34 protein-coding genes (2 of these 34 running past the window's edge) are annotated in these 57,671 nt (G+C 42.4%); 28 read left to right on the plus strand and 6 right to left on the minus strand.

The genetic code is table 11. From position 1 onward, the window contains the following. The 22 genes from QZ576_RS04670 to QZ576_RS04775 all read left to right on the plus strand — a co-directional run. On the plus strand, positions 1–2,823 hold the 3' portion of the coding sequence (locus QZ576_RS04670) for a TonB-dependent receptor (RefSeq protein WP_297094576.1). The gene continues 147 nt to the left of window position 1, outside the view; 2,823 of the gene's 2,970 nt are visible here — the last part of the coding sequence; its start codon lies beyond the left edge, outside the window; its stop codon occupies positions 2,821–2,823. A gap of 34 nt (positions 2,824–2,857) precedes the next feature. Next, the gene (locus tag QZ576_RS04675) at positions 2,858–4,456 is read left to right on the plus strand and encodes a RagB/SusD family nutrient uptake outer membrane protein (RefSeq protein ID WP_297094578.1); all 1,599 of its coding nucleotides are present in this window, start codon (positions 2,858–2,860) and stop codon (positions 4,454–4,456) included. Positions 4,457–4,667: 211 nt separating this feature from the next. Further along, the gene (locus tag QZ576_RS04680) at positions 4,668–8,693 is read left to right on the plus strand and encodes a two-component regulator propeller domain-containing protein (protein WP_297094580.1); all 4,026 of its coding nucleotides are present in this window, start codon (positions 4,668–4,670) and stop codon (positions 8,691–8,693) included. A gap of 531 nt (positions 8,694–9,224) precedes the next feature. Beyond that, positions 9,225–12,287, plus strand: a complete 3,063-nt coding sequence (locus QZ576_RS04685) for a SusC/RagA family TonB-linked outer membrane protein (protein ID WP_297094581.1) — start codon at positions 9,225–9,227, stop codon at positions 12,285–12,287. 12 nt (positions 12,288–12,299) lie between these two features. Further along, positions 12,300–14,003, plus strand: coding sequence for a RagB/SusD family nutrient uptake outer membrane protein (locus QZ576_RS04690; RefSeq protein WP_297094583.1), 1,704 nt, complete (start codon positions 12,300–12,302; stop codon positions 14,001–14,003). Between the two features lie 39 nt (positions 14,004–14,042). Then, the gene (locus tag QZ576_RS04695; RefSeq protein ID WP_297094585.1) at positions 14,043–15,947 is read left to right on the plus strand and encodes a DUF4859 domain-containing protein; all 1,905 of its coding nucleotides are present in this window, start codon (positions 14,043–14,045) and stop codon (positions 15,945–15,947) included. 13 nt (positions 15,948–15,960) lie between these two features. Further along, entirely contained in the window at positions 15,961–18,012 is a 2,052-nt protein-coding gene (locus QZ576_RS04700) for a DUF4859 domain-containing protein (protein ID WP_297094587.1), read from the plus strand. Between the two features lie 7 nt (positions 18,013–18,019). Next, a complete protein-coding gene (locus QZ576_RS04705) occupies positions 18,020–19,327 on the plus strand; it encodes a CotH kinase family protein (RefSeq protein ID WP_297094589.1) in 1,308 nt (435 codons plus the stop codon). A gap of 126 nt (positions 19,328–19,453) precedes the next feature. Beyond that, positions 19,454–22,156, plus strand: coding sequence for a DUF5695 domain-containing protein (locus QZ576_RS04710; RefSeq protein WP_297094591.1), 2,703 nt, complete (start codon positions 19,454–19,456; stop codon positions 22,154–22,156). Between the two features lie 192 nt (positions 22,157–22,348). Further along, on the plus strand, positions 22,349–24,988 hold the full coding sequence (locus QZ576_RS04715) for a T9SS type A sorting domain-containing protein (RefSeq protein ID WP_297094593.1): 2,640 nt from the start codon (positions 22,349–22,351) through the stop codon (positions 24,986–24,988). Positions 24,989–25,029: 41 nt separating this feature from the next. Next, a complete protein-coding gene (locus QZ576_RS04720; protein ID WP_297094595.1) occupies positions 25,030–27,279 on the plus strand; it encodes a S9 family peptidase in 2,250 nt (749 codons plus the stop codon). A 39-nt stretch (positions 27,280–27,318) separates the two neighbouring features. Next, positions 27,319–29,568 carry a S9 family peptidase gene (locus QZ576_RS04725; protein ID WP_297094596.1) on the plus strand — a complete coding sequence of 750 codons (2,250 nt, stop codon included), beginning with the start codon at positions 27,319–27,321 and terminating at the stop codon, positions 29,566–29,568. A 20-nt stretch (positions 29,569–29,588) separates the two neighbouring features. After that, complete coding sequence (locus tag QZ576_RS04730; RefSeq protein WP_297094598.1) at positions 29,589–30,422, plus strand: hypothetical protein; 834 nt, start codon at positions 29,589–29,591, stop codon at positions 30,420–30,422. A gap of 18 nt (positions 30,423–30,440) precedes the next feature. Continuing rightward, positions 30,441–31,160, plus strand: a complete 720-nt coding sequence (locus QZ576_RS04735) for a Crp/Fnr family transcriptional regulator (protein ID WP_297094601.1) — start codon at positions 30,441–30,443, stop codon at positions 31,158–31,160. 141 nt (positions 31,161–31,301) lie between these two features. Beyond that, a complete protein-coding gene (locus QZ576_RS04740) occupies positions 31,302–33,107 on the plus strand; it encodes a M61 family metallopeptidase (RefSeq protein ID WP_297094603.1) in 1,806 nt (601 codons plus the stop codon). Between the two features lie 8 nt (positions 33,108–33,115). Next, entirely contained in the window at positions 33,116–35,254 is a 2,139-nt protein-coding gene (locus QZ576_RS04745) for a family 43 glycosylhydrolase (RefSeq protein ID WP_297094605.1), read from the plus strand. A gap of 328 nt (positions 35,255–35,582) precedes the next feature. Then, complete coding sequence (locus tag QZ576_RS04750) at positions 35,583–36,263, plus strand: NUDIX domain-containing protein (RefSeq protein WP_297094607.1); 681 nt, start codon at positions 35,583–35,585, stop codon at positions 36,261–36,263. Positions 36,264–36,308: 45 nt separating this feature from the next. Then, complete coding sequence (gene araA / locus QZ576_RS04755) at positions 36,309–37,820, plus strand: L-arabinose isomerase (protein ID WP_297094608.1); 1,512 nt, start codon at positions 36,309–36,311, stop codon at positions 37,818–37,820. 33 nt (positions 37,821–37,853) lie between these two features. Then, positions 37,854–39,533 (plus strand): sodium:solute symporter, encoded by a 1,680-nt coding sequence (locus QZ576_RS04760; protein ID WP_297094610.1) that lies wholly within the window; start codon positions 37,854–37,856, stop codon positions 39,531–39,533. A 19-nt stretch (positions 39,534–39,552) separates the two neighbouring features. Next, the gene (gene araD, locus QZ576_RS04765; protein WP_297094612.1) at positions 39,553–40,236 is read left to right on the plus strand and encodes an L-ribulose-5-phosphate 4-epimerase; all 684 of its coding nucleotides are present in this window, start codon (positions 39,553–39,555) and stop codon (positions 40,234–40,236) included. A 91-nt stretch (positions 40,237–40,327) separates the two neighbouring features. Next, the gene (locus QZ576_RS04770) at positions 40,328–41,998 is read left to right on the plus strand and encodes a ribulokinase (protein ID WP_297094614.1); all 1,671 of its coding nucleotides are present in this window, start codon (positions 40,328–40,330) and stop codon (positions 41,996–41,998) included. 17 nt (positions 41,999–42,015) lie between these two features. Further along, the gene (locus tag QZ576_RS04775) at positions 42,016–43,137 is read left to right on the plus strand and encodes an aldose epimerase family protein (protein WP_297094616.1); all 1,122 of its coding nucleotides are present in this window, start codon (positions 42,016–42,018) and stop codon (positions 43,135–43,137) included. A gap of 148 nt (positions 43,138–43,285) precedes the next feature. On the opposite strand, the gene QZ576_RS04780 is transcribed toward QZ576_RS04775, so the two are convergent. The 5 genes from QZ576_RS04780 to QZ576_RS04800 all read right to left on the minus strand — a co-directional run bounded on the left by QZ576_RS04780 (position 43,286) and on the right by QZ576_RS04800 (position 48,660). Continuing rightward, the gene (locus QZ576_RS04780; protein ID WP_297094618.1) at positions 43,286–44,179 is read right to left on the minus strand and encodes a carbohydrate kinase; all 894 of its coding nucleotides are present in this window, start codon (positions 44,177–44,179) and stop codon (positions 43,286–43,288) included. An 11-nt stretch (positions 44,180–44,190) separates the two neighbouring features. Next, the gene (locus QZ576_RS04785) at positions 44,191–45,543 is read right to left on the minus strand and encodes a sugar porter family MFS transporter (protein ID WP_297094620.1); all 1,353 of its coding nucleotides are present in this window, start codon (positions 45,541–45,543) and stop codon (positions 44,191–44,193) included. Positions 45,544–45,597: 54 nt separating this feature from the next. Beyond that, positions 45,598–46,470 (minus strand): alpha/beta hydrolase, encoded by an 873-nt coding sequence (locus tag QZ576_RS04790; RefSeq protein WP_297094622.1) that lies wholly within the window; start codon positions 46,468–46,470, stop codon positions 45,598–45,600. Positions 46,471–46,654: 184 nt separating this feature from the next. After that, entirely contained in the window at positions 46,655–47,482 is an 828-nt protein-coding gene (locus tag QZ576_RS04795; RefSeq protein WP_297094624.1) for a hypothetical protein, read from the minus strand. A gap of 167 nt (positions 47,483–47,649) precedes the next feature. Next, complete coding sequence (locus QZ576_RS04800) at positions 47,650–48,660, minus strand: aldo/keto reductase (RefSeq protein ID WP_297094626.1); 1,011 nt, start codon at positions 48,658–48,660, stop codon at positions 47,650–47,652. 349 nt (positions 48,661–49,009) lie between these two features. Here QZ576_RS04800 and QZ576_RS04805 point away from each other — a divergent pair, with 349 nt between their 5' ends. The 4 genes from QZ576_RS04805 (at position 49,010) to QZ576_RS04820 (ending at position 54,713) form a co-directional block, all read left to right on the plus strand. Beyond that, the gene (locus QZ576_RS04805) at positions 49,010–51,610 is read left to right on the plus strand and encodes a glycoside hydrolase family 88 protein (RefSeq protein ID WP_297094628.1); all 2,601 of its coding nucleotides are present in this window, start codon (positions 49,010–49,012) and stop codon (positions 51,608–51,610) included. Positions 51,611–51,624: 14 nt separating this feature from the next. Next, positions 51,625–53,127: a rhamnogalacturonan acetylesterase gene (locus tag QZ576_RS04810; protein ID WP_297094630.1), complete on the plus strand. Its 1,503-nt coding sequence runs from the start codon at positions 51,625–51,627 to the stop codon at positions 53,125–53,127. Positions 53,128–53,138: 11 nt separating this feature from the next. Continuing rightward, on the plus strand, positions 53,139–53,465 hold the full coding sequence (rhaM, locus tag QZ576_RS04815) for an L-rhamnose mutarotase (RefSeq protein ID WP_297094632.1): 327 nt from the start codon (positions 53,139–53,141) through the stop codon (positions 53,463–53,465). 156 nt (positions 53,466–53,621) lie between these two features. Continuing rightward, positions 53,622–54,713: an FUSC family protein gene (locus QZ576_RS04820; protein WP_297094634.1), complete on the plus strand. Its 1,092-nt coding sequence runs from the start codon at positions 53,622–53,624 to the stop codon at positions 54,711–54,713. Between the two features lie 593 nt (positions 54,714–55,306). Here the strand turns inward: QZ576_RS04820 and QZ576_RS04825 are convergent. Further along, positions 55,307–56,329, minus strand: coding sequence for a LacI family DNA-binding transcriptional regulator (locus QZ576_RS04825; RefSeq protein ID WP_297094635.1), 1,023 nt, complete (start codon positions 56,327–56,329; stop codon positions 55,307–55,309). 289 nt (positions 56,330–56,618) lie between these two features. Between QZ576_RS04825 and QZ576_RS04830 the strand changes: the two genes are divergently transcribed. Together QZ576_RS04830 and QZ576_RS04835 are read left to right on the plus strand one after the other, a co-directional pair. Further along, entirely contained in the window at positions 56,619–57,644 is a 1,026-nt protein-coding gene (locus tag QZ576_RS04830) for an aldo/keto reductase (protein WP_297094639.1), read from the plus strand. 10 nt (positions 57,645–57,654) lie between these two features. Beyond that, positions 57,655–57,671, plus strand: partial view of an amidohydrolase gene (locus QZ576_RS04835; RefSeq protein ID WP_297094641.1) — the 5' end (the start) only. It continues 811 nt past the right edge of the window; only the first 17 of its 828 coding nucleotides appear in the window; its start codon is at positions 57,655–57,657; the stop codon falls past the right edge of the window.

Raw genomic sequence — 57,671 nt, forward strand, 5'->3', positions numbered from 1 at the left:
GTTGTTGAAGGAACTACAAATGGTACGGCCACCAATATTGATGGTGCGTTCGAACTAAATGCAAATGATGATGATGTACTTCAGGTGTCGTACATCGGTTTTAAAACTCAATTAATTCAGTTGAGTGGCGAAACAAACATTAAAGTGGTGCTCGAACTCGATGCTATTGGTATTGAGGAAGTTGTGGCCATTGGTTATGGTACCGTAAAAAAGGCCGACGTTACCAGTGCCGTGTCAACGGTAAAATCGGAAGACTTTATTAAAGGTGCCGTAAAAGATGCTGCACAATTGGTGCAAGGAAAAGTGGCGGGTTTAACCGTTTCGTTGCCAACCGGTAATCCAACCGAAGGTGCACAAATTATGTTGCGTGGTGTTTCTTCGCTGAATGGTGGAACAGCTCCTTTGGTATTGATCGACGGAATTCCCGGAAACCTTGAAACCATCGCTCCGGAAGATATCGAGTCGGTTGACGTGTTGAAAGACGGTTCGGCAACAGCTATTTACGGTACCCGCGGAACAAATGGTGTAATCATTATTACAACCAAATCGGGAGCTAATGAAATGGAGCCAACAATTGAGTATTCCGGTTATGTGTCTTTGGCGCAAATCAGTAAAAAGCTCGATTTCCTTAACGCAACGGAGTTAAGAGAAAAATGGGCCGAAGGTTACACATTTACCGGTGCCAACCTGCAAGACTACGGATCGGATACCGACTGGCTGGATGAAATTACCCGCGACGCGGTGAGTCATGTTCATAACCTGATTTTTAGAGGTGGAAGTAAAAATACCAACCTTACAGCATCGTTGAACTACAAAAACAATCAGGGTATTTTCATGAATTCTGACAATGAAAAATACACCGGAAGGATTGATATCAACCACAGCATGTTCGATAATAAACTGAAAGCGAACATCGGTATTATTTCAAGCGAGCAAAAATACTGGACTGGTGGCGACGGATACAGTTTTAACAACTACGTGTATCGTCAGGCAATTATTCGTAACCCAACCGAGCCGGTTATGAACGAAGACGGAAGCTGGTTTGAGCGCGATGTGTATTTCTACGATAACCCGGTAGGATACATTAAAGAATCGGAGGGACAAAATAAATATCGCAATATGCGTTTTACCGGTAGTTTGGTGTATTCTCCGATAGCCGACCTCGATCTTAAAGGTTTGTACGCAAGAAAAGGTAATTCGAACATTCGCGGATTTTACCAAACGCACAATCACGTTTCAACTACAAAATATGGTTCTGACGGTTATGCATCGCGTGGAACCGGCGACTATGTAGGAAACTACACTGAGCTTTCGGCCAGCTACAGAAAATCGATCGACAATCATCGTTTTTCAGCTTTGGCAGGTTATAACTACGAGGACAATACGTACGAAAACTTCTGGGTAAATAATAAATATTTCCCAAGCGATTCATACACCTACAACCACATCGGAATTGGTCAGGGTTTACCAAAAGGTGAAGCCGGAATGGACAGCGAAAAGTATTCTGATAAGCTGATTGCATTGTTTGCAAGGGTAAGTTATAACTATAACGACAAATACTTATTAATGGCCAGTTTGCGCCGCGAGGGTTCTTCTCGTTTTGGTAAAAACCACAAATGGGGGTATTTTCCGGGTGTGTCTGCCGGATGGCGTATTAACGAGGAAAGTTTTATGGAAAGCGTATCGTGGGTTGATAACCTGAAAGTGCGTGCAGGTTTTGGTGTAACAGGTATTAATGCCGGTAACAACTATCAGTCGCAGAGTAGTTTGAACTACGATAGCTATTTTATGTACAACGGCGATTGGATGCGTGAATTGATTCCTGCCCGTAATGCGAATCCTGATTTAAGATGGGAGAAAAAAGAAGAGTTTAATGTTGGTCTTGATTTCGACTTTTTTGGTGGCCGTGTTGGTGGTGCTTTGGATTATTACAGTCGTAAAACAAAAGATGCACTTTGGAACTACGATGTTCCTGTTCCTCCGTACTTATATGGCAGTATTATGGCTAACGTTGGTGTTATCCAGAACAACGGTTTCGAGGCGCTTATTAACGTAGTTCCTGTTCAAACTCAGAATTTCGAGTGGAACGCAAACCTGACTTATTCTACCAACACAAACAAACTGGTTTCTTTATCTAACGACCAGTTTCAAACAACAAACGATTTCTTCTACGCAGGATACACCGGCGAACCCATTCAGATTGAAACACACCGTCTTGAAATTGGTGGAAAAATTGGTAATTTCTACGGTTTAAGAAGTGTTGATATTACCGACGATGGTATTTGGTTAATTGAAACTCCTGAAGGAGATATTATTCCTGCCACCGAGTCGTCGACTGCCGACCGCCAGGTGTTGGGTAACGGTTTGCCAAAACATTACATGAGTTGGAACAACAATTTCAGATACAAAAACTGGGAGCTGAACATGAACTTACGAGGAGCTTTTGGCTACCAGATTCTGAACTTCCAACGTATGTTCTACGAAAACCCAACCATTGGTTACAATACACTCGATTCGGCCTACGACAAAGTTTATGGCAAAGCGGTACTTTCTGATGTGCAGCGTTATGTGAGCTACTATGTTGAGGATGGCGACTTTATCAAACTTGATAACGTTACTTTAAGCTACAACTTCAACGTTAAAAACAGCGAAATTTTCAAGAATGTACGTGTTTATGCTTCGGGTATGAACCTGGCAACAATTACAAGTTACAAAGGTATCGATCCGGAAGTTAATCGTATTGGTTTGTCGCCGGGTAACGACGACAGAGACCAGTATCCAACAACACGAACATACACATTCGGTGTTAACGTAACCTTTTAATTATTAGGAGTTGTTAATTATAAAAACAGAAAAAATGAATTTCAAAAACTATATAAAACGAATAGCGGGATACACCGCTTCTGTGGTTGGGATTTTGGCCTTGTTAACTACGGGAGGTTGCTTTAATCTTGACGAAGAAGTTTTTTCAGAAATTACCGAAGAGTCGTTTACGGCTTCGGAATCTGATATTGTTGCATTAATGGCCTCGGGCTACACGCCACTGCGCTACATTATGGACTGGCAGGGATTGTTTGATGTACAGGAGGAACCGGGCGATATGTTTGTTACACCAACCCGCCCGAATGGTTGGGACGATGGTGGTACTTACAAACGCATGCACTTTCATACCTGGAACAACCTGCAATGGCAACCACGAAATACCTGGATCAATTGTTTCGACGGAATCAACAATGTTAACCGTGTAATTCTGCAAATTGAGTCGGGATCGTTGCCACTAGCAGATGGACAAGCCGAACCGATTATTGCCGAAATGAGAGCTTTGCGCGCATTGTGGTATTCAATTTTGGTTGACACACACGGAAACGTGCCGTTGATTACCAAGTTTAGCGACGAAATTCCGGAGCAAAAAAGCCGCAGTGAAATTTATGAGTTTATCGTTTCTGAATTGAATGAAGTAATTCCGCAGTTGTCGGAAAATGTTGATCAATCAACTTACGGAAGACTAACAAAATGGGGTGCTTTGCAATTGCTGGCCCGCGTTTATTTGAATGCCGAAGTATACAAAGGAAGCGCCGAGTGGGATAAATGTATTGCAGCTTGCGATCAGATTATCAGCAGCGGAAAATACACGCTCGACCCAAGCTACCGGAATATTTTCAGTGTGAATAACGAAGGATCGCCTGAAATCGTTTTTGCCGTTCCTTACGATAATGTTTATGCTACCGGTTGGAATGCGCATATGAAAATGTTGCTGCCTTCTCACAGAGATGTTTTCAATATGGTTGCACAGCCGTGGGGAGGATCAAGTTGTAACCCACAATTCATAAACAGTTACGACGAAGATGACAACCGTTTGGAAGATAGCTGGTTAATCGGCGATCAGATAAGTGCGATTGATGGAAGCGTTGTAATGACATTGGTGAATGAAATGCCAAGCATTTATTATTGCGAGTTCGAACAAGGTTACCGTTGCCAGAAATACGAAATTGAAAACGGTTGCCAGTCAAGCATGAGCAACGATTTGCCTTACTTCCGTTACACCGATGTATTGATGATGAAAGCCGAGTGTTTACTGCGCACAGGAAAAAGCGACGAAGCTGCCGCATTGGTATCGGAAGTTCGTGCACGTTCGTTCGAAGATGCTGCAAAAGCAACAGTAACCGGCGATCAGCTGGAAGGAAATACAACAGTGCAATACGGTACTTTGGCCGAAGATGGAAGCATTGATGATCCGGGCGATCAAACTCCTGTTCAATATGGTCGTTTCCTTGACGAATTAGGCTGGGAATTTGCTGCAGAGTTCCGCCGCAGAACAGATATGATCCGTTTTGGTGTTTATCAAACCAAAAGCTGGTACAACCACACGCCACAAGGCGAGCATACAATTTTATTCCCAATTGGTGAATCAGAATTAAATACCAATCCAAACCTGGTGCAGAACCCGGGTTATTAATTTCACATCGTTTTTAGTTTAATTTGGTATTAAGGGCCGTTTAAAAGTGTTTCGCTTTTATTCGGCCCTTTTCTTTGTTATGATCATAATCGGCTTGTTTTTCCTTTGAAAGCGCTTTATTTGCATAAATTTTAAAGTTTTCAAGACATTTGTGCTAGTTGAAGTGTTTTCTGAAATTACTTTTGTAGGGTGCTAAAGTGTGAATGCCAAAATGAAAAGCCGTTTAAAAATTGTTCTGATTTATATTTCCCTGCTACTTTCGTTTGCTGCTAATGCAAATGGAGGGAAGCTGACATTTACGCACTACACCAACGAAGACGGACTACCATCATCATACATTAAAAGTATTTGCCAGGACCAGTTTGGTTTTATCTGGGCAGCCACCCGAAGTTCGGTTTGTCGTTTCGACGGGAAGTATTTTAAAACTTTTCAGGCGGTTGACAAGGATGGAAACCGATTTGACATTTGGAGCAAATGGAATCATTTTCACCAGGCCGACTCTACTTTGCTGGTGCAAACCACCGACGACGTTTTTTATTCCTTTAATTTCGAGAAAGAAATTTTTGAGCTTTACGAGCCTTTAAATCAGTTGGGCGAAGTTATTGAGTTGCACGAATCGAAAAGCGGTTACTGGGTGCTAAAACCTGATTCGATTTATTTGTATGACAGGGCACATGATAAACTCCGGAGTTTTAACGATTATGTGAGTTATGCGCCCGTTGAAGAGGGTGTTGAGGTGTTAAATGTAATGGAGAAGAACGGCCGTTTAATGGCTGTTACCGACGATAAGAGATTATTGATTTATGATTTGGAGCGCGAGCAACAGCGTCATTTTCAACTTCCGGAGGGGCTTTATCTTCCCGATTTATCGCATTTTTATATCGATAATAACAACTACGTGTGGATTGGCAGTTACGCAGGCGGATTGTATCAGATTAACCTGACCAACGGGCAGTCGCGTAAATTTTCTGCCGAAGAAAACGGAAACAGGCATTTGTTGCACAACCTGGTTCATACCATTAGCGAAGACCGGCAAGGGCGCGTTTGGATCGGAACAGAAGATGGTTTGTGTTTGTGGTCGCCTTATTCCGAGTCGTTTGAATATTACCAGCACGATATTAGAAATCCACAGGGATTGAATACAAATCCGATTTACAATACGTTTTGCGACCGCGATGGAAATATGTGGTTGTCGACCTATTTTGGCGGGATAAACTTTTGGAACAATACACCCGAGTTTTTTCATGTATGGCAGGCCGGTACCGGCGAGCAACACCTGTCGGGAAGCGCAGTGAGTTGTATTGCTGAAGATGAAAACGGCAATATCTGGGTTGGAATGGAAGATATGGGAATCAACCAGATCGATCTTGAAAACGACGAAATTGTTAGGGTAATTAACGAGAGTAATGGTTTGTCGTTCAATAACGTACACGATTTGTTATTTGAAACCCCCGAGCGTTTGTGGATTGCAACCTACACCGGTGCGGTAAATATTTTAAATCTGAAAACCGGTAAGTTTACCTACATCAACAGGTCCAATTATCCTGAACTTCCATCGAACGATATTTACAGTTTGCTGCATGTTGGCGATAGTATTTTTATTTCAACTTCGGCAGGAATTGCTGTTTACAATACCGAAACACGCGAACTCGACCGCTACCAGCCCGATATTTTCAATGCAGTGCAGGTAGAATATATGTTCGATAGTGAAGAGCGTATCTGGTTTTCGTCGTACAAGGGAACTTACTATTTCGATAAAAAGAAACGTGAGATCGGGAGGATTGACGAGTTTGATTACCTGAGAAATATAAACTTTGTAAAAACCGATTCGAAAAACCGTCTTTGGATTGGCGATTGTTTACACGGTTTGTGCGGTATCGATCTCGAAACCGACTCGATATACACCTATAATGAATCCAATGGTTTCCCGTTTTCGTGGATTTTTAGTCTCGAAGAGGGGAGCAACGGATATTTGTGGGTAAGTGGCGATAAAGGTTTGGTGAAATTTAAACCTGAAACCGGCGAGATTGTATCCTACAACCGCGAATCAGGATTGCCATTCGAGCAGTTTAACTACAGGGCATCGTACAAAAGCAAAAACGGCGAGATTTATTTCGGGGCCAACCGCGGAATGATCTCGTTTAACGAAAAGGATAAGCAGGATGTAAAAAAGGAGCTCGATGTGGTTTTCCGTGGCATGCAGCTGTTTAATCAGCCGTTGGTTCCGGGCGAAGATCAGGCTTTGGAAAAATCGTTGAACGTACATCCTGAGCTGCGTTTAAAGTATAAGCAAAATGTTTTTACCATCGAGTACAGTGGTTTGCATTTCAGAAATAAAGGAAACTGCCAGTACGCCTACTATCTCGAGAATTTTGAAGACTCGTGGAACTACGTTGGTAACCGCGATTTTGCCACGTACACCAACCTGGGGCCGGGCGAGTACTTTTTTCACGTAAAAGCCTCAACCGATAATACGACCTGGGGAAGCAAAACGAACACCTTAAAAATTACCATCGAGCCGCCGTTTTGGTTATCAAAATGGGGTTTCTTTATTTATTTCCTACTGCTGATTTTGGTGTTGGTAGCTTTTTATGTGGTGGCTACACGCATACAAAAGTCGAAAGCGCTGGCCGAAATGGAACGACGCGAGCGGGAATACCACACCGAGTTGAATAACTTTAAACTCGAGTTCTTTACCAATGTTTCGCACGAGTTGCGTACCCCGCTAACTTTAATTGTTGGGCCGGTTACCCGAATTCTTGAAGATGAGAAACTTACGCCGGCGCTGAAAAAGAAAATGAAGGGCATTATGAATAATGCACATCGTTTGCTTACACTTATTAATCAGCTGCTCGAGTTCAGAAAAATTGAAAACGGAAAAGAGAAACTGAGGGTTAGTCACCAAAATATTACCACGCTGTTAAAAGACGTTGAGGAAGCATTTATTGAATCGGCCGAATCGAAATCGATCGCTTTTAAATTCGAAATCATCAATCTCGATACAAACATTTGGGTTGATTGTCAGAAGCTGGAGAATGTGCTGATTAATTTGATATCCAATGCATTGAAGTTTACAAAAGAAGGTGGCGAGGTAAATGTGCAAGTGGAATTACTACCTAAAGAGTTAATGTTTAAAACATTGAAAATTTCGGTGGCAGACAATGGAATTGGAATCGATCCATCGAAACTGAAAAAGATTTTCGACCGTTTTTACCACGCCAACGGAGAAAGTGAAAACCAGATTGCCGGATCGGGAATTGGGCTGGCATTGGTGAACAGTTTGGTAAAATTGCATAAAGGTACCATCGATGTGAAAAGTGCTGTGGGCAAAGGTGCTGAGTTTGTTGTACAATTACCGGTTTCGCGCAAAGCCTACAACGACAATGAAATTTTAATTGGTGCCGATCAGTATATTCCGCATGTTACGCTGGCCGACGATTTGAAGCCGGTTCCGGTAATGCGCGACGAGGTGGAACGCCTCAGTACACAACCATCAATTTTGGTAATCGACGATAACCGCGAACTGCTCGAATTTATTTCCGAAACGCTTGTAAACGACTACAAAGTAATTACTGCAATCGACGGTACCAAAGGCATGGAGAAAGTGGAAGAGAGTCTTCCTGACTTGATAATCAGTGATGTTATGATGCCCGGTATCGATGGTTTTGAGCTCACTCGAAAATTGAAATCCGATATTCGCACTTCGCATATTCCCGTAATTCTGCTTACTGCAAAAAGTGGCGAAGAAAACGAGTACGAAGGGTTACAAACGGGTGCCGATTATTACATTGAAAAACCATTTTTACCACATATTCTCATTAAGTTGATAGAAAACGTGCTGAACACGCGAAAAAGCCTGATTGAGCGCTTTAAATCGGATGCACAAATGTTGCCGACCGAAGTGGCATGTTCGGTGTCGGATAAAGATTTCCTGGAGAAGATAAGTGGTTTGATAAAAGAAAATATCGACCGTCCGAACCTCGATGTTTCGTTCCTGGTAAACGAAATGGGAATAAGCCGCTCGCTGCTTCATGTAAAACTGAAGAAGCTTACCGATTGTTCGGCCACCGAGTTTATCCGTTCAATACGTTTGCGCGAGGCGGTGAAATTAATTGCCGACGGTACCTGTAATATTTCTGAAGCGGCGTACAAAACCGGTTTCTCTAGCCCGGCGTATTTCAGCCGACGGTTCAAAGAATATTTTGGCGTTACTCCAAAGTCTTATTTCGACAAGTAACAACACCTTTTAATTTTAATTAACAGCGGAGCCGCTTTCAATGGTGCCCCGCTTGGGCAAGTTCATTCATTATTGCATATGTGTGTTTGGTGCACAAACAGGTTCAATCTTCCTCCTGCGGCCTTGTTTCAGGCCATTGTTTTCGTTTTCTTATGTGTGGTGTGTGTTTTGTAAGTGGCAGTTCTACAGTGCGATAGAGTAAAGTTTTACATTTGTGCTAGTTTCCTGAACATCCGTTATCGTAGGAATTTGTGGTTTTCTCTTTCTTGTGGGAACTAAATTAAACGAGAAGTGTACATGCATTCTTAAAATGATAACGAGTAAAAAATCAAACTTAAATTTCTATTCTATGAGAAAAACTTAATAACGAAAACCTGGCTAGTGCTGAAGATCATTCAACATAAAAAGATCGGCAGCAGGTACTGAACAAAAAACTCGAAATTGAAAAAACAACAAATGATAGGAAGTTGTCGGTTCCTTTTCTGAACCTAGAGTCGGCAACAGTAATTACTAAATTAAAAACGATGTGAAATGAAATCTATTCAATCAAGAAAAACACGAATGTTCTGCTATGTCTTGTTTCTCCTGATCTTTCCATTCACAGTATTTGGTCAATCCAGCAGGATTTCCGGAACTGTTTATGATGCGGACGGAGTAACTTTACCCGGTGTAACAGTAATGGTTGTAGGTACAACAAATGGTACCACTACCGACATTGATGGTAAATACACCATTAATGCAAATGCTGAAGACGTATTACAATTCTCTTACATTGGATTTAAAACTCAAGAAGTCCAGTTAGAGGGAAAAACAACTATTGATGTAACAATGGCGGTTGAAACCATTGGTATTGATGAAGTTGTTGCTATTGGTTACGGTACCCAACGTAAAGGTGAAGTAACCAGTGCTATTGCCAGTGTAAAATCGGAAGATTTTACGGTGGGTAAAATTGGCGATGCTGCCGAACTGGTAAAAGGTAAAATTGCCGGTTTAAGTATTACCAATACTTCGGGCGACCCGAATGCCACTTCAAACATTATGCTGCGTGGTGTTACTACCATTATGGGTAATGTGTCGCCACTTGTACTTGTTGACGGAATTGAAGGTTCCCTAACAACCGTTGCTCCGGAAAACATTGAGTCGATCGACGTATTGAAAGATGCTTCGGCAGCTGCTATTTATGGTACAAGGGGTGCTAACGGTGTAATCCTTATTACTACCAAATCAGGTAAACGCGGTTCGTACTCAAATGCAACTTATTCAAGTTACGCATCTGTATCGGAGTGGTACAAAACCGCCGATTTTATGGATACGCACGATGTAATTTATGGTCGTACCAATTTCCCTTACGATGGTTACGATACTGATTGGTTAAAAGCCATTACACGTAAAGGTGGTTACACTCAAAACCACTCATTAAGTTTCGAAGGCGGATCTGACAAATCATCTTACTCGGCAAACGTTACCTATTCGGATGAAGAAGGTATTATGCGTAAGAGTGATAGTGAAGACCTGAAAGCTCAATTGGATTTTAGCCAGTATGCGCTAAACGATATTGTGAAATTAAACCTGAATGTATTGTATTCAACACATAACAATACGAACAATAACAATGCTTACGCGTATCGTCAGGCATTAATTCACAACCCATCGTCTCCAGTTTATCACGAAGATGGTGCTTACTACGAAGAGTTTAACCGTTTTCAGTACTACAACCCTGTAGGAATACAAAACGAGCGTATTGGTGATTACCGCAGCAAGTACGCGCGCGTGGTTGGAAACATTACTGTTGAGCCGATTAAAAACTGGCAAACTAACCTGATGTTATCACGTGGTGAAACATCTACAACAGGTCAGGACTACTACACAAGTAAGTTTTATTCGCAAAGTACTGTTGATCCTGAAGATCAATACAGAACAATTCCTCGCGTTAGAGGTGGCGCCGGAAAATCATCGAGCAACTACAAAAGTGAAAACGTAGAATTGACTTCGAAATATAATTTTGAAATTGAAAAGAGCCGTGTAACAGCTTTGGTTGGTTACAGCTACTTGTATAATGTGTCAGATGGTTTCAGTGCAGGTAACTCTGAATTCCCATCAGAATCGTATTTATACAACAACCTCGGACAAGGTTTGTACTTAACCGATGAAGACCACACAGCAAGTATGGGATCGTCGAAGTCTGATAATAAACTAGTCGGTTTCTTTGGCCGTGCAAGTTACAGCTACGACAATCGTTTTAACCTGATTGCAGCTGTTCGTCGCGAAGGTTCTTCTAAATTCGGTGAAAACCACAAATGGGGTACTTTCCCATCAGCATCGGTTGGTTGGACAATCAGCAACGAATCGTTTATGCAGGCAGCAACCTGGCTCGATAACTTAAAACTACGTGCCGGTTATGGTGTAACAGGTGTAATTCCTGGAAACAACTACATGTCGTTAACTACATACGACTACGATGCTTACGGTAAGCACTTAAGTCAGGATGGTGTGTGGACTCCTTCGTTAAAGGTAGCACAAAACCCTAACCCTGATTTGAAATGGGAAACTACCCGCGAGGTAAACATTGGTGTTGACTGGACTATGTTTGATTCAAGATTAACTGGTTCGGTTGACGTGTACTCGAAAAAGACAGTAGACTTATTATACGACTATGCAGTACCTGTTCCACCAAACATGTACGGATGGACAACTGCTAACGTTGGTGAAATGCAAAACCGCGGTATTGAGTTTATGGTTTCAGGATCGCCGGTTAAAAAAGGTGATTTCGAATGGAACTCAACTTTAACTCTGTCGCACAATGCCAACAAACTGTTGAGCTTGTCGAACGATTTATACGAAACTGATAACTTCATGGAAGTTGGTGGTGTTAGCGATCCTATTTCGGTAGCTACTCACGCCATGGAAGTTGGCCAACCTTTAGGTGATTTCTGGGGACTTCGTTCAGTAGGCGTTAGCAAAGATGGTTTTGTTTTGGTTGAAGTTTACGACGACGAAACTGATACATGGTCGGTTAAAGAATTTGATACAAGTTACAACCTGGAGTCAAATCGTCAGCGTTTAGGAAACGGTTTACCAAGTGTTTATGCCGGATGGAACAACACTTTCCGTTACAAAAACTTCGATTTGAGTGCAATGATCACCGGTCAGTTCGGTTACCAGATTTTGAATGTTCAACGTAGTTTCTACGAAAACAACTCAATCGCTTACAACCGCTTGAAAACTGCAGCCGACTTACATCCTGCAATTACTCCTGATGGAGCTCCTGTAATTGATGAAGCTACAGGCGAACAATTGATGGTTAAATTGTCAGGTTCAATGCCACAAGGTGTTTGGAGCGACCATATTGAAGATGGTGACTTTATTAAACTGAGCAACGTTACTTTAGGTTACACGCTGCCAATCACAGGTAATTTTGAAAAATACATCAAAAACCTGCGTTTGTATGTTAGTGGTCAGAACCTTTTCTGTATTACCGGTTACTCAGGTTTAGATCCTGAAGTATCAACTTACTTCCTGGCACCTGGTATCGACGACCGTGATAAGTATCCAACTGTTCGTTCATACACTTTTGGACTTTCTGTTAACTTTTAAAAATTGAGAATTATGAAATTCATAAAAAACTCTATACTTAGTTTTTCCTTAGCAATTTTATTGTTAATGGGAGCTTGTACCGACCTGGACGAAACAGTGTATTCCGGGTTGACCGATGAAACCATCGATGTAAATGACCCGGAAGTAGTTGGGTACATGATGGGTGAAGCTTTAGCTCAGTTCCGCTTCCTTTACTGGGGATGGAACGGCTACTTCGATGTAATGGAAGAATGTAGCGATATTTACATGACTCCAAAACGTCTTGGTGTTGGTTGGGGTGACCTTTACATTCCAATGCACAAACACAGTTGGAACTCTACACAAGGCCACATTGATGCATTATGGAACTATGCCTATGTAGGAATTGGTTATGCCAACAAAACGCTTGATGTATTACCTGAAACAGGTCCGGAACAAGCGCAAATGCGTTTTATCCGTGCATTAAACTACTACGTGTTGCTTGATGCATTCCGTAACGTGCCATTGGAAACAACTCAGGACACTGAACCTGGATACCTTCCGGAACAAGCAGATGCTCAAGAAATTTTTGATTTCTGTGTAAGCGAATTGAATGCTATTAAAGATGATCTTGGAACTGAAAAAGTATTTGGTTATGCGAACCGCTTTGCTGCCGATATGGCGCTGGCAAAATTGTACCTTAACTACAATGCATATTTCGGAACAAACGATAATTCATATTACACATTGGCTTTAGCCGAGGTTAATGATGTAATCGAGAACGGTGGTTATTCACTGGCTCCAAATTACCTTGATAACTTTAAAGTAGACATCGACGGATCGCCGGAAGTAATTTTCGCTATTCCGTTAGATCATACCAATGCATCGCACAACTATTTGGTAAATAAATGTTTGGTAGGTGCCGGTGCTGCTGCATACGGTTACAATGGTTCGCCATGGAACGGTAGCTGTGCTGTACCTCAGTTTATCGATACTTACGAAGAAGGTGACATGCGTTTAGGTTATACCTGGGCAGGTGGTGTACAACATTTTGCAACTGAAGATGCTGATGGTAATACCATTCCTCAATCAGGCGATCCTATTCCTTTTGGAACCGACGACTGGGCTGGCGAAGGTTACCTGAACTACTCAAGAAACGTTCACTCAATTGATAATCCTGGTGCCTACCAGCAAGAAGGTTACCGTTTTGTGAAAAGCGAAATTGAAGCTGGCGACTATGGTACTTACGGAAACGACGTAGCTTTCTTCCGTTTGGCTGATGCTATGTTTATTAAAGCTGAGTGTTTACTTCGTTTAGGACAGGATGAGCAAACTGCTGCCGACCTGATTACTGAAGTACGTAGCCGTTCTTTCGATTCTGCACAGGGTGCTGTTCGTACAGTTGCCGACCTGAAAGGTGGTAGTATTTACGATTACGGACACCGCGAATACACCAGCGAAGGATTTGCTAACTACGATCCTGCATCATACATCGTAACCATCGAAGGTGGTGATGATATTGAATTAGGTGGTTTATTAGATGACCTGGCATGGGAATTTGCCGGCGAGCATCACCGTCGTCAAGACCTTGTTCGTTTTAAAATGAGCGATGGTAGAAATGTATTTAACGGAAAATCATGGTTCTGTAAAGATGCCACAACTGAAACACATTGGGACTATTTCCCAATTCCGAAAGCAGCTTTAGATGCTAACATTTCACTTGTTCAAAACGATGGTTATCAGGGTGCGACAAATTAATTGGAGTAATACACTACTGAAAATTAAAAATTTAAACAAATGAAAAAGATACATATATTATTAATTCTGGCGCTGGTTATCACGGCAGGATTATTTAGTTGCGGAGACAACGAAGACTTTAGCAGTATGCACGTCCTTACGGACGACGAGATTGCTGAAATAGCTCGCCAGGATTCGATTGCAGAGGCTCAGAAAAACATGATCAATGCAGATCTGATCCTTGAATATTCAATGGACATTACCATTAGTGCAAGCTTGTACGATGGTGGTAGTTTAGAAATTGAATTGGATAAAATTGCTGAAGCATTTGGTATTACTGAAGAAGAATTAATTGCAGGTATTGCTGGCGAAAGCGGAGCCCCTGAAATTAAAGGTTTTGCTATCGACGGATCTACTCACAATGATTTTGCGAGTGCAGCAAACACCAACGCTCCTTGGGGACACTGGTGGGATGCTGAAGGTGATGTAGTTGATTATGGCGATGATGCAATGGTTTTTGCTGAATTCTGGCCTGAAGATGCCTATTTTACAATTGGTCAATTTCCTGGTCATCTGGTAGAAGGACAACAGGTTGTATTCATTGAAGGATTGAAATACAACGAAGTTCGTGTTGCTGTTGTAGTTACTGTTAATGCTACTGTGCCGGGTGCTGTTGTGGCCGATGTGGTAAGCGAGCAGGATATTACAGTTGATGTAACTCCGAAAAGTGTTTACGATGCACAGCCGGTTGATTTCGACTTGGATGCAGTATTGAGCGATTTGGGTATTTCATCGATGGATGAAGTAACATTCTTAGGTGTTAACGCCGATGGTTCGTATGCTCAGGAAGCTGAAACCGGAAATGGTTTCTGGTACAATGCCGATGGTTTTGTAACTACTTACTCAACCGGCGACCAGACCGTTTATACAAACTATGGCGACTTTGAAGCTAACCAGATCAGTCTTGGTCAAATGCCAGATGTTGTAACTGAAGGTATGAACTTTACGATCAAGTACGGTTTCATGGTAAATAGCAAAATCGTTATGCTGAATTTAACAGTAAACGCAATTGGTTATATCGATCCTGAAACAGCACCTGAAGGCGATCCTGAAAGTGTAACAATCGATGTTACATTAAGCAAAGAATACACTGACGATTATGCAAGTGTAACCTACGATATTCAGGAAACATTGCGTCAGGCATTTAAAATGACAACGTACCAGATTCACATGGCAATTAATTCAGGAGAGATCGTAGTGTACAACGGCGAGATCGCTGATTCAGTAACATACACTGCTGATGTACCTGGATATTGGTTAGCTGCTGATGGTTCTGATGTTCCTTACGCCGATGGTGTTGTTTGGACAAGTATCGGACACAGCGAAACTGAGCTTTACCTGTTCGGTGGTAACCACCCTGCAAACGCAGTAGCCGGCGATGAAGTTACAACTACTTACATTGTTGAATACAATGGAACTACTGTAACAATAAACTTAACATTCAGCATTTTAGCTGATAGCTATGTTGATCCGGAAACAGCTCCTGCAGGTGATCCTGAAGATTTAACAGCGACAATTGCATTAAGCAAAGCATATAGCGACGATTATGTACCGGTAACTGAAGATGTAAAAGAAACATTACGTCAGGCATTTAAAATGACTACTTACCAGATCCATAAAGCAATGCAGGACGGAACACTTAAACTTTATCAAGGTGAAGTTACTGAAGCAGATCCTGCTTACACCGCTACAGGTGTTGGCTACTGGCTGAATGCCGATGGCGCTGCTGTTGGTTACGCAGAGGGAGTTGTTTATTGTGCATTGGAACATAGTGAAACAGAGTTGTTCTTAAGCGCGGGTAACCACCCTGAAAATGCGGCTGCCGGTGATGTTGTTACAACAACCTACATTGCTACCTGCAACGGAGGTTCGGTAACTTTTGATATTACATATACTGTAGAATAGATTAATATTTATAATGATTTTTAAATCAATATTTAAAGCGCATAAGTCGGAGAAATCCGGCTTATGCTCCTTTACCTTCCTGTTTATTTTTTTATTCGTTTTTGCTGCCTGCGGAAACGATAGTGTAACTCCTGATCCCGATCCGGAGCCTGATCCGGTTGATACAACCACTACAACACCTCCGGTTGATACCGTTGTGGTGTTAAGCGAATCAGACGTTACGGATTATGAAAAATTTTATAAGCCCGGCGAGTTTGTCAACATGGATTTTTTGCGCGGCGACAGCAAATGGTCGTTCGTACGCAGCAAACAATCGGAGCACTTTATCGTGTTCTGGGAACCACAATTTGGTTTAGATCCGAATGCTGCCAGTGTACCTGAAGCACTGCGCGTAGATATTGACGATCTGTTGGAAAAGGCTGAATCATTCTTCGATGTGAACGTAAACACATTGGGTTTTGCCGAACTTGGAGCAGGTAAGTCAAACCTCGATAAGTATAAAATGGAAATCTACTTGTTGTACCAAACCGAGTGGTTGGCAACGGGTAGTGGATACGATGATATGATTGGTGCGCTTTGGGTAAATCCGAGTACCTGTAAGCCTGTAGGTTCTACAATTGCACACGAAATTGGACACAGTTTCCAGTACCAGGTGTATGCAGACTTACTGGCCTATGGCGGAATTCCAAACGAATTTAACCGTGGTTTCCGATATGGTTTCGGTGGTAACGGCGGAAACGGCTTCTGGGAGCAATGTGCACAGTGGCAGTCGTTCCAATCGTACCCGGTTGAAGCTTTTCAATCGTATAACTTTGGTGTTTATATGGCTAATTATCATCGTCACTTCGGTCACGAGTGGCAGCGGTACGCAAGTTACTGGTTGCAGTATTACTGGGCTGATAAACACGGCATCGACTTTTTGGGCAAATTGTGGCGCGAATCAGTAGGACCGGAAGATCCGATTGAAGCCTACATGCGCATAAACGGTATGTCGGTAGCCGAAATGAATAACGAACTTTACGATGCGGTATCGCATTTAGTAACCTGGGATATTGATGCCATCCGCGAAACCGGAAGCAACTATATCGGACAGTTTGAATATAAATTTTACACAGCTGCTGATGGAAGTTACCAGGTAGCATACAGCAAATGTCCCGGAACAACCGGATACAATGTAATCCCGTTAAATGTTCCGGAAGCCGGTACTGTGGTTACCACAAAATTTGCTCTTCTGCAGCCGGGATCAGCTCTTGCAGCCAACGACCCCGGAACTTACGACGAAAACGGTACGTCAATGACGACCTCGAACTATAATCCGGGCACACTCACCAGAGCCGGGTTCCGATATGGTTATGTGGCATTGCTCGAATCGGGCGAACGCGTTTACGGCGAGATGAACCGTAAATTGTCTGCCGAAATCGAATTTACCGTACCCGAAGGTTGCGAACGTTTGTGGCTGGTAGTTTTAGGTGCTCCTTCATCATACGAATCGCATGGTTGGGACGAAAAGGAAAGCAACGACGACCAGTGGCCTTATTCAGTGAGTTTCACCAATACCGATTTATTAGGAAACGTAGTTATCGATCCGAATGCCGATCCGGAAGATCTGACATTGACTTACGACGTTTCGTTTCCGGCTGATGCGGAAAATTATACAGGTGACTACGTAAACTTGAATACCAATGGCGATATAAACAAAGTGGTTCAGGCTTTGGCACTGCAACCATCAGAAATTACAGGCGCGTTATTAGGTATCGGTGCAACACCACAAGAAGGTAAAATTGCCTTTGCAGCTGTTCAGTCGGATGGTTCGTTAAGTTACAATTTCACGGCAAACGACTACGGATTTTGGTTCGATAGCAATGGCGACGTAATTGGCTGGGGTAACGACAACGACAGTAAAGTATTTAGCGAATTTGCCGTTGGTACTTTCGAGTTCCATATTGGCCAGTTCCCCGGAAAATCAAGCGCCGGTGATACGTACACCATAAAAGAAGCTTTGGTTTACCAGAAAGATGGTACACAATACCAGGTAACATTTGTATTTAACGTTACAATAAATTAGCACATTGTTGAGTAAACACCTACATATTAACCGGAATTTTAAATCGTTGTTTTCGATGGTGTTCATCGTCGTAATCGGCCTGACATTTACACGTTGTAATGAAGTCGATTTGAATGATGATCCTGTTGAAGAAACAGAAGTAGATATATATAAGGTAGCAACGGTTAATATTGTAACTACCAACAATGCTGATATAGTATCAAAAGAAGATTATACCGGTTGTTCGGTAGAAATTAGATCAGAGAATGAGAAATGGAATTTTTCGGGTACCGGAAGTGTCAGGGGGAGAGGTAACTCTACCTGGTTGTGGTACCCGAAAAAGCCCTACCGGATTAAGCTTGATGAGAAAGCTTCAATCCTGGGTTTAGGCGAAAACAAAGACTGGGTTTTGCTGGCCGATTATCGCGATCCAACTCATTTAATGAATGCTTTTGTATTCACCATTGGGCAGAAACTTGAAATGCCTTTCACCAACCATATTCGTTATGTAGAGGTAACTGTAAACGACGAATATGTTGGACTGTACTCGTTAACCGAACAGGTTGAAGAGGGAAAAAGCCGCGTGGCTATCGACGAAGACAATGGATATTTGTTGTCGCTTGATGCCGACGATGGCCCGGAACTGGCACCCGAAGAAAGCGACAATTTTTGGTCGTCGGTTTACCACATGCCGGTTTGTGTAAAAAATCCTGATATTGATTCAAACGATCAGCTTGATCAGATAAAAGCAGAATTTGCTTCGTTGGAAACGGCCATAAAAAATGCCGATTACAGCGAAGTGGAACAACTGCTGGATATTCCTTCGTTTATCGACTTTATGTTGATTCAGGAGTTGGTTTACAATGTTGAGGTTGCTGCTCCACGAAGTATGTATCTTCATAAAGATGTAAACGGAAAATGGACAATGGGGCCACTGTGGGATTTTGATGCCGGCTACGATTTTGATTGGGGAACCATGACCACCGGGCATAACTTTTTTATGGATCACCGCGAGTTGGTTTTGGGCACTTCGCCACTGAATCATACCGGAGGATATGTTGTTCCTGGATTTTTCACCGACCTTTTCAGGAGCCAACAATTTGTTAGCGAGTATAAAACACGATGGCTGGCCATCGAAGATCAGATAATGAGCGATTACTGGCCGGCAACTTATGCTTATGCCGAAGCATTTTCGGAAGCCATGGCACGCGATGCCGCGCGCTGGCCCATTAATAAGAATAACGAAACCGAGATTTTGCGCATGAAGCAATGGTTAGCTACACGGGTTAACTATCTAAGCTCGGTAATAAATAACTACCCTGCAGGCACTAATTAGGCCATTTGGGCCGGAACAAACTGAATGTTGAAATCGTACGTTTGAAATATATAACAGAATTAATCAATCAATTATTAAAATACAACTTTAACGAGTTGAGTAACAAATCAATTAAATAGACATACAATGAAACCAAAGAATATTCTTTTCTTTCTGCTGTGTTGGAGCCTTACGATGAATGCGGGAGCATTTGCATCAACTGCTTCCTCTGATTCGATAGACGTTAAAAAAGGTTCGCTCGAATTTTCTACACCCGATTTCAATATCGAAATTTTAAAATCATCGCATACAGTTGCCGGATTACACCCGGTTTCGGAGCCTAAATTTGATTTTACCCCGGGCGAACTGTTGGCCAAAAGAAATAAAGCAGGTTTTTATCACCTTGGCGATATTAACTTCCGTGTAAAATCGGAAGGTGCTAGTGACTGGACTTCGTTTTCATCAGCTGCATCGCGCAAAAGTGTTAAATCGGTAGATCCTAAAAACGATAACCAACTGGCCGTTTCCGATCTCAGCAGTGTTTTAAAAGACAGCCCTGTACAAGTGTTGCGTTACTGGGAAAAGAAAGACGGACACCTTGCTTTGCGTTTCGAAATCAAAAACACTTCATCAGAAGCTGTTGAGATTGGTGCGCTGGGAATTCCGCTGATTTTCAACAATAACCACGACAGAAAAACATTGGACGAAGCTCATGCCGAGAACGTTTTCTATGATCCTTACATTGGTATGGATGCCGGTTACCTGCAGGTAATTCGTTTAAAAGGTAGTGGCCCGGTTTTATTAGTATTACCTCTGGAAAATACACCTTTTGAAGCGTGGAACCCACTGCTCGACGATCCAACTCCACGCGGAATTACTTTCGAAGGTTTCCACGAATGGATGCCTTTAACAAAAGCTTACGCTGAAAACGAGTGGAAAGAAGCCACTCCATGGAACACTCCATCATCAAAAATATTAAAACCGGGAAAATCGGTTAGCTACGGTGTACAGTTTGTACTTACTGATGCGATTAAAAACATCGAACCTGCATTGATCGAAAACGATCGTCCGGTTGCATTTGGTGTGCCGGGATACGTTGTGCCGCAAGATGTAAATGCCGATTTGTTTGTAAAGTACAGCCAAAAAGTAAAAAGCATGCAGGTTGAACCTGAAGGTGCGCTGGAACTGAAAAAACTGGAAACAACTGAAAATGGTTGGGTAAAATATGCTGTTGCCGCAAAACAGTGGGGGAGATCACGTTTAACAATCACTTATAAAGACGGTTTAACACAAACCATCAACTACAAAGTTATTAAACCGGAAGAGCAGGTTGTTGCCGACAACGGAAACTTCCTGATGACAAAACAGTGGTTTGATGACGAAAACGATCTTTTCGATCGCGGTCCGTCGGTAATCACTTACGATTACGAAGAGCAAAAACAAGTAACTGAAGATAGCCGTGCCTGGATTTGCGGATTGAGCGACGAAGGTGGTGCCGGTGCATGGTTAAATGCCGTAATGAAACAATTGGTTCAGCCTGACAAAAAAGAGATTGCAATGTTGGAAGATTTCGTTCAGAAAACAATCTGGGGCGGAATTCAATACAACGAAGGTCACGAAAAATATGGTGTTCGCAAAAGTATGTTCTACTACGAGCCGGATTCAGTGCCTGCAGGAACTTACAGCAAAGATGTAAATTACAATACCTGGGCTGCCTGGGATAAAAAACATGCCGAAACTGTTGAGCGCTCATACAATTATCCGCACGTTGCAGCTGCATATTGGGTAATGTACCGTTTGGCCCGCAATTACGAAGGTTTGGTATCGCAACAAACCTGGGATTGGTACCTGATGAGTGCCTACCAAACATCGATGGCAATGATGGAGTTGGCACCGTATTACGCACAGTTCGGCCAGATGGAAGGTAGTGTGTTTGTTCACATTTTAGATGATTTGAAAGCTGAAGGAATGTGGGAATACGCCCGCAAACTGGAAGGTGTTATGAAAGGTCGTGCCGATCACTGGGCATCGTTAAACTACCCGTTCGGTAGCGAAATGCCTTGGGATTCTACAGGTCAGGAAGAAGTTTATATGTGGTCGCGCTACTTTGGTTACGGCGAAAAAGCTGAAACTACATTAAAAGCAATTTTGGCCTACATGCCAACGATCCCTCACTGGGCATACAACGGTAATGCACGTCGTTACTGGGATTTCCTATACGGAGGTAAACTTTCGCGTGTTGAGCGTCAGATCCACCACTACGGTTCGGCACTGAACGCCATCCCAGTGTTATACGAATACAAAGAACATCCTGAAGATCTGTACCTGCTACGTGTTGGTTACGGTGGTTTAATGGGATCGATCTCAAATATTACTGAAGATGGTTTTGCTCCTGCAGCATTCCACTCGTTCCCTTCTACATTGAAAAACGATCCAATTTCGGGTGACTACGGAAGTGGTTATTACGGTTATGCTGTAAACACATCAACTTATTTAATGCACAACGACGAGTTTGGCTGGTTGGCTTTTGGTGGTAATATCACCGAAAACGACGATGTAGTAAGAGTTGATTTAACTACAGCAGCTAAATCGGGAGTGTATGTTGCCCCGCTAAAAATGTGGGTAACATTAGACGCCGGTAAATTCAAAGCTTTCACATACAACCCGTCAACCGGAAAAGTTGTGGTTGAATTGGAAGAAGCTAACGATTATACACCAAACGCTTATTTGCGCATTAAATCATTCGACGAGGAAACAGTGGCAAGCGCAGTTGCCGACCTTGAGAAAAATGAGCGCGGACAATATGTAATTCCACTTAAAAGCGAAGTGGTAGAAGTTGCGTTGAATTAATCATACAACAAAATAAATTCCGCAGCGGCCCCGGTTGCTGCGGAATTTACCTCATAGATTAAAAATCTTTGTAAAGCAAGATCCATTCTGTTTTCGCTACCGGCGGTAAGGTTTTCTATTGATATTCCGGAATGGATCACCTGTTCTAATCACAAATATTTACTCCTCTTTATAACTGAAAAATCAATCATTATGAAAAGAATTTACTTATTAAAAATTCCATTACTGTTATTTCTGACAGTCGTTTTTCAGCTCCCCGGTTTTGCAATGTCTGCAAATCAAGCTGAAAACGATAGTATCAATATTGCTTTAATCGCAACTCCAAGCACTTCGTTTGTTTCGGGGTGGGAAAACCTGAATGCTGTGAACGATGGATTTACTCCATCAAACTCAAACGATAAAACGAATACTGCCTACGGAAACTGGAGTAACCCGGATTCGTATCAGTGGGTGCAGTACGACTGGAATCCTGCATATCTTGCAACATCAGTTGAAATTTACTGGTTCGACGACAACGGCGGTGTTTTAACACCCGACGAAGCTTATATCGAAGTTTTCGACGAAGATGCTAACGACTGGGTAAAACTGGTTGATGTTCCTTGTGTAAAGGATCAATTCAACAGCGCTTCGTTTCCCGAAACTGCTGTTTCGAAACTTCGTGTAACCATGCGTAATTACACCGAGTCAACCGGAATTCTTGAGTTTAGAGTTTGGGGACGCAGCCTGTCGGGTAGTACCGATATTGAAGCGCCTTCTTCTCCGGGAACTCCTGAAATCGTAAATATTTCGCAGACAAGTATTGCCATTTCGTGGGATACTTCAACCGATGACGACGAAGTTACCGGTTACCAGGTGCTGTTGAATGACTCGGTATACAAAGAAGCTCCTTACCACATGGCAACCATAAGCGGAATGCCACGTAACGAAATGTACATGATCGCTGTGCAGGCGGTTGATGCTGCAGGCAACGTGTCGCGACCAAGCGAAGGTGTTTGGGTATTTTTTGGTGATGAAGAGCAGGTGGCTGAACCATTTGCATGGCCTAATTTCTCTCCAACTTTAAATTATAACTTCAGAGATGAATATCCTACATTGGAAATGCCTACAAAAGACCTCGATGATTGTCCGAGTGTAGTTGGAACGCAGTCATCAGGATGGTGGACATTTAAATGGGGACCAAACAAACGTTCGGAAATTACCGAAGCCGCCATTACTCCAATGTTGGAGCGTTTAAATAAAGACTTTGCTTATTTCCGCGACACCATGGGATGGCCACCGGACAAACGTGCCAAAGAAGGTTACAGAAGTGCTGTTTACCTTTATGGCTCAGGTTTATGTACCGATGATGCTGATACAACTGCACTTGGTGGATGGCAGGGCGCCATAACTTACCAGAATGAAAGCTGGCCGATGATTTTGGCTTCGTATTACCCGATTTACAGTTTCGATCCTGCTTGTCCTTACGGTGATCGTGAAGGACAAATGGGGGCCATGGTTCATGAAGGAATTCACGCTGTACTGGCCGATATGCCGGGCGCTAAACAAGCTGCATGGTTCCATGAAGGTGGAAATACCTGGTTACAACAGGAAATGGAAGCAACAAAAGCGCAGAGTTATGACGAGATGGGATTCCTGAACGCCGGTGCATATATTGCTCCGTTTATGCCTATTGAATGTTACACTGGTTGGTTGCAAGACGGAAGTTTTGGCGGACCAAGTGCCGAAGGTGTGAATATGTTCGAAGGAAGCCAGCAAATTTGTACTTGGAGAACCTTGCTTGGAGGTAACCAGTACGGAAATACTTTCCCAACTTTCCTTGGTCAGGCTTTGGGCAAAGGAAGTATTCCATGGATTTGGCAAAACTGCCCTGAACGTGTATTGGAAGGTATGGCTGCCGGTATTGGCGACATGCAAATTCGCCGCCTGATTATGCAGTACCGTGCTAAACAAGCGCTAATTGATATGGGCGAATGGAGTGGAGCCATCAAAAAATTACTCGATGGCAACATGGGCGGAACCATTGGCGCTGAGTGGCAACCAAGCTGGATTCAATGTACACCGTGGAGAGCTACTCCGTATGCAAAAACATGGATGCGCGATACCGAAAATAAAATACTTACTCCGGAACCAAGAACTACTCCGGGATGGTCGGGTGCTAACCAAATACCATTATTGGTTTCAGGCACACAGGTAGAAGTGAACTTTATGCCGTTGGGTAAAAACATGACTTGTCAGTTGGTTTACCGTGCTACTGATGGAACGCCTGTTTACAGCAAGCCTGTATCAAGCGGATCGTGTAAACTGAACTTGGACAAAGCGCCTGCAAATGGTGTTGTAATTGCTGTAATTTGTAACACCGACTATGTTTACGAAGGCGAAGAAACACGTAAAGCGCACTTCGACTACCGTTTGCAATTGGTTGAAGGTGTTGACGGAACTGCCAGCGTAAATAAAAAATGGTACGATTACAACTCAACAATCATCAACGTTCCTGATCCGGTTGAGCCATTCCCAACAGAAGGTGCTCTTTACGATCCGAATCTAACTACCGGCGCCGAAAATATTTCTGTTGGCGACAAAAATCATTCGTCAGTGGTTTATCCAAACCCGATTGCCAGCAACGATGTGTTAAAAATCGACTTCAAAGATCAACTATCTGTTAAGAAGGAAGTTCGCATTATCGATGCAAGGGGAAATATTTTGTATGTTCAACAGGATATTCAGTCCGACCGATTTGAAATTCCGTTGGAGTCGCATTTAAAACAAGGAATTTACTTTGTTAACGTGCGCACAGATGAAATGAATGACACGCATAAATTTTTGGTTCGGTAACGTGACCGGAAATCAATTTCGTGTAAAAATATAAATTGAAAATGAAGTTGTTTTTATCCGTAACCATAGTTTTACTGCTTGCTTTTGCAGGCAGTAAAACTTCTGATCAAATCACAAAAGAAGATTATGCAAATGCCGATTCAGTGATGAAACTCGAAGAGTTGGTTTACGATCAGGTTGCTGATATTACCTGGATCGATTCATCACCTGAATTCTGGTATCGGATTAAAACACGCGATGGAATGGTGTATCAGTTGGTTGATGCACAAAAGGGCACAAAAAAACTTGCTTTTGATACCAATAAACTGGTTGACGCCCTGAACCAGCAATTGGATAAAAAAACTTCTGCAAAGGAGTTGATTTTAGAAGACCTGAAATTCGATCAGGATAAAAAAACAATACAGTTTAATTTCCAATCCAAAAGTTGGAAATGTGAGCTGAAAAAGTACTCACTGGTAAAAGTTTCCGATCAGAAGCCGGAAAGAACTCGCCCGTATTGGGGCAGCTTTTTCGATGAAAAAGGTGGCGACCCTGTGGTTTCTCCGGATAAATTGTGGACCGCGTTTATCCGAAGCGATAATGTTTACATCCGGAACAACGAGGATAACGAAGAATACCAGTTAAGTTACGATGGCGCGCCGGGCGATTTCTATTCGTCGTATATTTCGTGGTCGCCCGACTCGAAAAAGCTGGCTGTAAATCGCGTTCGCGACAATGAAAAACGCCAGATTTACTATGTGGAATCATCCCCCGATTCGCAACTACAACCGATCTTAAGAAAAAGAGATTATCAAAAACCGGGCGACGATCTGGCCATCAGACGTCCTTGTTTATTTGATGTAGAAAGTAAAAAGCAGATTCCTGTTAACACAACTGCTTTTGAATTTCAGTATAACCTTTCCCGATTAAAGTGGAGAAAAGACGCTTCAGCATTTACTTTCGAATTTAACCAGCGTGGTCATCAGGTTTACCAGGTGGTGGAAGTAAATGGCGAAACAGGCGAAGTTCGTATACTCGCCGGCGAACACAGTAAAACATTTATCGACTACAGCGGAAAACGTTACCGTTACGATTTGGAAGAAACCAACGAAATGCTTTGGGCATCGGAACGCGATGGCTGGAACCACCTTTATTTGATCGATACGAAAGACGGTTCGATAAAAAATCAGGTAACAAAAGGCGAGTGGGTAGTGCGTAATGTGTTGCATGTTGATGCTGAAAACCGTACCATTTACTTTTATGGTTCGGGTAAAAACAGCGACGAAGATCCATACTACCTGCATTGCTACAAAGTAAATTTTGATGGTAGCGGATTAATCGATTTAACGCCCGAGAAAATGAATCACGAAGTTTCATTCTCTGGGGATTTTGATTATTTCACCGATACCTATTCAACAGTTCAAACACCTCCTGTAACAGTTGTTCGTTCTTCTCTTGACGGCAAAGTTCAGGTAGAACTGGAGCAAGCAGATATGTCCGAATTATTAGCGGCAGGATGGATTGCTCCGGAACCGTTTGTGGCAAAAGCCCGCGATGGCAAAACCGATATTTGGGGAAATATTTATCGCCCTACTAATTTCGACGAGAATAAATCGTACCCAATTATTGAATACGTTTATGCAGGGCCACACAGTTCGTTTACGCAGAAAAGTTTTCAGGCAGTTCACAGTGCCTTTTCAGCATTTGCCGAACTTGGTTTTATCATCGTAAAAATGGATGGAATGGGCACCTCAAATCGTTCGAAAGCATTTCAGGATGTCTGTTATAAAAACCTAAAAGATGCCGGTTTCCCCGATCGTATTTTGTGGATAAAAGCCGCAGCCGAAAACTACAGTTACATGGACACAACTCGTGTTGGATTGTTCGGAAGATCGGCTGGTGGACAGAATACCTTATCGGGTCTTTTGTTTCATCCGGAATTTTACAAAGTGGGGGTTTCATCTTGTGGATGCCATGATAACCGTATGGATAAAATATGGTGGAACGAACAGTGGATGGGATATCCGATAGGACCTCAATACGAAGAATGTTCGAATGTGGTAAATGCGCATAAACTGCAGGGAAAACTAATGTTGATAGTTGGAGAGTTGGATGAAAATGTTGATCCGGCCTCGACAATGCAGGTGGCAGATGCACTTATAAAAGCAAATAAAGACTTTGAGTTGGTAATAATTCCCGGGGCAAAACATGCCTTGAGCGGACGATACGATGAACGCAAAATGAGCGACTTTTTCGTTCGGCATTTTTTGAAGCAGGAAACACCGGATTGGAACGCGGTAACATCAAACTAGAAAAGTACAGATCACAGAAATGTGAAAATATAAAGTCAAATGAAACAAATTTTATTCATCTCATTAATTCTTCTGTCTGCTTTTGCAGGCAATACAGTTTCTGCGCAACTCACAAAAGAAGACTACGCACAAGCTGATTCTGTAATGAAACTCAGGGACTTGGTTTACGATCAGGTGGCCCAAATTACCTGGATCGATTCAACGGATGTATTCTGGTACCGTATAAAAACGCGCGAGGGTATAAAGTACCAACTGGTTGATGCGCAAAAAGGATCGAAAAAAACTGCTTTTGATACCGATAAACTGGTTGAAGCGCTTAATAAGCAACTCGATAAAAAAACTTCTGCCAAAGAATTGTATTTGAGGGATCTGAAATTCGACGAGGATAAAAATACGATTCATTTTAATTTTCAATCAACAGACTGGATCTGCGATTTGAAAAAATATGATCTGAAAAAAGATACAGCCGAAAAAGAAGAGCGATCGAATGATTACTGGGGAGGATTTTTTGATGAGAAGGGAAATGACCCGGTTCCATCGCCTGACAGTGTTTGGACAGCTTTTATACGAGAAAACAACGTTTACGTAAAGGATAACAAAACAAACGAGGAGTTTCAACTGAGTTACGATGGAGCACCCGGCGATTTTTATTCGTCGTATTTTTCATGGTCTCCTGATTCAAAAAAACTGGCGGTAAACAAAGTGCGCGATGCTGAAGAGCGCGAGATCTTCTTTGTTGAATCGTCGCCAAAAGACCAGTTACAGCCTATTTTGCGCAAACGCGATTACCGCAAGCCGGGCGATGCCATGCCGATAAAACATCCGGCATTGTTTGATGTGGAAAGCAAAAAACAAATTCCGGTAAATACCGATGCTTTTGAACACCAGTTTAGTCTCACCAACCCGCGATGGAAAGATGATGCTTCGTCATTTACTTTCGAGTTTAACCAGCGCGGGCATCAGGCCTACAAAGTTGTAGAAGTGAATGGCGAAAGCGGCGATGTTAAAGTATTGATCGACGAGCAAAGCAAAACATTTATCGATTACAGTGGAAAACGTTACCGCTATGATCTGGAGGAAAGCAACGAAATACTTTGGGCATCGGAACGCGACGGATGGAATCATCTTTACCTGATCGATTCGAAAACCGGGGAGGTGAAAAATCAGATCACAAAAGGAGAGTGGGTGGTTCGTCGTGTAATAAAAGTTGATGACGAAAACCGTACGATATTCTTTTACGGATCGGGTAAAAACAGTGACGAAGATCCTTACTATTTGCATTGTTACAAGGTGAATTTTGATGGTAGCGGTTTAACCGATCTTACACCGGAGAAAATGAATCACGATGTGTCGTTTTCAAAAGATCTGAATTATTTTACCGATACGTACTCAACGGTTGAAACGCCACCATTTACAGTAGTTCGCAGTTCTGTTGATGGAAAAGTTTTGGTGGAGCTGGAGAAAACAGATATTTCAGATTTGCAGGAAAAAGGATGGATCGCTCCTGAGCCGTTTGTGGCAAAAGGCCGCGATGGAAAAACCGATATTTGGGGAAATATCTACCGCCCAACCAATTTCGATGAAAATAAGAATTACCCGATTATCGAATACATTTATGCCGGCCCGCACGATTCGTTTGTTCAAAAAAGTTTTAGCCCGGTTAGTTATGCTTTCTCAAGCCTTGCCGAGTTAGGTTTTATCATTGTTCAGATGGATGGAATGGGAACATCGAACCGTTCGAAAGCTTTCCAGGATGTATGTTGGAAAAACCTGAAAGATGCCGGTTTTCCCGATCGTATTTTGTGGATAAAAGCCGCTGCTGAAAAGTACAGCTTCATGGATACAAGCAGAGTTGGTTTGTTTGGTGCGTCGGCCGGCGGGCAAAGTACTTTGGGAGGTTTGTTATTTCATCCTGAGTTTTATAAAGCCGGAGTTTCGGCCTGTGGATGTCACGATAACCGCATGGATAAAATCTGGTGGAACGAACAATGGATGGGATACCCTGTAGGACCTGAATACGCAGAATGTTCGAATGTTGAGAACGCCTACAGACTGCAAGGTAAATTAATGCTGATTGTTGGAGAAGTAGACGATAATGTTGATCCGGCATCAACCATGCAGGTTGCCGATGCATTGATAAAAGCTAACAAAGACTTTGAACTGGTGGTGCTGCCTGGCGTAAACCACACACTTGGAGGAACGTATGGCGAGCAAAAGCGCCGCGATTTCTTCATTCGTAATTTTCTAAAAGAAGAAACACCTGATTGGAATGCTGTAAAATCAAATTAGCAAATTATAAAAACTCTGTAATGACTAACTTTTTCGCTCATAAAAATTCAAAGATTCTGGTGCTACTGCTTACCGGAATCTTGTCGTTCTCTTGTCTGACGGCCAAGGTGCCGGCAAAGGAGTACGAAATTGTAAAACCGCCCAAAGAACTGAAACTCGATCCGTTTTATAAAAAGTATGTCAATGTAAATGGCATTCATATTATGAGTTCGCACCGGGTGCCCGATTCTGCTTTTGTTAAGGCCTGCGAGATCATTGATTTTATGACCGGCGGCCTGCCGGAAGAAGTGCTTAATCAGATGGTAAAACTGAATACCCGTGTTGGAATTATGGCGCGTTACGAAGGAACAACTGATATTCCTGAGCACGCGTATTTAGCCAACGACACAACACTGAACTGGGACGTTCGTGCACGCGGACTGGGGGGAACTATGGAAGATCCGCTGACAACCTGTGCCGAAGAAAACCTGCTGTGTTACCAGATTGACAAGTACCATGCAGAAGACATTCTGATTCACGAATTTGCACACACCATTCACGGTGTTGGAATTATGCCGCTTGACGATAAATTTAACGATTTACTTCAGGAGAAGCTCGATGCCGCAATGGCAGCCGGAAAATACGAAAACACCTACGCTGCCACCAATATCTGGGAATATTGGGCCGAAGGTGTACAAAACTGGTTTAACGTAAATGCCGAAGTTGAAACAACCGACGGCAAACACAATTGGGTAAATACCCGCTCGGACATGAAAAAGTACGATCCTGATTTGTATGAAATCGTAGGTCGCTATTTTCCCGAGTTCGAGGTTAGCCCATCGTGCCATGCCGCTGTTAATTTATATGTGCAGTAACCCGTTAACTAAAATAATATGGAAACAATCGTTCAACCCAGAAGAAGGGTAGCATCAGTAATCAAAGATGATTCGCGCTTGCGCGATATTCACATGTTCCGAAAATTGTCAGAAGCCGAATTGCTCGACCTCGAGATCAATTCAGTGTATAAAACATTTAAAAAGCGTTCGGTAATCTACCGCGAAGGTTGCAGACACGCAGGTTTGTACATCGTGCTGAAGGGCATTGTAAAAATCTATAAGATCGGTGGAAACGGAAAGCAGCAGATTCTGAAATTTGCACAACAAGGCGATCTTATTGGTTACCGCTCGTTGCTTACCCACGAGTTGGCCTGTACCTCGGCAAAAGCCTACGACGACACCTTGGTGTGTCATGTGCCGTACAATACCATGTTACATTTATTTCAGCAGAACTGGGATTTCACCCACGGAATGATGAAATTTATGTGTAAAGAACTGGGCGAATCAAACACCTTTATTACCGATATTGCTCAGAAAACGGTTCGCGAACGTACGGCCGAAATGTTGCTGATTTTAAAAGACGAATTTGGGCTCGATAATTACAACGCGCTTCAAATTGCCGTAACACGCGAAGATCTGGCAAATATGGTTGGTACCGTTACTGAATCGCTCATCCGCGTAATGTCCGAATTCAGAAATGAAAATCTGTTGGATCTTACCGGACGAAAAATAATATTTCTCGATACAAAGAGATTGCAGGCAATTGCAAATATCTGATTTTATATAGATGTAGATAAAGTTAGTTCCTGTTTTTCATAGAACAAAGTTTAGGTGGGATAGTCAGTGCCTGTGGTTGCCATTGTGTAATCCGGGGCTGGCTTTTTCTTAATTTTAAAACCTGTCAAAATTAACTTGCTTATGAATGATCTTAAAATGAATTTCCGGAAAATAATATTGACAACAGTGTTTTTAGTTGCAGCCGCGGTTGCAATGTGCCAAAACACAGCCGACACTGTTTTTGCTACCGTTTCGATGGATGCGCCGCACACGCACTATTACCAGGTAGAAATGGATTTTAACAGTAATGGTGTGCAAAATTTCGAGGTAAAAATGCCCGTTTGGACACCCGGTTATTACTGGATGTTGAACTTTGCCAAAAACGTTACCAGTTTTTCGGCCAGCAATGAAAACGGTACCCCGCTAAAGTTTTCAAAAACAGATTTAAATACCTGGCAGATAAAAAGCGGTGATGCAAAACGCGTAAAAATATCGTACGATGTTTATGCTTACGAACGTTCGGTTGCCGATCCGTGGCTGGATGACGGACGTGCTTTTATTCAGCCAACAGGTGTTTTTATGTTTTCACAAGAATTGATTCAAACGCCGGTAGTGTTAACAGTAAATCCGTACAAAGAATGGACGACCGTAACAACCGGTTTAGATTGTGTAAATGAAAAGGAATACATTTACCGGGCTGCAGATTTCGATGTGCTTTATGACAGCCCGATTCTTGCCGGAAATATGGAAATCCTGTCGTTTGAAGTTGATGGAATTCCATATACCATATCAATGGAAAATCCGGCAGAGTTTGATCGCGAGACATACATTGGCGACTTCAAAAAGATTGTAAAAAGTGCCACAGATTTAATGGGTGATATTCCGTATTCGCACTATTCATTTCTGATCATGGATCAGGGATTTGGCGGTTTGGAGCACCGAAATTCAATGGCAGTTTTCTCGAACTCGAACTACGACGTTACCAATAGCCGCGGATACCAATCGTGGCTGGCGTTTATTGCGCACGAATTTTTTCATTTGTACAACGTAAAACGTATTCGCCCGATTGAATTGGGGCCGTTCGATTATTGCAACGAAAACCTCACCAACATGCTTTGGGTAGCCGAAGGATTAACGGTTTATTACGAATACATGGTGTTGAATCGTGCCGGATTAATGTCGCAGCAGGAAGTGCTCGACGCCTATAGCAAAACCATTGCCAACTTCGAAAATGCCAACGGACGTAAACATTTAACGGCCCGCCAGGCGAGTTACGATACCTGGCTCAATTTCTTCAACTGGAACAACCACACTGACAATACTGTCATTTCGTACTACGATATTGGTAATGCATTGGGCATGCTGCTCGATTTAAAGATCAGGTACGAAACCGACGGCGAAAAGTCGCTGGAAGATGTAATGCGTACCATTTATAACGATTTCCATAAAAAGCAAAACCGGGGTTACACCGATGAAGAATTCCGCGAAGTATGTGAAACGATTGCCGGATGTTCGCTGGAAGAAATTTTTCATTACGCTGAAATAACCGGGCCGATGGATTACCAGAAATACCTGGATTATGTGGGTGTTAAAATGAACCTTACGCCAACAAAAACTGTGTCATACGGACTGACTTTGCGAAAAGCTGGCGAGGGCTGGCAAATCACCGACATCGACCGAAATTCTCCGGCATGGCAAATTGGCCTGAGCATTAATGACCAAATTCTTACCGTTAACGGTGTCGAAGTAAATGAGACGTTGATCGGTTCGTTAACGCATCCTGAAAAACAAGGTGAAATTACGCTGAAAGTAAAACGCAGAAGTGGAGAGAAAGAATTTACCATTCCGACTTTTGACCAGGAATGGTGCGATTATAAAATGCAGGTGAAAACCGATATTAACGATAAACAAAAACAATTACTGGAGAGCTGGATTCTCGAAAAATAGACAAGAAAATGAGGAAATTTCTACTGAGCATGATTGCGGGAATTTTTATCCTGTCGTCGTGCGGAAATAAAACAACAGAACAAAAAACAACACACATTTCTAACCCTGTTTTGCCCGGCTGGTTTGCCGATCCTACAATTAAAAAGTTTGGCGATATTTATTACATCTACGCCACTACCGACAATGAAATGCTGGCATCGGGCGCGCCAACCGTTTGGTACAGTCGAGACCTGCAAAACTGGTACAACTATATAATGGAGGTGCCTACATTGAATTCGGTGGCGCTGCGCAACTTTTGGGCACCCGATATTATGCAAGGCGAAGATGGCCGTTATTACCTGTATTTTGGAAATTGTCAGGCAGGATGTAACATTTACGGCTATGTTTCGGATACGCCGGTTGGCCCGTGGGAAAAATTACACGACGATGATACCCCGGTAATTGCACAAAACTATCCTATCGATGGATTCCCATCGTTAGATGCTCAGTTTTTTCAGGACGATGATGGCCGCATTTATGGCTACTGGGGAACCTGGGTACACTACAACAGCGGTTATGCCGTTGGCGAGTTAAACGCCGAAACAATGGATGTAATGTCGAACTCAACCAATATTCCGCTGGCACAAACGCCAAATCCTTTTGAGGCCGCTTACATGATGAAAAAGGGCGATAAATACATTCTGATGTATTCAGCCGAATCGTGCCACAACGAAACTTACAAAGTATTGTATTCATACGCTAACGATCCATACGGGCCGTTTACACCGGGAGAAAATAACCCGACTTTGCAGACCAATGAGGACGGAACGACTCACGGACCGGGACACCACTCGGTGCTGGAAAATGGCGACGATTATTACATCGTTTACCACAAACACGATGTTCCGTTTACTGCAGGTGGAATGGCGCGCCAGGTGTGTATCGACAGCATGATCTTTGAAAACGATTCAACAATTAAAGCGGTAGTTCCAACGCAAAAAGGGATTAAAGCTTTTATTCCGTCGGAAGTTCCTGAAGATATTGCGTTCAAAGCGACAGCGTCGGCTTCTTCGTTTTATCATTTGCAGTCGCCTGCTTACGACTATGAATATAAGCCGGCTTACGCTTTTGATAACGACAACGCCACCATGTGGAAAGCTGCAGACAATACGTTCCCACAAAGCCTGTCGGTTGATTTGGGCGAAGAAAAAGACATTAAACGAATTGCCACACAGTTCGAATTCTCTCCATACTATTATCAGTACAAAATTGAGTATTCTACCGATAATACAAATTGGGAAGTTTATGCTGATCGCTCGGAAAACCGCATACCGGGAAGTCCGATGATCGACGATAATGACGTGAGCGCGCGTTACCTCAAACTTACTATTTTGGGAACAGAGCAAACCGGAACTTTCGCCGCTGTTTGGAACATGAAAGTCTATGAAGAAACATTCGATATTCCTTTGAACCTGGTAAATAAACCATCGGAGAATGAGCCGGGAGCAGCAAGCTCGCAGAGTATGATTGTTGGTTTTGATGCCAATTCACTTTCAGGCAAATCATTCGATAAACTGGCAAACACTGGTTCGTTGGGTGGTGATTTGGTGCGAAAAGGAGATGTAAAGATCGTTACCGACAAAGAAAGCGGAACAAAAGCCATTGAATTCTCAAAAGGAGCTTTGGAATTGGACGGAATTGCTGTACCAAGAAGTCTGGAGTGGAACGGTGCATTTACAATCTCAACATGGGTGAAAAATCCTGAAGTAAGCGACAGAGACGAATGTCTGGCATCGTGGTGCGACAGAAGCGCGCATTACCTGGCCAATTCGTACAACGCAGTTCACTACAATAAAAGTAACTACGGTGCGGTGGCTCACCTCGACGGCCATTTTGATTTGCCTTACAACAAAGTACCCGAAGCCAATAAATGGCACCACATTGTAGTAACATTCGATGGGGTTGTGGAAAAAGTTTATGTTGACGGCCAGTTGGATACTGCACAAAATATGTTGCTGTCGTCGGCAGTTGATAATGCAAAGATCAGAATTGGCGCTTCAGATGCCGGTGAGTACTACACCGGTTTAATGGCTGCCTTTGAAATGTATGATTATGCTTTGCCACAATCGGCGATTGAGAAGGCATACAGCGAATCAAATTTGAAATAGAATATTATTAATTGACAAGGGACTCAATTAACAAATTAAAGAATAACAGTACATCGTACTCGTAAAAAAGGAGCTGCTCAGCTCCTTTTTTTATTAGAATGAATATAAATACAGGGATCTTTAAAAAACGGCTTTTCGCGGTATTTCATTAAGGAAGTATATTCGTGTGTTAATCATAAGTAGCAGAAAATAAACTTGTTGAGTATAAAATGTTCTTATGTGTAATAGCGGAATTAATATATGTTCTTCAGCATAATTATTCATTTTGCAGGATGGTAAATAATAAAAGTTAAAAATACTTTTATAGATTTGTTCCATCAATATTACTATGAAACACTATACTAGACATCCGAAGCATTTTGTATCAGTTGACTGCGTGATACTGGGGTACGACGAAGGGGAACTTTGTCTGTTGCTTTATCCGCGGGGTTTTGAGCCCTCAAAAGGAGCGTGGTCGCTAATGGGAGGATTTGTGCAGGATGGAGAATCGTCGGATGATGCCGCCAAACGCGTATTAAAACAAACCATAGGTCTTGAAGATATTTTTATGCAGCAGGTGGCTGCATTTTCCAATCCCGACCGTGATCCGGAAGCAAGAGTAATCAGTCTTGCTTATTATGCTTTGGTGCGTATGGACGAGCACGATAAAGCCTGTGTTAGAGAGAATGGTGCACATTGGTGGCCCATTTCAGAATTGCCGGAAATGATCTTCGATCATGGGCAAATGGTAGAGCAGGCATTGGTAAAATTGCAACAGGAAGCCGGCTACCGATTAATCGGGAAAGAACTGCTGGCCGATAAATTTACCTTACTTCAATTACGCAAATTATACGAAGCTATATTTCAGCGTGAATTCGATCCCGGAAACTTCAGAAAAAAAATATTATCGCTTAATGTGTTGGAGCGCCTGAATGAAAAAGATTTATCAGAATCGAAAAAAGGAGCGTTTTATTATACATGCAAAAGCGAAGTTACCGAGCGCGGTCTCGACCGTATTGTAAAAGTTTAAAAGCATATAAGAGTAATATATACATTTAAAATAAAATCAAAGAATATGAGCAGTACATTAAAAGAAATGGAAGTATGGTTTGTAACAGGTAGCCAACACCTTTACGGACCTAAAACACTAGAGCAAGTTGCAGAGCATTCAACAGAAATTGCTGCTGCTTTCGACGCATCAACAGAAATTCCTGTAAAAGTAGTAGTTAAACCTACCGGAACAGGATCGAAAGAAATTCACCGTATTTGTAAAGACGCAAACAGCGATGATAACTGTATCGGTATCATTACCTGGATGCACACTTTCTCTCCTGCAAAAATGTGGATTCACGGATTGAAAGAATTGAACAAACCATTGTTGCACCTGCATACACAGTACAACAAAGAAATTCCATGGAACGAAATCGATATGGATTTCATGAACCTGAACCAGAGTGCACACGGCGACCGGGAATTCGGTCACATTACAGCACGCATGCGTTACAACCTGAAAATGGTTGTAGGTCACTGGCAGGATCCAAAAACCGTTTCACAGGTTTCTTCATGGGCGCGTGTAGCTGCTGCATGGGCTGATTCGCAAGATATGTTAATTGTTCGTTTTGGCGACCAAATGAACAACGTTGCTGTAACCGATGGTGATAAAGTTGATGCTGAAAGAGTTTTCGGATATCACGTAGATTACTGTCCGATTGCAGAATTGGTTGCCGTACAAAACGAAGTTACAGACGAAGAAGTTGCTGAATTGGTAAAAGTTTACGAAGCAGACTACAACTTTGTTGACAGCTGTAAAGAAGGTGGAAAAGACCGCGAGCAAGTTGCTCACGCTGCTAAAATTGAAATCGCATTGCGTCGTCTTTTAGAAGCAAAAGGTGCAAAAGCTTTCACTACCAACTTCGACGACCTGGAAGGAATCGATCAGTTGCCAGGTTTGGCTTCGCAGCGTTTGATGGCTGACGGTTATGGATTTGGTGCAGAAGGTGACTGGAAAACAGCTGCTTTATACCGCACAATGTGGTTCATGAGCCAGGAAATGAAAGACTACAAAGGATGTTCTTTCCTTGAAGATTATACCTTGAACTTCGATGGCGAAAACAGTGCAATTCTTCAGGCGCACATGTTGGAAGTTTGTCCGTTAATTGCTGATGGCAAACCAACACTTGATGTACTTCCTTTGGGAATTGGTGGTAAAAACGATCCTGCACGTGTTATTTTCAAAAGTAAAACCGGACCTGGTGTTGCCGCTACAGTAGTAGATATGGGAAGCCGTTTCCGTATGATTATTAACGCTGTTGATTGTATCGAATCAAAAGATCTTCCAAAACTTCCTGTTGCAAGTGCACTTTGGATTCCACAACCTAATTTCGAAGTAGGTGCTGCTGCATGGATTTTGGCAGGTGGTACACACCACACCAGCTTCTCTTACGACCTTTCAGTTGAGGACTTGTTAGACTTTGCTGAAATTGCAGGAATCGAAGCTGTAGTAATCGACAAAGACACTACTATTCCTACGTTCAAAAAAGAACTGCGCTGGAATGATCTTTACTATCATTTGGCCAAAGGATTATAATAGAAACTAAATCAAAAAAATAAATCAACTTTTATGGAATTACTAGATTGGATTGTAATTGGCCTTTTTGGTGTTGCTCTTATCGGAGTAATCGTTTGGGTTTTAAGTCAGAAAGAAGAAACTTCAGGCGACTATTTCCTGGCAGGACGTGATGCTTCATGGATTGCAATTGGAGCTTCGATTTTTGCTTCGAATATTGGATCAGAACACCTTATTGGATTAGCCGGTGCCGGTGCCTCAAGTGGTATGGCAATGGCACACTGGGAAATTCAGGGATGGATGATCCTGATTCTTGGTTGGGTGTTTGTACCGTTCTATTCACGAAGTATGGTACTTACCATGCCCGAGTTTTTGGAACGCCGCTATAACCCTGAATCCAGAACAGTACTATCACTTATTTCTTTAGTAAGTTATGTATTAACTAAGGTTGCGGTAACCGTTTATGCCGGTGGTTTGGTTTTCCAACAGGTTTTCGGTATCGAAACCATGTGGGGAATCGATTTCTTCTGGATCTCGGCCATTGGCCTGGTGCTGTTAACGGCTGTTTATACCATTTTCGGAGGAATGAAATCGGTGTTATACACTTCGGTACTTCAAACGCCGATTCTGCTTGGTGGATCGCTGGTAATTGTGGTGCTTGGTTTAAAAGCCGTTGGTGGCTGGGATCAGGTATTGGAAATTGCAGGTGCTACCCAGGTTAACGAATATGGCGACAGTATGATCAACCTGATCAGGGACAACCGCGATGCCGACTTCCCATGGCTGGGTGCTTTAATCGGCTCCAGTATCATTGGTTTCTGGTATTGGTGTACCGACCAGTTTATTGTACAAAGGGTGCTGTCGGGTAAAAACGAAACACATGCCCGTAGAGGTACAATTTTTGGCGCTTACCTGAAATTGTTACCGGTATTCCTTTTTCTTATTCCTGGTATGATTGCTTATGCGATGAGTGCCAAAGGAGGAGTTATGCTGAACGGACAAGAGTATGTATTGCCAAGTGCCGATGCTGCTTTCCCATCGTTGGTAGCCCAGTTGCTTCCTGCCGGTATTAAAGGTCTGGTGGTTTGTGGTATTTTGGCTGCTTTAATGAGTTCGCTGGCTTCGTTGTTCAACTCTTCGGCAATGTTATTTACCATCGACTTCTACAAACGATTTAAACCGGAAACTCCGGAGAAAAAACTCGTGAAAATAGGTCAGGTTGCAACAGTTGTAATCGTGATTTTGGGTATTCTTTGGATTCCGATTATGAGAAGTATTGGCGACGTGCTTTACGAATATTTACAAGACGTACAATCCGTTCTGGCTCCTGGTATCGCCGCAGCATTCTTGCTGGGTATTACATGGAAACGTGCTTCTGCCAAAGGTGGATTCTGGGGACTGATGTCAGGATTTATAATTGGTATTACCCGTTTGGGTGCGAAAGTATATTACGAGAACGTTCAGGGTGCAGGCGACAGCTTGTTCAAAAGTGTATTCTTCGATATGAACTGGTTGTTCTTCTGCGGATGGATGTTGCTTGTATGTTTGGTAGTTGTTATTGTGGTGAGTTTACTTACCGAAGCTCCTGACGAGAAAAAGATTCAGGGCTTGGTATTCGGAACTTCATCGCCAGAACAAAAAGCTGCAACACGTGCCAGCTGGAATGGTTGGGATGTGTTCCATACTGCTGTAATCCTCGGATTAACAGTAGCATTTTACATCTACTTCTGGTAGAATAAAAACAGAATAAATTATGCTTGAACAATTAAAAGAAGAAGTTTTTAAAGCGAACCTGGAACTGGTTGATCTCGACCTGGTAATTTTTACCTGGGGAAATGTGAGTGCTATCGATCGCGAAAAAGGTTTGGTGGTAATTAAGCCAAGCGGAGTTTCGTACGACGATATGAAAGCCAGCGACATGGTGGTGGTTGATATGGAAGGCAATGTGGTTGAAGGAAACCTGAAACCATCGAGCGACACCGCAACTCACCTGGTGCTTTACAAAGCTTTTGAAGGAATATCGGGAGTTGTGCACACGCACTCATCTTGGGCAACCAGCTGGGCGCAGGCCGGACGTAGCATTCCTGCTTTGGGAACAACACACGCCGATTATTTTTACGGTGCAATTCCTTGTACACGTAAATTGACAGAGGAGGAGGTAACCACTGCATACGAAGTGGAAACCGGAAACGTAATTGTGGAAACTTTCGAGGGGCTTGATCCGGTTGCAATTCCGGGAGTTCTGGTAAACAACCACGGTCCGTTTTCGTGGGGAACAAGTGCTCACAATGCCGTTCATAACGCAAAAGTTATGGAAGAAGTGGCAAAAATGGCACACACTGCTTTGCAGCTGACTCCGGGAGCTGAGATCGATCAATTCTTATTAGATAAGCATTACCTGCGCAAGCATGGTAAAAATGCATACTACGGACAATAATTGTCCATCAGTTACAAAAAAAATCAAGGACGAAAAGTTGGTGGAGAAGTAATTTCTCTGCCGGCTTTCGCTCCTCATTAAATCAAAGAAAATGGCAAAATATACTATTGGACTGGATTATGGTTCTGATTCGGTTCGTTCATTAATCGTAGACGTAGAGACCGGCGAGGAGATTGCAAGCGTTGTGTTTGAATACCCGCGTTGGAAAAAAGGAGAATATTGCGATGCGCCAAACAACCAGTTTCGTCAGCATCCGAAAGATTATTTAGAAGGTTTGGAATACACCATTGTTGAGGCGCTGAAACAAGCTCCTGCAGGTGTAGCCGAAAATGTTGTGGGTATTTCTGTTGATACAACCGGATCGACTCCGGTAGCAGTTGACGAAAAAGGTACACCACTGGCATTAACTCCGGGTTTTGAAGAAAATCCAAATGCGATGTTCGTACTTTGGAAAGACCATACTGCAGTAAAAGAGGCTGCAGAAATCAACGAATTGGCTAAAAAATCGGACATCGATTTCACGAAATACGAAGGTGGAATTTATTCATCAGAGTGGTTTTGGGCCAAGTTATTGCATGTAACTCGCGAAGATGCAGGTGTTTACCGCGCAGCTTATTCGTGGGTAGAGCATTGCGACTGGATTCCGGCAGTTCTTACCGGAAATACAAATCCAAAAACATTAAAAAGAAGCCGTTGTGCAGCAGGTCACAAAGCAATGTGGCACGAAGCTTTTGGTGGTCTTCCATCAGAAGAATTCCTGACACAGCTTGACCCAATGTTGAGCGGTTTAAAAGATCGTTTATTCAAAGAAACATTTACCTGCGATGTATCGGCAGGAACTTTGAGTGAAGAGTGGGCGAAGAAATTAGGACTTTCTACCAAAGTGGTAATTGGGGTAGGAGCTTTTGATGCTCACCTTGGTGCTGTTGGTGCTCAAATCGAGCCTTATCACTTGTCGAAAGTTATGGGTACATCAACTTGCGATATGTTGATTGCTCCACTTGAAGAAGTAGGTGATAAACTGGTAAGCGGTATTTGTGGTCAGGTTGACGGATCGATCGTTCCCGGAATGTTAGGTTTGGAAGCTGGTCAGTCGGCATTTGGTGATATCTACGCCTGGTTCCGTCGTTTGATTGAGTGGCCAATGCAGAATATTTTGGCCGAATCTGATTTGATCGACGAGGAAACCAAGAAAAAGCTTATCGATGAAACTTCAGGTAAGGTTATCGCTAAACTGAGCCAGGAAGCTGAAAAAATTCCTATCGCCGAGAGCGGAATCGTTGCATTAGACTGGATGAACGGTCGTCGTACTCCGGATGCTAACCAGGCATTAAAAGGAGCGATTATCGGTTTGAATTTAGGATCGGATGCACCACGTATTTTCCGTGCATTGGTTGAAGCAACTGCTTTTGGTTCAAAAGCCATTAACGATCGTTTTATTTCTGAAGGAATCCGTATCGACGGTGTTATTGCACTGGGTGGTGTGGCTAAAAAATCGCGTCTGGTAATGCAAATCGTTGCCGACGTACTGGATATGCCAATTAAAGTGGCTCGCTCTGAGCAGGCTTGTGCATTGGGTACAGCAATGGCAGCAGCAGTTGCAGCCGGTGTTTACGAAAACCTTGGCGAAGCGCAGGCAAAAATGGGTGGCGGTTTCGAAATGGAATATCATCCAATTCCTGAAAACGTAGAGAAATACAAAGACCTGTACGAGAAATACAATAGACTGGGTAAGTTTATTGAGTTCGATTTGAACAAGTAACCTAAAAAAATAAACCAATGAAGTACTTAGGATTAATAGCTTTAATATTTATGGTATTTAGTTGTACACAAGAAGAAGCTCCTGTTGGAATTTCAAGCGAAGATTTTGCGTTTGATTACCAGGGAAAAACTATTGAACTGTATACTTTGAAAAACGATAACGGCGTTGTTTGCCAGTTAACCAATTTTGGCGCGAGAGTAGTGAGTTTGTATGCTCCCGACAAAAATGGCGAGTTGGCAGATGTAATTGTTGGTTATGGTTCGGGTACAGACTATGTTGAAAAGAAAGAGAATTTTTATGGCGCAGTGATCGGTCGTTACGGCAACCGCATTGGCGATGCTAAATTCTCGATCGACGGTGTTGAATATCCGCTGGAGAAAAACGACGGCGAGAATCATCTGCATGGTGGAACCAATGGTTTTCACCGCCAGGTTTGGAATGCAGAACAGATCAGTGATACAGAAGTTGATTTTAGCTTAGTTTCTCCTGATATGGAAACCGGTTACCCGGGAACTGTAACAGTTAAAGTGAAATACCAGTTAACAGCTGCAAACGAGCTGAAAATTGAATATTTCGCCACTACTGATAAGAAAACGGTATTGAATCTTACCAACCACTCTTATTTCAATTTGAAAGATGGTGGAAGAACTACGATCAACGATCATTTGATGTACCTGAATGCTGATTATTATACACCTGTTGACGGGGGTTTGATCCCAACAGGAGAGTTGGCAGCAGTTGCCGGAACACCATTCGATTTTACAACTCCAACAGCAATTGGCGCCCGCGTTGAAGCTGATGATGAGCAGTTAAAACTTGGAGGTGGATACGACCATAACTGGGTTTTGAATACCGAGAATAACGTAGCTGCTTTGGCTGCAAAAGTTGTTGAGCCGGAGACAGGAAGAGTATTGGAAGTATACACCAACGAACCGGGTATTCAGTTTTACGGCGGTAACTTTATCGACGGACAAGTTGCCGGTAAAAACGACATTAAATACGGTTTCAGAAGTGCATTCTGTTTAGAAACTCAGCACTTCCCTGATAGTCCTAACAAACCTGAATTTCCAAGTGTAATTGTAAATCCGGGCGATGAGTACTATTCAGTTTGTATCTACAAATTTGATGTTGAAAAATAAGATCTAAAGGATTTTTAGTTTTAAGTTAATTGATAGTTAGTTAGTAAAGGTTCTGATTTGTTTTAGCAGGCAGGAAGAACCTAAAAAAAGGAGGTTGATTTCAACCTCCTTTTTGCTTTTATAAATATTGGGTAATTCAATTCTATTTTCACTGGTTCATAATTGCCTGAATTTCATTCATGTCGTATTCCGGTGTAGCACCTGCTTTCGATGCCACAAAAGCACCCGTTGCACAGGCAAAAGTAATCGCTTCTTTGGGTGATTTCTTTTGCAGAAATGCCGCTACCAAACCGGCCAGAAAAGCATCGCCGGCACCAACCGTGTCAACAGCGTTTACTTTAAATCCGGGATGCTCGTAAAACTTGTTTTTATGAAACATGGCCGCTCCTTTGTCGCCACGGGTAACACAAAGCATTTCAACTTTATAATGTTGCACAAACCATTTTATCAGTTCTTCCTCGGTTTTACCTTCAATTCCATTCCAGCCGGCAAAAACACGTAGTTCGTCATCGTTTAGTTTTACAATGTCTGATTTAGCCAGCAGAAGTTCCAGCACATCCTGTTTGTCGTAAGGTTGGCGCAGGTTTACATCGATTAATTTTACCGCATCGTTGTCGATTAATTTCAAAAGTGTTTCGCGCGTTGTTTGGTTTCGCGATGCCAGCGAACCATAAATGATCAGTCCCGAGTTTTGTGCCTTTTTAGCCAGTTCGTCGGTAAGCTGAATATTGTCCCAGGCCACCGGTTCGCAAATTTCGTACGAGGCGTTATTATTCTCGTCGAGGTGCACCAAAACTTCGCTGGTAGGTAATTTTTCATCCGTTTGAATTAACGAAGTATCTACCCCTGAATTTTTTAAAAAATCAATGAGTTGTTTGCCTGCATCGTCGTTGCCAACCGAGCTGGCAATTGCCGCATCAAGCCCGATGGCGTTGAGGTGCAAAGCCACATTCATGGGGGCACCGCCCGGTTTAGCTCCCGATGGAAGTCGGTCCCACAGCACCTCTCCAATACAAAGTATTTCTTTATTTGTAATATTCATTTTTGTGCGTATTATTTTGTACTTCTTTTTTTAATTTCAGCCTGAATTTCTTCCAGCGATTTTCCTTTTGTTTCGGGAACCAGTTTCCACGCAAAGAAAAAGTGGATCACCATCATTGCCGCGAAAAAGGCAAAAGATATACCTCCTCCAATTCCGGGCATATTGGCAACTACCGGAAATCCCCAAATTAAAGCCGCCGCCAAAATCCAGTGCGTAAAGCTTCCCAGTGCCTGACCTTTCGAGCGTACTTTGTTGGGAAAGATCTCGGAAATTACTACCCATAAAACGGCTCCCTGCGAAAAGGCAAAGAAGGCAATAAATCCCATCAGGTAGATCATTACGCCGTAACCGCCAAGGTCGCTATAATTTTCAGTAAAAAACGATTTGGAGAGCATGCCCAGAAAGAATACCATTCCGACAGAACCGGCCATTAAAAGAGACCGCCTTCCGTAACGGTCGATAAGGGTTAAAGCGACTATCGTGAATACTAAATTCGTGGCACCAACCGAAATGGATTGCAGCAGCGAAACGTTGCTTTCAAATCCTGCCATTTCGAAAACACGGGGCGCATAAATCATTATCGCATTAATTCCGGCCAGTTGGTTAAAAGCGGCCATTAAAATGGCAATGGTAATCGGGAACCGGTTTTCCTTTACAAATAGTTTTCCGTGTTCCAGCTTTTCTTCCTGTTCTACGGCTTGCTGAACAATACGAACTTCTTCTTCAGGATTATTGGCTTTTATACGGGTAAATACCGTTAATGCTTCATCGCTGCGATTTTGGTTAACCAACCAGCGCGGACTTTCCGGAACCAGGTTCAACAACAGGAAAAACGATGCGGCGGGAATGGCTTCCACGCCGATCATCCAGCGCCATGAACCGTTTCCGATAGATTTCGCCAACAAGTAATTCACTACAAAAGCAAGAAACAGCGAGATAACAACAAACAACTGATTTAACAGCACCAGCCGACCGCGTTTTTTAGCCGGCGAAATTTCGGCAATAAACATTGGCGTTACCACCGAAATGCATCCCAGCAATATTCCGGTTAAAAAGCGGAACAAAAGCAACATGGCCCAGTTAATGGCAAATGCAGCGCCCAAAGTGGTAAGTGCAAATAAGCCCGACAAAAGGAGTAACGATTTTTTACGACCGTATTTTTCGGCAGGTTTGCCAATAATCAGGGTGCCGATTATGGTTCCGATTATGGCAACTGCAACTGTGAATCCCAGCCAAAAACTGTTGAGATGGAATAACTCTTCCAGTTGCGATGTTGTTCCCGACATCATGGCAATGTCGTAACCAAACAAAAAACCGCCTAAAGCAATAATTAGGGCGACTGTTGTAACATTTTGTTGTTTCATTAAAACGGTATTTAGATTTGAAAATTGGGTAACAGAAAAGGCAAAATGCGACGGTTATTCCTGTTTCATAAATTCCTGAATGCTTTCGTCTAATAAGCGCTGGAATTCGTCAGGTTTTTCCCAAAAAACGAGATGCCCAACACCGGTAATGATTTTAGCTTTAAACCCGGGTACATACTTTTTGAAAATCTCAACTTCAGTTGGTTCCATATCCGAATTAATTGCGTGAAGCGGAACCTGCAATTGCTGAAGCGATTTTATACAATCTTCATTCATCCATTTCATGTTTCCGAGAAGTGCTTCCTGCCATCCAATTTGAGAAACGTCTTCCGGGTAAAGACGAAGTACCCGTTCGTAATTGGCTTCCTGATTTGTTTTGTAGAATCCCATGGCAACCAGCTTTTCGTTACTCATGTTGTTCAAAAGATCCATCATCATGCTATCGACAACCGGAATCATTTGCGGAGGTAGTTTGCCTTCAGGATTCTGCATATTATCGACAATTACAACTCCTTTTACTTTTTCGGGAATTTGGTTTGCTGTTTCAACAACAACCGCAGCTCCCATCGAAAAACCAACCAGTACCACTTCATCCAGTTTTAGTTTATCGATTACGGCAATTACGTCGTTCGAAAATGCATTCATGGTCCATTCCGAGCGGTTATTGCCCGATTCGCCTGAGCCTGCGAGATCAAGTGCTACAGCCTGGTATTTTGCCGAAAACTGTTTCATTTGGTCGTCCCAAATCGTTCGGGGATTTGTCCATCCGTGAACAAAAATAATGGCGGGTTTTCCTTTTCCCTGACTGTCGAAAGCTATTGTAACTCCATCGCTTGATGTAGCTGTGCCGGGTGTTTCATCCCCGCAACTTATGATTACAAAAAGTGCAGGAAGGAGAATGGTGAAAATGAATAATCTGTTTTTCATCTTGTAAAGTTTAGTTATAAGTTAGTGTAGTATAGTTTCTTATCCGTTAGGTTTCGATTGTAACAAGATAATAATTTCAATTCAAATGATGGTCTTTTCGGAATAATTCAAATTCATGATTTGGTGTAGAAACAAAAAAAGAGGACCGTGAAATCCTCTTTTTATTATTCGGAATATTATTGCGTTATTCTGCAATTGCGGCATCCAGTAATTTCCATAATTCGGTACGAATCATATCTCTTGAGTTACTGAATCCCTGCATCGTTTCTGCCCATTCTTTATCCGGATGTGCTTTTTGAAAGGCTTCCATGTAATTGAAAGATCCGACTTTCGTAAAGTCAGAATAGTAATCAACGGTAACATAATCTGCTGCCATATTGGTTCCCGATGGGTAAACATTCGACCAGAAGGTCCATCCCGACCAGGCGCCACTTTTTACTAATTCGGCCGCAGTAGGTTGTCCTATTTGATTTTCTAATTGCACGTAATTTCCTCCGGGTTTGGTTTTCATATAATTTACAACGATGTATTTATGCGGACCAAGATTTTCGCCACCTTCGGGGTAAGCAAAGTTCACCCTTCTCATCAATTGTTCCTGCACTATTGTTCGTGCTTTTACCGTTTCTTCCATTATCAGGTTTAAATCCTTTCCGGGAAGTATTTTGTTGAAATCAATTCCGGCGTACGGAGTTTCAAGTTTGGTCGGATCGGCATAAACATTTACGGTTACATAATTGTAAGGATCGTTGTCGCCAACATATACTACCTGGTACAAAAACCAAGCAACAATAATTCCCTGGTTTATCCGCTCCTGATGAATGGGTTTGAATACATTCTGCTCAAGTTCAAGATACTTAACATCATTGCCGGGTTTAACTTTCATGAGGTCAACAACGATAAAAAGGTTCGAATTTTGCTGTGCTACAGCAGGTTTTGGCAGAAAACATACAACCATGCATACAACGAACAGATACGACATGGATTTCCGGAAAAGTAAACATAACTTCTTCATGATAGTAAATTTTGGTTAATAAATAACTGGCTATCACAAAGAAACCGGATTACGAAAAGACTATAGAAGTTACGAAATAATCGCCTGAATTACAAGATGTCGTTCTTTTGACGGAGTCCAGATATCCAGGCGATTATATTGTTTGGTTGTGGCTTATTTGAAAAAGTTTATCTGCCGCTGCCCTGGCGTTCGATCATCCAGCCCGGATATTCCGGAGGCAGTTTACTTACTTCGTCCAGTTGTGCGAGTTCTTCAGCTTCCAGTTTTACATCTACCGAGCTTAAGTTATCGGCAAGCTGCGCGGGTTTGTTGGCGCCAATAATTACCGACGAAACAGCCGGTTGATGCAGCAACCACGACAATGCGATCTGTGCCACAGTAACGCCTTTGTTATCGGCAATTTTTCGCATAACATCCACAATGTCGAAAGCTTTTTCTTTGTTCACAGGTGGAAAGTCGAAATTCACTCTTCGGCCTTCTTTGGTTTCGGCATCGCGACTGTATTTGCCACTTAACAATCCGCCGGCTAGCGGACTCCAAACCATTAGCCCCACTTTTTGGTCGAGAAGCAGCGGAACCAGTTCGCGTTCCAAATCGCGCCCGGCGATGGTGTAATAAGCTTGCAACGATACAAATTTGCTCAGGTGTTGCTGTGCCGAAATGCCCAACGCTTTCATCAGTTGCCAGGCAGCCAGGTTGCTACAGCCGATGTACCTTACTTTTCCGCTTTTAACCAGCGAATCGAGTGCTTCAAGCGTTTCTTCCAAAGGTGTAAGTCTGTCAAATCCATGAATCTGGTACAAATCGATATAATCCATTTTCAAACGTTCCAGACTTTCATCGGCCTGCTGCAGAATGTGCTTTTTACTCAGCCCAACCTCATTTGGTCCTTCACCCATTTGTCCGCGCACTTTTGTGGCAATCACCAGGTTGTCGCGTTTTAATCCAAGGTCGCGGATAGCCTGCCCGGTCATTTGTTCGCTCAATCCTTCGCTATAGATATTGGCCGTGTCGATAAAGTTTATTCCGCCGTCAACCGATTGTTTTACAAGGCTGTTCACCTGGTCCTGCGGCAGCGTTCCAATGGCAGTCCACATGCCGCGGCCGCCAAATGTCATGGTGCCCAAACAAAGTTCTGATACGTATAATCCTGTGTTTCCTAATAAATTGTACTTCATGATAATTGTATTTTTACGTTAGTTGATGTTGATGGCACTGTCGTACCATTCTTTCAATTAAAATTTCGGAAGAAAAGATTTGCATGGATAAAGTATTTGCAGTAATTAACTCTATATGTGTAATTTAATACTTTATCGTCTTTTTTGCAAGGAATAGGTCGGATTCCTTTGGAATTGACTTTTCAGCGTGGCGATATCGAATAAAATTATCCTTGCGATTAATGCTATAGAACTATTTTATTGGGCAATTAGAAGGATTTGCTTTAAAATAATAGGTACCCGAAGGCATTAGTAGGTCTATACTAATAGTAAACTAGGTTCATTTTTTACTTGACATTTAAAACCAGTTATGATTCGTAAATTCATTATTGCCATTCTTTTATTTAGCGTTGCATTTGCCGGAACAGCGCAAGTTAACGATGTTACAACGCCGCTTCACCTGATGCAACCCGATTATCCTCATGCTTACGGAGCCCCTGAAATTCAGGACGTAGAACAGGTATTAACACGGATTTACGATTATCTCGATCGGGTCACTCCGGCCGAAATGGTTGATAAAGTTTCCGGAGCAACGATCAACGATTTGTCGAAAGTTGATGAAAACAGCATAATGAAACCGGGTGATTTCCGCTTGAACAGTTACGAGTGGGGAGTTACTTATGCCGGGATGTTACTGGCAACAAAGAATACCGGTGATGATAAATATGCAGCGTATACTACTGAAAGGTTGCAATTCCTGGCAAAAGCACTGGAAGCTTTTTCTGGTTTTGAGAAGAAAAATCCCGATGTGGAAATTCAGTTGATCCGCTCGTTACATCCGCATGCTTTGGATGATTGTGGCGCGATTTGCGCTGCCATGATAAAAGCTTCAAAAACTGATAATGTGGAAAATCTGGACTGGATCATTAATATTTATACCGATTACATCAGCAATAAACAATTTCGTTTAAAAGATAAAACCCTGGCGCGTAACCGGCCACAAGCCAATTCTGTTTGGCTCGACGATCTGTTTATGAGTGTTCCGGCACTGGCTCAAATGGGAAGTTACAGCGGCGATCCGAAATATTTCGACGATGCTATCGACCAGGTGCTGTTGTTTTCGAAACGCATGTTCAATTACGAAAAAGGCCTTTTTATGCATGGCTGGATTCAGGAAATGGAAGAGCATCCGCAGTTTCATTGGGCGCGTGCCAACGGCTGGGCGGTAATGGCAATGGTGGAACTGCTTGAGGTATTGCCGGCTGATTATCCGCGACGCGATCAGGTGCTGGATGTGCTGCAACGTCACATTCGTGGTTTGGCCAACTATCAGCATGGAACCGGTTCTTGGCACCAGCTGATCGACCGGAACGATACGTATCTGGAGACTTCGGCTACTGCCATTTACACGTATTCAATTGCCCGCGCGATCAACCGCGAATATGTAGATGCCAAAGTTTACGGACCAATGGTTTGTTTGGCGTGGAATGCGGTTGCCAGCAAGGTAAATGAGCTCGGACAGGTTGAAGGAACCTGCGTAGGAACGGGAATGGGGTTCGATCCGGCATTTTATTATTACCGGCCGGTGAATGTATTTGCTGCGCACGGTTATGGCCCGGTTCTGTTGGCCGGAGCGGAAATGATCGAGTTGTTGAAATCGCATGACATCCGCATTAACGACAGTGCAACAATGTTGTATAAAGAAAGTAAAGCTCAGGTATGGAAATTTGATTTTGGCAGCGGAAAAGTAAAAGAGGGATTCCAACAAATTACAGACGAGACGCTCTATACCGAAGAATCAACTTGTGGAATTATTCCTTCAGGAGTGGTTAAATCATTTTATGAAAAAGGTGGTGACGAAGCCACAAATGATGGAGTACAATCGGAAGCACCGTTCTTTTTTCAGCTGGATTTATCTGAAGGCCGCTACAAAGTTACTGCGGTATTGGGCAGTTCAGTTAAAAAATCGGCGGTTACCGTAAAAGCCGAATCGCGCCGTTTGATGCTGGAAAATATTCAAGTTGAAAAAGGCGAGATGGTTACCAAAACTTTCCTTGTTGATGTGCGTTCTCCGCGAATTAATGCCACCGAAAGTATCCGGCTAAAATCTCGGGAGTTGCCCTACAAAAACTGGGACAAAAGTTTGAGTCTTGAGTTTAACGGCGAAAACTCATCGCTACGTTCCATTGAAATTGAACGAGCGAATGAATATCCGGTAATTTTTCTAGCCGGGAATTCTACCGTTACCGATCAGGAGTACGAGCCCTGGGCATCGTGGGGGCAAATGTTTCCGAGGTTTCTGAAACCGGAGATCGTTGTGGCCAACTTTGCCGAATCGGGGGAGACCTTGAAAGCTTTCAGAGCCGAAAACCGCTTAAAAAAAATCCTGAGTGTAATGAAGCCTGGCGACTACTTGTTTATGGAGTTTGCACACAACGATCAAAAGCCGGGGAGCAGCCACGTTGAACCGTATACGACGTATCAGGATGAATTACAGTATTTTATCAATGAATCGAAAAAGCGCGGCGGAAAACCGGTGCTGGTAACCTCAACAAACCGCCGGAAGTTTAATGATGAAGGGCAAATCGAAAATACTCTGGAAGAATATCCGAATGCCATGCGACAACTGACAAAAGAACAGAATATTCCGCTAATTGATTTGAATGCAATGAGCAAAGTGTTTTACGAAGCGCTGGGTGTGGAAAATTCCAAAAAGGCCTTTGTGCATTACCCGGTCAACACCTTTCCGAACCAGGATAAACCGCTTGCCGACAATACGCATTTTAATCCTTATGGCGCTTACGAACTCGCAAAATGTGTAGTTCAGGGAATTTTGGATCAGGATATGGATTTGGCAAAGTACATTGTTGATGATTTCGGGAATTTTGATCCGTCGAAACCGGATTCTTTCAATGATTTCTTTTGGCCGGATAGTCCGGCTATGGAGCTGGCTAAACCTGATGGTAATTAAAAATGACGCGAGAAATGAAAAAATTAGCGACAATACTATTGGTAATAAGTTTCGCTTTTGCATGCGGAAACTTAAACGACAAAGCACGTAAACCAGTGATCTACACCATTGGAGATTCAACCGTTAAAAACGGACAGGGAGATGGTGCAAACGGTCTTTGGGGCTGGGGCGATCCGCTGGTTCAGTATTTCGATACGAGCCGGGTGAGTGTTGAAAATCATGCACTTGGCGGAACCAGCAGCCGCACTTATCGCGACAAAGGATTGTGGCAGCCTGTTCTGGATAAGTTAAAACCGGGCGATTTTGTGCTCATGCAATTTGGGCACAACGATGCCGGGCCTGTTAACGACACCATTCGTGCTCGCGGAACGATTAAAGGCGTGGGCGACGAAACCGAAGAGATCGATAATCTGCTTACCGGAAAACACGAAATTGTGCATTCGTACGGTTGGTACCTGCGGCAATACATTCGTGAGGCGAAGGAAAAGGGAGCCATTCCGGTGGTGATGTCACCCATTCCGCGAAACGATTGGGAGAATGGTCAGGTACCGCGAAACAAAAATTCGTATGGAGGCTGGGCAAAAACTGTGGCTGAGGAAGAAGGCGCTTTTTTTATTGATTTAAATGAAAAAATGGCTTCGGAGATGGAAAAACGTGGAGAGGAGAATGTGACCGACAAATTGTTTTTTAGCCGCGATCATACACATACTTCGGCAAAAGGGGCTGTGTTGGCGTCCTCATTAATTGTGGAAGGACTGGAAGAACTCGAAAAATGTCCGCTAAAGAATTATCTGCTGACAGATCCTAAAATCAATTTTCCGGTTAAAAAGAAAGTATTTATTATCGGCGATTCAACGGTGGCTAACGGCAACGACAGCATTGTGGGGTGGGGGCGCGAATTGTGGGCTTTTATGGATACCAGCCGGATTGAAGTGATAAATAAAGCACGCGGTGGCAGAAGTTCCCGCACCTTTATTTACGAAGGACTTTGGGATGAAGTGCTCGGGCAACTCAGTGCCGGCGATTTCTTGCTGATTCAATTCGGACATAACGACGGAGGGCATATCGATCAACCGAAATACAGGGGATCGCTGCAAGGAATGGGAGAGGAGACCCGCGACATTCTTCGCAACGATTCCATCCCGGAAACGGTACATACTTATGGCTGGTACATGAAAAAATACATCACCGAAGCAAAGGAGAAGGACGTTTCGGTAATTGTGCTTTCAATGATTCCGCGCAACATTTGGAATGACGGTAAAGTAGAGCGTGTAAACGATAGTTACGGTCTGTGGGCCAGGGAGTCAGCCGAACAAAACGATGCCTTTTTTATCGATCTGAATAATCGTATTGCTGAAAAATACGAAAAAATGGGGCCGGCAATGGTGAGTGATTTCTTTTCCGGAGATCATACGCATACCAATGCTGCCGGAGCGAAATTCAATGCAAACACACTGGCTGAGGAAATCGGTAAACTTCGCTCCTGTTCGCTGAGAAGATATTTAAACTGGAATTAAAAGATATTAGAATGAAACGTTTAGCATTCAAAATGTATCTTAACGAGGGCCGGAAAGCTGAATACAAAAAACGCCACGATGAAATTTGGCCCGAGCTTAAACAGCTGCTAAAAAACGCAGGAATAAGTGAGTATTCCATTTTTCTGGATGAAGAGACCAATACACTGTTTGCCTTTCAGAAAACTGGAGGTAAATGCTGTTCTCAGGATTTGGGGCAAACGGAAATTGTGAAAAAGTGGTGGGCGTATATGCAGGATATCATGAAAACGAACGCCGACAATTCTCCTGTTTCAATTCCATTGGAGGAAGTTTTTTATTTAGGTTTTGATAATGAGTGAATTCTTTCGTTCAGAATTATTAGATTAAGTTTTTTCAACGACTCCTTTCATACAATGTCATATTTTACTAATAGGGAAGAATTGTCGTAAATTTGTGGGCTGCTGCGTGCTTTCATACATTTTTTCGATGTAATTGGCACCAACAAAAGACGAAGTATGAGTTGGAAGAATAATATTCAGGCCGAATTAAAACAGCTAGTGACGCTAAAGGATACGAACCGAAAATGGCAATTCGCCCTATTGACTGCAATATGTGTAGGTGCGCCATTGGTAATTGGGCTGTATTTCGATAATATTGGTGCGGGGCTGATTGCCAGTTTAAGCGGTATGGTAATACTTTATCTGCCCGACACCGGTAGTTTAACCAATAAAATATCGACACTTTTAATCAGTTCTTTTGGTTTTATGGTGTCGTTTGCTGTGGGGCAGTTTTTCAGTTTTAATCATATTGTTTCGGTTATTGCATTCGGTATTTACGCCATGACGATCCACTGGGTTATTCTGTATTACAAAACAGCACCTCCCCGAAGTTTCTTTTTCATTTTTATTGCAGCTATTTCCATTTGTCAGCCGTTTAACCTTGCCGCAATACCAACAAAAATAGGTTTGATAAGCCTTGGGCTGATGTTCTCGAGTTTTTTAGCTTTAGGCCATTTGGTTTACTTATCAACCAAGGTAAATTGGGAGGTCTATCCCAAACCTCAATCAATATTTACAAAGAATACGTACGCCGACTTCTGGGAAGCCATTATAATGGGTGTTTTTATGGCTGTGTCCTTAGCTTGTGGTTACTTATTTGAAATGGACAATCCGTACTGGATTCCTGTGTCGTGCGCAGCTGTAATGCAAGGGGCATCACGTTATCATATCTGGCAAAGAACATTTCATAGAATCCTGGGAACGTTTTTAGGGTTGGGGCTTTGTTGGGCATTGCTGAGTGTTACCCACTCGATTATTGTACTTTGTATTTTTATCATTCTTCTGCAATTAATCGTAGAATTACTGGTGGTCAGAAACTATGCCATTGCAGTAATATTTATCACTCCCTTGGCCATATTTTTATCGGAAGCTGCCAGCCCAATTATCGACACGCCCAATGTGCTAATAGTATTACGTTTTCAGGAAATTGTTATCGGTAGTGCCATCGGTGCTGTTGGCGGTTGGGTTCTTCATAAAGAAAAGATACGCTATGCTACCATAAGCGGTTTGAAGAAGATTAGTGGCGGTTTGGAGAATAAAGACAATTAGAATTTTCTATACCCCAAGCTTGCCTTCAAGAACTTTGTGATTTTCTCATATATGAAGCGATGGGAGAATTGTTGTACATATTTTATACCCATAAAATAAAAAAGGAGCTAAACTTTCGTTTAACTCCTTGATTTTAAGTGGTCGGGATACCAGGATTCGAACCTAGTCCCATTAATGCCTTTATATCAGTGATTTACTTTAATCGTTTTTTTACGGGTCACCGTTTAGTTCACATTTAAAGAACTTCTCTTTACTGACATAAAAATAGATAAAATTGGTAGTAAAAGCAAAGTGTTCTCTATATAGTCCCTTAAAATTTTAGCATCAATGTTTTGAATTGTTATATACTTTTCGGATACGCAATTGATCCTGATTAAGAGGGTTGTGAATAGATTTGATTTGACTGACTTGGTATGCCAGTGAAGGTCTAACGTTTATTTTGTAATGCGCTAATTATCAGTGACTATATTCGTCTTCTTTTTCTAATGGTCCCTGTTGAGTAACTCTATAATTATTTGTGTTTAATAATTCAAATATCGATTAATATACCAAATTTCATGGAAATAAATATGTTTAATTGAATTGCTCTCAGATTATAATACTTTTTCCCTCGAAGATTCTCGCTCAATTAGTTCAATAGGGAGTATTATCTTTTCGCTTGTATTTAGCTCCTGCTTTATTGATTTGAAAAACAACGTTGCAGCTTCTTCTCCCATTTGGACTGTTGGATGGCTTACGGAAGTTAAGGGCGGATCAACAACGATAGAGTGAAATTCATCAGTAAAGCCTGCTAATGATATGTCTTCAGGTATCCGTAATCCTTGCCTTTTAATCTCAATCATCGCAGATAAGGCAACAATATCATTGATGCCAAAAATAGCATCAGGTTTATGCTCTAGCTGTAACAGTTTTTGGGTAGCCGATTTGGCTGCCTCTATGCTCATGTTGCACTGAACTACGAGTTCCGAATCAACTGGTAATCCACACTTTTTAAGCCCATTAAAATACCCCTGTTTTCTATTTTTGGAAATGTTAAGATGATCTGGTCCAGAAATATAAGCGATCCGGCGACAGCCGTTGGCATAAAAGTGTTTTGTAATTTTTTCTGCAGCAACTTTTCCGTCGGCAATTACTGCCGGAGCATCAATCGAATCGCAAATACGATCGAAGAATACAAGGGGGATTTCGTTTTTAACTAGTTTTTCAAAATGGGAGAATTCATTGGTTTCCTGGCTCAAACAAACAATCAGGCCTTCAACACGGGATTTTAGAAAGTTTTCCACAGCTTCTTTTTCCTTCTGCATAGATTCATTGGATGAAGCAATAAGAATAAAATAGCCGTTTTCATTTACTATCCTTTCAATTCCGGATATAATGGATGAATAGAAGTGAGTATTAATATCGGGAACAATCACTCCAATCATTTTGGTTTGCTGGCGCAGTAGACCCATTGCAAGCGGGTTGGGACTATAATTTCGTTCCTCAGCCAACTGTTTTACTTTCATCCTTACTTCCAAGCTGATATCAGGATGGTCCTTTAAGGCTCGCGAAACCGTAGAAATAGAAATATTCAATTCCTGAGCCAAATCTTTAAGTGAAACGCGTCGAGTTGCCATAACTTAATAAAATACAAAATTAGGTTTTTCAGTGAATTCTTGGAAAACTGATTGAAAGTAGAATCTGTTATACAACATTTTATTTTTCATGCAAAGCTTTGCGCAAAGGTTTGCGTTAATATATTGGATTCTAACCACTTGTTTTACTGCAATGTTTAATTAAAATTTGCGAAAGAATGGATCGTAAGATATTGAATAATAAAAGAGTAAACGACCGCATTCAATATCTAATTATTTAAGAAGACCTTCGGTTTATTTTAATTGTAAGCATATATAAAACATAGAAAATTTGGGAAATAGTAGTCTGAAATATCCGCCATTAATATATGGAACAAGTTTTCTGGGAAATTTGTATCGTGAATTAACCTGGGACGAAAAACTTTCATTGATAAAGGAGTGGTTCAAGGTGACTGATGGGAAGGTGATGATTGACAGTGCCGGGAAATATGGTGCTGGTTTGGCATTGGAAGTAATTGGCAAAGGCCTCTGTCAACTAGGTATTCCTCCTGAACAGATTACTATTAGTAATAAGCTGGGCTGGTACAGGGTGCCGTTAAAAACGAAAGAACCTACTTTTGAACCAGGAGTATGGGCTAATCTTGAATATGATGCTGTTCAAAAAATAAGTTACAAGGGTATAATTGAATGCTGGCAACAAGGTTGCGAGTTGTTGGGGGGCAGATACAAGCCTGAATTAGTTTCGGTTCATGATCCGGATGAATATCTCGAAGCTGCCGCAGATGCTACTGATAGCCAAAAACGAATGGAAGATATTCTTGGTGCATACCAAGCCTTGTTCGAATTAAAGAACAAAGGTGAAGTAAAAGCTGTTGGTATAGGATCGAAAGACTGGTTGGTGATAAAGGAATTGTACGAGAAAGTAAAATTCGATTGGGTGATGTTTGCCAATAAATTCACTCTTTACCATCATCCGAAGGCGATTATTGATTTCGTAAAACAACTGGCAGAGGATGGAGTTGTAATTATCAATTCAGCAGTTTTTAATGCCGGATTTTTAACGGGAGGCGATTATTTCGATTACCGCATAATGAGTCGTGAAAATCCTGAAGACCAGCCGCTGTTCAAATGGAGGGAAAAGTTTTTTGCTGTTTGCGACAAATACAATGTTACGCCCGGTGATGCTTGCCTGAAGTTTGCTTTATCTGCACCTCAAATTAAAGCCTTGGCTCTTAATCCAAGCAAACCCAAACGAATGGCTAATAATAAAGCCCTGCTCGAAAAAGAGTTTCCTGCAGAATTTTGGGCCGAGTTAAAGGCCGAAGGCCTTATTGAACAACACTATTCATATTTGTAAATGTCTGATTATGATTATTGATACACA

The sequence above is a fragment of the uncultured Draconibacterium sp. genome (assembly GCF_913060805.1).
Classification (GTDB): Bacteria; Bacteroidota; Bacteroidia; order Bacteroidales; family Prolixibacteraceae; genus Draconibacterium.

Bases quoted from the DNA above. Each gene is read 5' to 3' on its own strand.
- QZ576_RS04675 (WP_297094578.1), top strand. From the start codon at position 2,858: ATGAATTTCAAAAACTATATAAAACGAATAGCGGGATACACCGCTTCT.
- QZ576_RS04680 (WP_297094580.1), top strand. From the start codon at position 4,668: ATGAAAAGCCGTTTAAAAATTGTTCTGATTTATATTTCCCTGCTACTT.
- QZ576_RS04685 (WP_297094581.1), top strand. From the start codon at position 9,225: ATGAAATCTATTCAATCAAGAAAAACACGAATGTTCTGCTATGTCTTG.
- QZ576_RS04690 (WP_297094583.1), top strand. From the start codon at position 12,300: ATGAAATTCATAAAAAACTCTATACTTAGTTTTTCCTTAGCAATTTTA.
- QZ576_RS04695 (WP_297094585.1), top strand. From the start codon at position 14,043: ATGAAAAAGATACATATATTATTAATTCTGGCGCTGGTTATCACGGCA.
- QZ576_RS04700 (WP_297094587.1), top strand. From the start codon at position 15,961: ATGATTTTTAAATCAATATTTAAAGCGCATAAGTCGGAGAAATCCGGC.
- QZ576_RS04710 (WP_297094591.1), top strand. From the start codon at position 19,454: ATGAAACCAAAGAATATTCTTTTCTTTCTGCTGTGTTGGAGCCTTACG.
- QZ576_RS04715 (WP_297094593.1), top strand. From the start codon at position 22,349: ATGAAAAGAATTTACTTATTAAAAATTCCATTACTGTTATTTCTGACA.
- QZ576_RS04720 (WP_297094595.1), top strand. From the start codon at position 25,030: ATGAAGTTGTTTTTATCCGTAACCATAGTTTTACTGCTTGCTTTTGCA.
- QZ576_RS04725 (WP_297094596.1), top strand. From the start codon at position 27,319: ATGAAACAAATTTTATTCATCTCATTAATTCTTCTGTCTGCTTTTGCA.
- QZ576_RS04730 (WP_297094598.1), top strand. From the start codon at position 29,589: ATGACTAACTTTTTCGCTCATAAAAATTCAAAGATTCTGGTGCTACTG.
- QZ576_RS04735 (WP_297094601.1), top strand. From the start codon at position 30,441: ATGGAAACAATCGTTCAACCCAGAAGAAGGGTAGCATCAGTAATCAAA.
- QZ576_RS04740 (WP_297094603.1), top strand. From the start codon at position 31,302: ATGAATGATCTTAAAATGAATTTCCGGAAAATAATATTGACAACAGTG.
- QZ576_RS04745 (WP_297094605.1), top strand. From the start codon at position 33,116: ATGAGGAAATTTCTACTGAGCATGATTGCGGGAATTTTTATCCTGTCG.
- QZ576_RS04750 (WP_297094607.1), top strand. From the start codon at position 35,583: ATGAAACACTATACTAGACATCCGAAGCATTTTGTATCAGTTGACTGC.
- araA (WP_297094608.1), top strand. From the start codon at position 36,309: ATGAGCAGTACATTAAAAGAAATGGAAGTATGGTTTGTAACAGGTAGC.
- QZ576_RS04760 (WP_297094610.1), top strand. From the start codon at position 37,854: ATGGAATTACTAGATTGGATTGTAATTGGCCTTTTTGGTGTTGCTCTT.
- araD (WP_297094612.1), top strand. From the start codon at position 39,553: ATGCTTGAACAATTAAAAGAAGAAGTTTTTAAAGCGAACCTGGAACTG.
- QZ576_RS04770 (WP_297094614.1), top strand. From the start codon at position 40,328: ATGGCAAAATATACTATTGGACTGGATTATGGTTCTGATTCGGTTCGT.
- QZ576_RS04775 (WP_297094616.1), top strand. From the start codon at position 42,016: ATGAAGTACTTAGGATTAATAGCTTTAATATTTATGGTATTTAGTTGT.
- QZ576_RS04780 (WP_297094618.1), bottom strand. From the start codon at position 44,179: ATGAATATTACAAATAAAGAAATACTTTGTATTGGAGAGGTGCTGTGG.
- QZ576_RS04785 (WP_297094620.1), bottom strand. From the start codon at position 45,543: ATGAAACAACAAAATGTTACAACAGTCGCCCTAATTATTGCTTTAGGC.
- QZ576_RS04790 (WP_297094622.1), bottom strand. From the start codon at position 46,470: ATGAAAAACAGATTATTCATTTTCACCATTCTCCTTCCTGCACTTTTT.
- QZ576_RS04795 (WP_297094624.1), bottom strand. From the start codon at position 47,482: ATGAAGAAGTTATGTTTACTTTTCCGGAAATCCATGTCGTATCTGTTC.
- QZ576_RS04800 (WP_297094626.1), bottom strand. From the start codon at position 48,660: ATGAAGTACAATTTATTAGGAAACACAGGATTATACGTATCAGAACTT.
- QZ576_RS04805 (WP_297094628.1), top strand. From the start codon at position 49,010: ATGATTCGTAAATTCATTATTGCCATTCTTTTATTTAGCGTTGCATTT.
- QZ576_RS04810 (WP_297094630.1), top strand. From the start codon at position 51,625: ATGAAAAAATTAGCGACAATACTATTGGTAATAAGTTTCGCTTTTGCA.
- rhaM (WP_297094632.1), top strand. From the start codon at position 53,139: ATGAAACGTTTAGCATTCAAAATGTATCTTAACGAGGGCCGGAAAGCT.
- QZ576_RS04820 (WP_297094634.1), top strand. From the start codon at position 53,622: ATGAGTTGGAAGAATAATATTCAGGCCGAATTAAAACAGCTAGTGACG.
- QZ576_RS04825 (WP_297094635.1), bottom strand. From the start codon at position 56,329: ATGGCAACTCGACGCGTTTCACTTAAAGATTTGGCTCAGGAATTGAAT.